Below are 55,183 nucleotides of genomic sequence, written 5' to 3' on the forward strand. Positions count from 1 at the left end.
GCCTGATGTTCTTTCAATATCCCGATTATCTGTTCTTCACTGAAACGGCTTCTCTTCATCATCTGTCTCCTTCTTGGAGAACAGGCTAACCAAAAACACCGGACATTTCAGGGGAGCAGGTCAGGTGATGAAAAGCTGTTCATCAAAAAGACCGAAGCCGATGGGAAAGTTCACTTTGAAGACATTCCCAACATCCCAAAATTTGGTGAACGGCTTGAGGATGTCGGCCTATACAAGCGCAAAGACCTAATCCCTGCACAAAACTTGAAGAGTATCTTCAAAACAATGCGCAACTACATGGCTGCCAATGCAGTCGGGATCACGCGAGATGAAGTCTTTGCCCAGCAGATCATCAATCTGATCTTCTGCAAGATATATGATGAGCGCTTCACCAAACCTGATGACATGGTGACCTTCCGCGCTGGCATTCAAGAATCTGCTAAAGATGTGCGTGTCAGGATCGAGAAGATATTTGCGCAAGTTAAGAAGCAATATTCTGATGTCATCGAAGCCAGCGAGAAAATCTTGCTTGATGATGCCACGCTTGCTTATGCCGTAGGCGAGCTTCACCTCTTCTGCCTGATCGAAAGCGAGCGCGATGCTATCGCAGAAGCCTTCGAGGTTTTCATTGGACCATCGCTCAAAGGTGGTCAGGGGCAATTCTTTACCCCCCGCAATGTTGTGAAATTGCTGGTTGAGATGATTGATCTTGGCACCGATGATCGCATGATTGATCCCGCTTGCGGGTCTGGCGGATTTCTTGTGGAGTCCCTTCGCGAGATGTGGCGGCGCGTCGATGAGCAAGGCGAAGAGCTAAGCTGGCCTGATCATGAAATCTTCTCTGAAAAGCAAAAACTCGCCATCCGAAACATTCGCGGGATCGACAAGGACTACTTTCTGGCCAAAGTCGCCAAAGCCTACATGGCCATCATCGGCGATGGTCGAGGCGGTGTGTTCTGTGAGAACAGCCTTGATGATCCAGCGCAATGGAAGAGCACAGCCAAGGATGATGCGCGGCTTGGCACCTTTGATGTGGTTCTAACCAACCCGCCCTTTGGCAAGAAGCTCAAAATTGATGATCAGACGATCCTGACCAAATACAAACTTGGCTATAAGTGGAAGAAAGAAAAAGGCACCACAAAGTACGAGCAAACCAATACGGTGTATGATGGCCAAGCGCCACAAATCTTATTTATTGAGCGATGCCTTGCTATGCTCAAGCCGGGCGGGCGTATGGGCATTATGGCTCCTGAGTCCATGTTTTGTAATCCGTCCCATCGCTTTATCGTGCAATATATCAAGTCCGTTGCACGCATTAATGCTGTTGTTTCGTTCCCAGAAGAGCTTTTTCAGCCATTCACCCACGCCAAAGCGTGTGGCGTGATCATCGAGAAAACTCCGACTGATCCTGACAACCCACATGATATTTTCATGGCGGTTGCCAAGTGGTGTGGTCATGACTCACGCGGCCTGCCTATCCCGCATGATGATATTCCGAAGATCATGGAGAAGTTCCATGACTACAAGGAAACGGGCAAGATTGACTATGATCATTTTGGCTTCACGCTCAGCGAAACCGATATCGTGGATGATGTGTATCTGCCGAAATACTACAACCCCGAGATCAAACAAAAGCTCAAGAAACTTGGGAAAACGCACGATATTGTTCGGCTTGGTGATCTAATCCATGATGGCGTTGTTGAGCTTTCAACGGGCCATGAGGTGGGTAAGCTGGCCTATGGCACAGGCACGATCCCGTTCATTCGCACCTCCGATATTGCCAATTGGGAAATCAAACTTGATCCCAAGCATGGGCTTAGTGCCGAAATCTATGAAAAGCTGAAAGAGCGGCAGGATGTTCGGGAAGGCGATATCCTGATGGTGCGGGATGGCACTTATCTTGTCGGAACGTGTGCCATTATTTCAGAGGCAGATACCAAGATCGTCTATCAGAGCCACATATACAAAATTAGATCATACGATCACGATGTGATTGATCCGAATTTGTTGCTCGCGATCTTATCCAGCCCGATTGTGCGTGAACAGATTTATGCCAAGCGCTTCACTCAAGATATCATTGATACGCTTGGCGCGCGCATTCGTGAGCTGATGCTGCCGATCCCGAAAGATGAAAATCGCAAAGCTGAAATCACGGAAGGTGTTGGCAAGGCTCTCGCACATAAACGGAAAGCTAGAGCGCTCGCACGGAATGCCGCGCTTGCAGTTGCGCCAACCAATGGCGATGAAGACGACCCCGAGTTTATGACGTTGATAGGTTGATTTAGTCTAGAGTATAACCATACGTCGCATTGAACCTATGCTAGATCAATTCCTATAGTATACGCCTTTACCTTTCTCCCGCCACGTCTGCCAAGGCAGCTTTTAGAACTTGAAAACAAACTTTGGCAGTGTGCTGGTCTGGTAAGAATCCTGATACTAATTGTTGATAAGGATGAATGTAATTTCGGAAATCGCGCAGCCCATGTCCGAATTTTTTTATATCGGGCTTGAGTAACCCAATCTCACATGCAACGTCAATGAATTGAGCAAGTGTCCATTTATGAAATTTTTGAACCTCGCCGCTATCAATACGCGGACTAGCTTTTGCCTTGTTGAAATCCATTGGATTTTTCCGTGCCGCCCCCAGAAGTACACCCTCCAAAACGCTACCGCAAAGAAATATGACTGATAAATTTGCGTTTGCTTTTAAAGCTGCCCTTGCTTCCTCAAGACGAGATTCTATAATTGGCACAACCTTGATGTCGACTGGTAACTTCTCGATATTGGGTATCGAGAATTCATGATCAAGAAAAACGTCTTCATTTATTACTTCGCTGCGTTGCGTAGTCTTACCTAAAAGGCGTTCCGCTATGTCTCTCGACTTAGCAAGAACAGGATGATCAATTTCACGCCCTCCTAGCTCCCCGTCGACCTCATAAGAATCCATTAGTTCAGAAAGAACTTTCCCTACTACAACATCAGGTTCTATTTCCCAGAACGCCCTCATCTTCTTGGCTTTTGATGTTCCATAACTCTGGTACTTATCGCTATGAATATCAATGTTATGTCGTTTAAAAAACTCAGCATAGGTAGAATCAGAATAATCTAAGACAAAGCCGCTGCCCATTTCTAAAAGTTTCTCTATGCAACGCTTTTCGATATCTGTCAGGCTGCTCACTTCAATACTTTCTACTGCCATGTAGGCAATCACCCATTTTTGCTTTCAAGCATTCACATAAGTATAGCAACTTGCATAGACCTTCACACTCTTGAGTTTAGAAGGTACCGAGTTTTCCCCAAGACACTTTTTCAGATGCCACCTCATGGTAAACGAAAGCTGGTGTCGTGGGGAGTTGTTAGAGGCGCTCTCCTGATTGATGGTCAAACGGGCAATTCGTTTGTGCATGGCATGGTTCGGTGTTGGTGGAGAGGCACGTCTCCAAGTCCAACGAGCGGGTTGTCAGGGGGCGCGATAGCCCCTTGGCTCGATGGGATGGTTCCAAGGTAAGGGCAGCTACGAAGTGCTCCCTTCATGGTCTCGATGAAGTCGCCTCCATGGCATGGCGTGCATCCAAACTACGCAAGGTTGGTCTCCACGACGTGGTGGTGATTGAACGGTCAGACGTTCTGCTGGCTCTGAGGACGGGCTTTATGCCCTGATCTGAGCCACTGGCCGGGGGGATACAACGGGGGCGCGCAGCGGGCACCCTTGTCAAGCAGTGTGGTACTACCACGCACAGCTTGCGTTCAGCCTTAAATCCAACCGCTCAATCTAGATGATCAGGTTCACGCCAACTGTGAAGTCCGTCTCGTCCACTTGGGTGTTCACGAACTTGATGATCTGGTCAAAGCCGTCTGCACCGCCGTTCGAGTCGACCTGTGCATAGGAATGCGTACCGTTGAATCCAATTTTGAAGAAATCTGTCAATACATCTGAGTTTGGATCGAAACCAGTTACGATGTTGGAGATATCTAGCTTGTCGCCTTCCGAGATCGAAAAGTCGTGAATTTCATCGAAGATCAACGTGTCTGCAAAACCAAATGTGTCGGCACCAGCGCCGCCCCACAGGTCGTCGTGATCAAGACCTCCCCAGAGCGTGTCATCACCATCATGGCCATAGAGCTTATCGTTTCCGGCTCCGCCATAAAGCGTGTCGTTGCCTTGATTACCTCTCAGAAAGTCATTCCCATCTTCTCCGTAAAGCGTATCGTCACCATAACGGCCCCAAATGTTATCGCTGCCTGAGCCACCAAAAATGACATCATCTCCCGAGTCTGCCGCCGACAGATTGTATCGGTCTCCATCTAAGTTGTCGCTTCCAGCGCCGCCATATAGGAAATCGTTACCATGCTCGCCGTACAGAGCGTCGTTTCCGCCCTCGCCATGCAAAGTATCCGAGCCCAAGCCGCCATTGATGATATCTGAACTTTCACCAGCATGGATCACATTTGAAAAGTCATCACCCACAACTCTGTCTGAAAAGTCGGTTGCGCGAATATTCTCGATGTTTGTTAGATTGTCATCCCAAGACCCATCGCGCCGCTCGTCTGCACGACCATTCTTGAGTTCAACATTTACCGCTGCCGTGTTGACACTATAATCGGCTGTATCTGTTCCGCCTTTTCCATCCAGAGTATCATCTCCAAGGCCACCAGATAGGACATTGCTTTGATCGTCTCCATAAAGCGTATCCACCGACGACGAACCAATTACGTTTTCGACTGTGAACAGTGTATCTGTGCCTTCACCGATTGCAGTTCCAGCTTGAAGATCGACAACAACGCCATTCGATGAATTCACAAAAGAAACTGTATCAACCCCATGTGATCCACAGATTTGATCATCTCCTGTTCCACTCTCAAGGTAGTCATCCCCTGTTCCGCCATGTAGCTTATTGTTACCGCCTTGACCGTATAGGAAATCATCGTCTGCTCCGCCAGAAAGCGTCGCATCGCCGCTACCAGAGTAAATTCTATCTGTACCGCCATCAGCCAAGATCAAGCGACCGCCACCGCTGGTAAATAGTATTGTTTCATCGCTGCTTTGGTTCTGGTTGGTATCAGAAACCCAACGCCATGATGATCCTGATGTTTCAACTAACGAAAAGCCATCATCGAAATGAAACTCTTCGAAGGTGTTCTGAGTGTAAGGGTCATAGAAGTGATTTGCTATAGTCGTAGTTCCAGACATCGCTGTGCCTGCTGTCGTCAAAAGAAAATCTCTTCCTGAAACGGTAAACTGAACGTCTTGGGGAAGAAGTCCTTCTGGTATTTCGACTAGCTCATAACCAGAAAAATCGTTGATGAACATATCTGTCCCACCAGAAAGAACGTAGGTTTCCTGATCTGCTCCGCCAGTGATGCGATCATCACCGTCACCGCCGTCTAGAATGTTAGCTCCGCTACCACCTTGGATGATGTCATTACCGCTTCCACCAGTGATAGTATCATCACCATCGCCGCCAGAAATAGTATCGTTGCCTTCACCGCCGTCAATGATGTCATTTCCAGCGCCGCCAAGAATATTGTCTAAGCCAGCTCCGCCAAATAAGGTATCGTGACCATCATTCCCGCCGATGACATCATTTCCAGCACCTGCGTATACGGTGTCATCTCCACCCAGAGCCGTTATACTATCTTCAAAGTTTCCAAAGTCGATGCCATAAATGACTTCACCATTGTCTGAGCCTTGGGTTGTCATGGTTGTTGACCAGTTTAGCAGATGATCTTTCAAATTGTACCATGAGCTGGAATTACTCGTGTCTTTGACACGTATCCACTCGATACCAACACCGTCTTGATCATTCAGATCAGTAAGCTGATCTGCTATAACAACATCATATCCAAGCGATCCCTGTTGTCCGGTTATTCTGATACCCTCGTTACCAATCCGTACAATCGATCCAAGATCGAAATGATTAAATTCTGCCGATGGATAGCGCGCATCAGAACCAAAGCGAAGATAGTCTTCGCCCTCAGAGTCCTGAATAAAGACTTGATCTATTCCATTCTGACCGTCGGTGCTTCCCTGAACAAAATACGTATCATCACCCGCACCACCATCGAGAAGATTTTGAGTGCGCTGATTGGCTATACCAAGACCGTCTCCAAGACGGTCATTTCCATCACCACCAATAAGATGGTCAGCTCCGGTTTCTCCAACGATAATGTCGTGTCCTGCGCCGCCATCTATCACATCGTCGCCAGCACCGCCCTCAAGAGTATCAGCAGCTGCGTCGTCTCCAAGGCCACCATCCTGATGGCCAAAGATTGTATCATTGCCATCACCGCCTTGTATCGTATCAGCGCCAGCTAGACCAATTAGAACATCGTCATTATTTCCTCCGACAAGAGTGTTGCCGTTTGCATCGCCTTCGATAGTCTCTCCTGTTGGATTGAAATAGCGGTACTCTATTGATGTTACGCCATTTGACGGATCGTGTGCTGCCTCTCCCCAAGCAAGAGCGGCATCACTGCTACTGATGGCAGCAGACAGTTTAGCCGCTTCAACAGTATCCAGACCGAAATCGTCTCCTGTGCCGTCATGGGCATGCACACTTCGCAGATAATCAGCAACTCCCATCCAAAATTCTTGACGTGCCGCCGTGTCAGGCAGAGCGATAGCCGCAGCTTCTAGATCATCCAAAGTATCTTGAGAAAACAGGCGCGTTTGTGCATTTATATCTAGTATGTCGCCAGCAAAATCGAGCTGTGGTGCGTTTGTGAATAGGTCATCGCCGATTAGTTGGGTAAGAATTGTAGCCTTGTATCGTGCGAAAATTACATCATTCCAGAGCCCCTCAAGGCCATCTGCTTGCACGGTTCCGGGGTTATCAGTCCATTCATTCTGATTGACAAACTGTTCTCCAAACAGCTGTTCCATGAACTCAAGTTGGCGAGCATCTTCAATAAACTCACCTCGACTAGCAGGGTCTATACCATCAACGCCAGCCCAGCGGTATAAAAGTTCTTCGATTTTATTTTCGATGGTCGCATAGTTCTCAAACATCTCTGTTGGTGTATAAGATGCGATATTCGTCATAATCGCCATCAGCGAAGCTGGATTGGTCTCGTCATTATCGAGACTTAGAGCGATATGCATATCTGCCATCTGCCCGTAACCTCTAAAAGTTGGAAGAAAGGTTGCTCTGACATCAAAGTTGTAGTCTTCTGCATAACGTGTGTTCAAAGAACCGCGAAGGAAATTATAATCTGCAACTTCTACCGTTCCTGTGCTGGTTGTAGCCGTTCCCATCAAAAGCACATTAGGAACGTTGAGTGGCTGCGATGCAGCTAAATCAATCCCAATAATGTCCTGTGATGCGAGTGTGAGAAGCTCACCTGACTGCGTAAGACCATCAGAATTGGCATCATGCCAAATTTGTAAATCGGACCAAATTGTATCATTTGCATCTATAGTACCGTTGGCATCGTTATCGAATGCTGCTAGTGCGGAAAACCCATCGATCACGTTGTTGCCGAAAAGCTCGTTGCCATTGTCAATAAGACCGTTCCCGTTCAAGTCGTGAACTAACATACCGTCTGCATGCCATGTCGTAGCTTCTGCGAAGCCATTTGCATCCAAGTCGAAATATACGGGGCTAACACCGTTTTGGATGTCCAAGAAGTCAGCGGCGACACCGTCACCGTCAAGATCAATTACAAGCGGGTCCCACCAACCAGATATTTCGACGCCGAACGTATTTAAGAGATTGTTGTACCATGAACCGATGCTATTGACGGTAGATGAGTTCGCCTCGACTACTGCATCTGTGAACGAGTCATTTCCGGTGTTTTCCGGCCCAATATTTGTAAGGTCAGCTGGATCAATATTTGTAATTTGAGACAATGCATAATTGTCGAGCACTAGAGGGTTCTGCGAGAAATTTCTAGGGTCTATATCTGCATCTATTATTGCATCTCCACCGCGAATTGCGGCTTCTATACTATTTGCAAGATCACTAGTTGAGGCCGATACTGAGCCTAACTGCCTCCCCAGATCATTGTTCCAGAAATCTTTGTTCTGTTCTTCAGCAGTGTTACCACGTCTACTATACTCATTTAAATCGCCAAGCAGCCTCGAAAAAATCTGACTGCTATTTTGAACCAGCTTTCCACTTGTGTACATATGCGTAAATGCATCAAGCATCAAGGCTCGTTGAGTAGAATTGGTTACATCCGTGAATCTAGTATTAAATTCACTTTGTGCTTCTGATCGGGCCGACATGAGAAAAGCATTCGCTCCGCCGAGAGCAGCCATGGATGAAATACCCAAAGCGACAACTGATCCTCCTACAATTATTGGTGCTGGCAATTCTATTCTCCTATATCTTTGTTAAAATAATTGAGCGAGATAGACCGCAACAATTGGTTTCTTTTTCTTGAAATTTTAGAACGGCTTTTGATCTATCGAAGCATCTTTGGGGCTCATTTGAAGCGCTAAGAAAAAAGTAATTGGTCCCATTTTTCTTAATATTCATTCTATTTAGCCCGCTAAAGCTAATGCCCCCAGCCTTAAAATGTAGTGTTCGAAAAATTCCTGTATTACTTGCAAAAATAAGACCGGACCTAAACGATAGGGGGTCAGTCTCTATAATTTCCTCAGGTCGAACATTTGGATGAATTTTGATTAGTTCGTTGGTTTGAGAGTTGTACTCATCTACAAAGCAAACTGTCTGCCAATTTCCCGGAAGCAACTTGCCGAGACGGACGGTGGCTTTACTTGAGGTTAACTCTGCCTTAGCTTTTTCATAGAAGATTCTTTCATTAGAGCCAATATAAATAAACTTAATCCAAATTATGGACACCAGCATTGAGACTATTATAGGAACTAGAACAAGGTACTTGCGCCCTGATTTAAAGATTGATTTCATAAAATGTGATTTCTTTTAAATTTGCAGAAACATTATCACATCTTTATGTTTTGACATCTAATGATTGTATTAGTGTCTAAGGCTTCTGTGGATAAGCCCGCGAACTTCGATCAAGGCCACCGTTGCTAAATGATCTAAAAGGCGTTTTACTAGTGCAAAATTGAGTTAGCCTATTACCCTGCCCTTGATGTAATCATAGCTCTGCCCTGTCTCCAACTGGATCAACAGTACTGCCAAAGCGTGCGTTACACAAAGCAACCAATACTCAGCCGTTTCCATCTGATCATACTGAGGCAGTGCTTTGTCATGAATATAGCCTTCATGAATAAACAGCATGTCAGCGCCTTGGCGAATAGACACTTGATGCGCCACATGCGTAATCATCCCAGACGGCTTGTATCCTCTAAAACTCTTATATCGTTCCCGCATCTTTGTGACCATGACGTGGTTCTCAAATACATCCGATGGTAGTGCCCCGGGCACCTGCCTTATGTCTTCATAAGGGATCATATCTGAGCTGATCTCCAACATGGTCTGCTTCTGATTTTCGAAATGATCTTTGACGCTTTGATCGCGCATTGACGTTACAAGCTCATTTTTTTGCTCTTGGTTAGGATTCTTCCCAAGTACTGGCTCCATCCAGAGCTTGCCCAATAAGCGATCTGGAATTTCTGTTTCGAGCCAACGTGTCAGCGTGTTCCGTCTATCATAGAACTCTTTAGACAGGATTTTGACGGAAACGGCTCTGATAATTTTATGCGTGGCCTGCCGCGACACCTTACGGCTTTTGCCTTGGGCTAGTGTAAAGCGCTCTCCCAATGTCTCTTGAAGCTTGTTCACCCCAAGATCGACATACCCACCGTCCTCAAACACCGCCTCGGGGATGGCTGAGTGCGTCATGCCATGCAACCAACAAAACAGAACCCTCACCAGCACATCTTCTGAGACGTGCGTGCCCGCCAGAAAGCGGTTCTTGGGTTTCTTGGGCTTGGTGTTCATAACGCGCAGCTTGGCCTGCATTCCCTAAAGCTGACAAGTTCGAACTCGTCTTCGTGACATAATTGATGGGCGGGACTACTTAACTGGCCATGCGCTTCACCAAGGCGCTGCACGAACCAAAACGACAAACGAAACCAACGCCCTAAGCACTGAAGCACCGCTTTCAGTGAACAGGACAGGTGCGTCTAACGCATCAAATGAAAAGGAGAAAGGACGCCAAGTAAATGTACCAACACCCCGGAATGGGGTCGCCTCGCGGTGGCCCCGGTGAAGACCTCAAAGGAGGCTTTGCCACCTGCGCGGCAGCCATGGTTTCGATCATCGTTACCCCGGTCTTCAGTGAGCACACGATGCCCTATGTCATCTGGCTGGCTGAAGATCATTACGAGCGAGAGACCGTTAAGCTGATCGCCTTTGCATGGGACATCATCGCATGGCCGATGACGTTTTTTGCAGCGCGGGCTGCCATCGCGGCAGCTCTTACGATGGCAGGCGTGTATCTCGCCTACCGCATGATCTGAAACGAAACTGAAAAGGAAACCAAATGTCTAAATACCAACCGCGTAAACGCGTCGAAGTCTATGATCTTGTCAAAAGGCCAACGGCTTGGACCAATTTCACCAATGGCCTCGCCGTTGCTGGATGGGTTCTGATTATCTTTACGGTAATCGGAGTGATCGCAGCAGCCAATGGCAGCTAACTCGGCAAACTGGAAGGCGGCGCGCGCGCCGCCTTCCTCCCCCAAATCTTTTAATGAAAGGACACCTCATGACCTTTGAGGCACGCTATCCCCATGGCTCGGCAAGCTTTGCGCAGCCGCTCGACATTCACCGTGCTTTCAAAGCGAAAGGCGGTATCCCGTTCGGCTTTTATCAGGGCCGTAAACTCTATCATTCTAAAGGCGCTGGCATGCTGCTGATTGGCGGTGCTGGCTCTGGCAAGTTCACCACGATCCTGTCGCACATCATCGGCGCACCGGGCCGCAATGGCGAGCCGCAACGCTACGCAATCTTTGATCCTAAACGCGAGCTTCGCGCTGTGCTGGAGCCGTATTTCGCATCCATCAAGGCCCGAGTCTACGAGGTAAACCCGTATGCCACACATGGCGTGCAAGGTCATCGTCTGTCGATCCTCAGCCATCTGAAGGCTGAAAGCACTCGGTTGGTGGCGGACTGCCGCCGTGCTGCACAAACCTTCCTGCCTTCTACTATTGGTGGGGATTCACAGTTCTTCGACCAGAAAGGCCAAAGCTGGCTGGATGCCCTGATGAGGGGGCTGATGCATATGGATGGCGGGGTCTCCCCTACATCGGTGTATGAACTGATCGGCATGGTTCGTTCTCAGCCTGCGGCATGGGAAGAGATAGCAAGCATCATGGCCAGCCTCGGCGAGCCTGATCTTCGCGTCACCTATGATGAGATGTTGGATATGGCCGATGAGAGTCGCCGCACCTTTGATTCCGTCATGGGCGGCATCACCAATGCGATGGCCTTCATGAATGATCCACGTCTGCAAGCTGCGCTTGTGGCGACGCAAAGCGCGGACTTCACGCTGGATGTTCTCTGCGCGGATAGCGCTGATCCTGTCTTCGTGTTCTTCGTCATGCCGCCGGAAGTCACTCAGCAGAATGCTGCGGTCATTCGTCAGTTCTTCTCGACGCTTCGCACGCTCAAACAGCTTGCGCCTGATGCACCCACTCTGAACCTGATCATTGATGAGGCGGCACAGCTCGGCTCGTTCAATGAGATTGCTGATCTGTATTCGGTGATGAGGGGCTATGGCTTGTGCCCGCTCTGTGTCTATCAAGACATTGGCCAAATTCATAAGAATCTCGGCCCCACTGGCGCGATGACGCTTTCGGCCAGTGCGGACATTGAGGTCTATCTGGGCGGCGGGATTTCTGATCTAGAAACCGCACGTCATCTCTCGGCCAAGCTCGGCACTCAAACCATCGAGGTCGCTGATCCTCTAACCCAGCACCGCGCGGATCGTCAGATGCGCGAGGCCATGCATGATGCCTTGTTCGGCAAGGGTAATGCCATGCGCACTGGCTTAGCGATGAAGAGCTTGGACTATGAACGCGGTCATCAACGCAAGCAAGCACGTGCCCTCATGACGCCAGAGGAAATTCTGGGGATGAGCCACACCAAATCTCTGGTGCTGGCTTCAGGATATGGCCTGCGTCCGTTTCTGGCCGACAAGCTGCCGTATTTCAGCCAGCGGCAATACACCGGGCTTTATGCGCCCAACCCGTACTTTGATCGGGATGTCTCCCGCATCACCGTTCCGAGGCGCTTTGGAATGAAACGATCTTTGCGCGTGATCACTGAGCCCGTTCCAGCGGCCTTGACAGATCACCCGCAATACCAAGACGGGATATGGAGCTTCATCGAAGGCCATCGCCCTAAAATCTAAGACCAAAATTGAAACAAACATGAAAAGGAAACACAATGAAACACGAACAAGGCATAACCGCGCAAGGCGCAGAAATTTGCGGCTCTCCGGCGGATCATGGTATTATGAAGGTAGAGCAAAGCTGCGCATCTCGCGCACTTCCTACCGCCAAGGCTGATCTGGCTGATGGCATCTCAAGGGCAGAGGGAACAATTGAGCATCCGCATGAAGCGGATGAATGCTCGCGCGTGTCTGCCAATTGGGTGGGAAAGGAAGGTGCGATCATGAGTGATGAACGCAACCTGTTTAATCAGCTTGGCTTGCCGCCAACGGCCAAACCAAGCGTCGAGATTGATGTGGCCAAGTATCAAGCTTGTCTGGATGATCCTACACTGAGCGATGCTCAGAAAAAGGAAATCATCTCAGCGCTTTGGTCGATGATGATGGCCTTTGTAGACCTTGGCCTTGGGGTGCATCCGGCCCAAGAAGTCTGTGGACAAGTGTCACAAGGCCTTGAAGTAGACGCAGGCAAGGATTCTAATGAATCCAAGCCTGTAGATAATGTGAAAGATGCCTTTGAGTGCGCCAGCGATGATACGTGATCGCGGGCCGCCAAGGTTAAAGAATCGAGAAAAACGATGAAAGTACATATAGATAGAGAAACGAGGATCGGCGCGAAGGCAGTTGTCTACTGCCGCGTGTCTGATCCTAAGCAAACCACACGCGGCGACGGGCTGAACTCGCAAGAGACCCGTTGCCGCGAGTATGCCAAATACAAAGGCTATGAGGTCGTATCGGTCTTTAAGGACGATATGTCGGGTAAATTCTCGACACGTCCCGGTATGAAGGCGATGCTCTCATTCCTGCGCCAGCAGCGCAAGGATCAGCATATTGTCATTATTGATGACATCACCCGCCTTGCACGCGGGCTTGATGCGCATTTGAAGCTCCGAACCGATATCAGCGGTGCGGGCGGTCTTCTTGAAAGCCCGTCAATTGAATTTGGTGAGGATTCGGATTCGATCCTCGTTGAAAACCTCTTGGCTTCGGTTTCACAGCATCAACGTCAGAAAAATGGTGAGCAAACCAAAAACCGTATGCGCGCTCGCCTTCAAAACGGGTATTGGCCCTTTCAGGCACCAATCGGCTTTCGCTATGAACGCTTAAGCGCGGGACATGGCAAGGTGTTGGTGCGCGATGAGCCCAATGCATCTATTCTTCAAGAGGCTCTTGAAGGCTATGCCAATGGCCGGTTTCAGACCCAAGTGGAAGTTAAACGCTTCCTTGAACGCCAGCCTGCTTTCCCAAAAGACTTGAACGGAACAGAGATTCGCAACCAGCGCATCCATGATATGATGACCCGCTGCCTTTATGCGGGCTATGTCGAGCATGCTGATTGGGGCATCTCGGTTCGCAAAGGCCAGCATGAGGGGCTGATCTCTTATGAGACCTTCCTCAAGGTGCAAGAACGCCTGACTTCAACGGCCAAGGCTCCAGCTCGCAAAGATATCTCGCTCGACTTCCCGCTTCGGGGATTCGTTCAGTGCGATGATTGCGGCGAGGCCATGACAGCCTGCTGGTCAAAGAGCAAGACAGGCAAGAAGCATCCCTACTACCTTTGTAAGACAAAGGGCTGCGAGAGCTATCGCAAGTCCATCAAACGCGACCAGCTCGAAGGTGACTTCGAAGCCCTGCTTCAATCCCTTGAGCCCTCCATGGGGCTCTTTAAGCTGGCTAAGACCATGTTCAAGGACATCTGGGACGTTCGCCTTGCCCAAGCGGCTGAGGCATCGAAGACGCTTGGCAAAGATATCCACAAGATTGAGGGGCAGATTGAAGCTCTGCTGGATCGCATCGTTGAGTCCGGTACGGGCAGCGTGATCGCAGCTTATGAGAAACGCATTGCTAAGCTCGAATCTGAGAAGGTCTTGCTTGAAGAACGCATGGCGTATGGCGGCAAACCGTTGAATACCCTAGAGGAGTCGTTCGAACTCGCTCTGCGTTTTCTTTCAAGCCCTTGGAATATCTGGAAAAATGGTCGGATTGAGTGGCAGAAAACAGTGCTAAGGCTCGCTTTTGTGGAGCCTATTCGATACTCCCGAAACCAGGGTGTTCGAACCCCTAATTTTTCGTTCCCCTTCAAGGTGTTAGAAGGGATTTCAACCGCTGACTGTGAAATGGCGCGCTGGGGAGGATTCGAACCCCCGACCCCCTGATTCGTAGTCAGGTACTCTATCCAACTGAGCTACCAGCGCACTGACTAGCAGCGGCTTAGCTTTGACGCCTTACGTTTGCAAGGCGAAAACTGCATACCGCTCTAGCGAAGCTGGTAGCGCGGACCTCGAACGTTTGAGCGGAAGGAGGGGCGGTATCGGTCAGACGAGCGCACACGGCTCCGCATACGTCCACTCGTGCTCGATCCAGATGATCGCGGGACGTATGTTGATCTGGTATCGCCACCTGAGATCTGCGGTAGCCGCGTCGTGCGACCGCCATCAACTTGATACCCACTCTTTGTCGACGACTGTGTCGAATAGGAGATGGAAGATGTTGTTGAGACCGGTGAGGCAGGTCCCTGACTGGTGTGCACTCCGCGCCGCACAACCGGCAGGGTGTCATCAGTGTGACTACCAGCAACGCGCTGTGGCTGAGAAATCCGAGTGTCCTCACCACCTAAGATCAATGACAACAGGCCTTCGGCCAACTGTGTTCGGCTCGTGCCAAGAAAAATGACCGAACCGGACAGAACGAGGCCCAAAACCAAGGATATCTTTCGCATTCAACTCTCCGCTTTAAACAAGCAAATATCGCCGGATTGTGGCGAAGCTTTGGCGGTCAGGCCACCGAAGTCTCATACCGATCAATGGCCTTAGGCAGCGCGATCCTGAAGCGCGTTCCTCCAGGTCCGGTCTGTACAAGATCAAGTTGTCCACCATGGCCTCGGACCAGCTCAGCGGCAATGGCCAGACCCAGACCCGTCCCCCCTTTTCGCGCCCCGCCTTGAAATGGCCGAAACAGATATTGCTGCGCTTTGGGCGGCAGGCCCGGCCCGGTATCGACCACATCGATCATCCACCCATCCGTGTCTTCGCGCCCGACAACACGGATCGACCCCGGCTTTTGCGTCGCGGCAATCGCCTGACGGGCATTGCGAACCAAGTTTGAGATCACCCGGTAGAGTTGCTCGCTATCGGCGCGAATGACCATGCCAGCGGCAATCTCCGTCTCGATCTTGAGATTATGCTCTGCGCCTGCCAGACGCTCACTGTCGACGACATCGTCAATGATGGAGGCGAGGTCCACCATTGAGAGTGCAGGAGGGGGCTCTTCGGATTTGCCAAAGGCCAGGGTCCCCTCGCAAAGATGCACGGCCCGCCGGATGGAATTGACGAGCTTGGGAACGACGCGGCGCACCGCGGGATCTTCACTCGCCTCAACCCGATCTGTGAACAACTGCGCCGTGGTCAGGATATTGCGCAAATCGTGGCTGACCTTCGCAACCGCCCCACCAAGCTGCGCCAGTCGTTCCTTCTGGCGCAACGCCCCGGTCAGCTGTGTCTGCATGGATTGCAAAGCATCCTCAGCTTCCCGTAATTCCCGCACCGTCGATTCCGGTGCGATGATCCTGCGGGCATCTTCGGGTTGTGCCGCGTAGCTTTGCATATGGCTGACCACCCGCTTGATGGGAGTGACCAAAACGGACCGAACAGCGAGGAACAAAAAGAACGCCGTCACAATGGAAATCATGGCCGACAAGATCAAAATGCGGATCCCGTAATCGATCATGGCCTCCCTTAGGGCCACGGTATTCATCGTGACCTCAATCAACAGACCCGCCTCCTGAACGGGATCGCCGATGACACGGATCACCTGACTTTCGGTTTTCCAAAGGCACATCACCGCATCGCGGATCAGCTCCAGCGCACTCGCATTGCGCAGGTCAAAGGTATCCATAACCGGCGCCGGAATCGGAGAGGACAGGATCAGCTGGCGCATCTCATTGCGCCGCAACACGACGTTGTAGACGCCCGCATTCTCAAGAAGTTCCTGTTCCAGCTCTTCATCCAGCATATCTTCGGCCAGCAAAGCGAGCGAGGCAATCTGGGCCCGCTCCAATCGGGATAGCAGGAAATCTTCGCGAAAACGGGCAACCGACGGGAGAAAGATCAACACTTCGGCCAACATGACGAACAAGATCGTCAACAGCAAAAATCGACCGGAAAGAGAGTTGAACACCTATCGCCGTCCTTGGGTTGGTTTCAGGGCAGCCAGCGCTGGACCAGGCCCACCACGCGCTTAACTGTCGGATTATCAAACAATTTGGGGGAGAAGTAAGCCCCTGCAGCGCGTTTGTTAATCTCTGCCAGCGTCGGATAAGGCAAAACCGTATTTGCGATGGCTGACATCTTTTGCTTGTTGGCAATCGCCATGGCCCACATCGCAATCAGTTCCCCCGCATGGGCGCCCACGATGGATGCGCCAACAGGGCGTCCACCTGAAACCATAACTTTGATCAGGCCCGTCGTTTTGCCTTCGGCAATGGCACGATCGTTTTCCGCATAGGGGAAGCGCACGACATCCAGCTTGATCCCGTAAGCCTTGCGCGCCTGCTCCTCCGTCAGGCCGACCTGCGCCAATTCCGGGTCGGTGTAGGTCGCCCAGGGAATGTGCCGGGTGCTGGCCTTGGCAGGCAGGCCAAACAGCATCGACCGCACAATGACGCCAGCATGGTAGCCCGCGACATGGGTGAATTGCAGACCACCTGCCACATCACCGATGGCATAGACCTTCTTGTTGGTGACGCTCCGCAACCCGGGATCGACCTTGACACCGCGATCATGGGCGACGCCGCCTTCGTCCAAGTTCAACTTGTCTATGTTGATCTTGCGACCAACGGCCATCAACAGATGGGTTCCTTGGAAAGTCGTTTCATCCTGAGTTTCGACCGTTATGTCACCATCGGTTCCGCTGACTTTTCTGGCCAGTTGCCCTTCGACGATTTGAACGCCTTCATCCGTCAGCCGATCCAATACGACGGCGGCAAGTTCGGGATCATCTTTGCCCATCGCTTTGGCGCCTTCCAGAACGGTGACCTTGCAGCCCAGGCGAATATGGGCTTGCGCCATTTCCATACCGATGGGACCGCCACCGATGATGATCAGATGATCCGGGCGATCGCGCAGGTCAAAGATGGTCTCATTCGTATAGTATGGCGTATCCTGCACGCCCAGTATCGGTGGGACAAAAGGCGATGATCCTGTTGCGATGACGAAGCGACGCGCCTCAATGATATTGGGGCCAGCTTGTACCTCCTGACGGGAGATGAAGTGGCCATATTCCCGAACAACATGGACGCCCAAACCCTCAAATCGCTCCTGGCTGTCGACGGGGGCAATTGTGTCGATCACCCGGTGCACATGATCTTTGGCCACACTGTAATCGACCGTCGGCTGGGTCGGTTTCACTCCAAAGGATGCGCCGGTTTCCATGGCATGGGCCTGCTTGCCCGCAGCGATCAAGGCCTTTGAGGGCACACAGCCATAGTTGAGGCAATCCCCACCCATCTTGTGGCCTTCCAGCAAAACCACCTTGGCGCCCATTTGAGAGGCTCCTGCAGCCACACTCAAACCGCCCGAGCCTGCGCCAATGATGCAGATATCCGTCTTGATCCGGTTCATAAGTTCAGATCCCCTTCTTGCCGCGCACAGCTTTCAGAATGATGGGAAGTGTTGCCAAGGCACACAGACCGAGGATCGGCAGCAGGATATGCGGTTCAAAGATGATACCCAGATCCGGGGTTTCGCCCCTGGCAAAAACCTCCCCCAAGCCCGCGCCAACGGAGGTATAAACCACCGCGCCCGGGATGATACCGATAAAGGTCGAGATGACGAAGCGCACCAGAGGCACCCCCACCAGGGCAGGCACCAAGTTTGCGACAAAAAACGGAACTGCGGGGATCAGCCGGATCAGGAACAACATTTCCCACTGACTGCTGTCGATCCCGTCCTTGATCTTTCTGACAACCCCTTCGGAGCTGTCCATTTTTGCGGCCAACCGGTCACCCAGCCCGTATTGGGCGGCCAGAAAGATCAAGGTCGCTCCGGTGGTTGCCGCAGTGACGTTGAACAACGCGCCCGGGAAGGTGGCGAATAAGAAGCCACCGGTCAGGGTCGCAATCGTGGCCCCTGGAAGCGAGAACGCCACGATAACCACATAAATCGCCACGAAGGCCAACACAGTCAAAAGGTAGTTGGCGTCTCGAAAGGCGATCAAGGTCTCCCGGTTTTCCGCCAAGGCGTCAAAGCTCAAATAGTCTTTCAACGTGAACGCGCCGATCACCGCCACAAGAGCGATGGCGATCAAAGGCAGATTTTTCACCAATGCGCTTTTCTGGGGAGCTTCGGTCATGTCGCTCATGGTATTATCCTCTGTGCCAAGTTGCACTCTACATGCGATGACAACGCAATAGACGACAGGGGGTTCACGCGCGGTTGAACAAGGGTGACCTGCAGAGCTTCAAACGTGTCAGTTTTGCCAAGCGATTGAAACAAACGCTCAATATTGGCCGTGAATTGTTGCAACCGCCCCGGCGGCAACAATTGACTTGAGCCAAGTCAACACATAACAGGTGCGACTTAGACTGAGTTGGTGCGCGAATCTAACTGGATTGCCATCACCCGCAACGGAGACACAGCAGATGAAGCGCACATTTCAACCGTCAAACCTTGTTCGCAAACGTCGCCACGGCTTTCGTGCGCGCATGGCCACAAAGGCAGGCCGTAAAATTCTGAACGCCCGCCGTGTTCGGGGCCGGAAATCGCTGAGCGCCTGACATTCGCGCCGCTTGGCCGACTGACCAAGCGGTCAGAATTCCTTGATGCAGCGCGCGCCCGTCGCGTTGCAGTGCCCGGTTTTGTCATCCAAGCTCTTGAACGTCCGGGACATGAGCCCACCATTCGTGTCGGGTTCACGTGCTCCAAAAAGGTTGGGAACGCTGTGGCACGCAACCGTGCCAAGCGGCGTTTGAGAGCCGTAGCGCGCCATAACCTACCGCAATTCGGCCAGCCAGGTTTTGACTACGTGTTGATCGGTAGAGCTGGCGTGACAGCGGCGCGACCCTTTGTTGATCTTGCGCAGGACATGCGAAAAGCGTTGACCAAGCTACATGATGGCGCATCGACATGACGCCGTTGGCCCGAGTTGTAGCGATACCGATTTATTTTTACCGGTTCTTATTCTCACCTTGGGTCGGGCACAATTGTCGATATCAACCGACCTGCTCTGCCTATGCTCTGGAAGCCTTGGAAAAACATGGTGCTATTCGCGGCCTATGGCTCACGTTGCGCCGGATCGGCCGTTGTCAACCCTGGGGCAGCAGCGGCTATGATCCCGTGCCGGATCGCCGCCGTTAAAGCGTGCCGATAATTGCCCTGAGTGTGGCAATCCCATCGCCCTTCTCGGAGCTTGTGACCACCAATTCCGGATAGGCAGCAGGATGTTTGGCCAAGGCGGAGCGCACCTGCTTTAGGATTTTGTCCCGCTCCGACATCTTCAATTTGTCAGCCTTGGTGAGGACCACCTGAAAGGTCACGGCTGCTTTGTCCAAAAGCTCCATGATCTCCCGATCATTGGGTTTTACCCCGTGTCGCATATCGACCAGCACAAAGGCCCGGCGCAATGAGGCGCGGCCCGCCAGATAGGCTTTCAACAGACGCTGCCACTTTTCCACTACCGCAAGCGGTGCATTTGCATAGCCATAGCCGGGCAGGTCGACCAGGTAATGGCTTTCGGCCTGGGTGAAGAAATTGATCTCCTGCGTCCGCCCGGGTGTATTCGACGCCCGCGCCAACCCTTTATGATTGGTCAAAGCATTGATGAGGCTCGACTTGCCGACATTCGACCGTCCGGCAAAACAGACCTCAGAACGATCCGCAGGGGGCAGACCATCCATGGCAACAACACCTTTCAGGAATTCCGACCCACCGGCGAATAGCTTGCGCCCATGTTCAAGCGTGGCAGCATCAGGTATGTCAGCCTCGGGAAAACTCAGTCGCACCGGATGCGCTCCCGACCGATCACTTGGCCTCCTTGTCCTTACGCTTGAAGCTGGACAGGATGTTCCCCAGAAGATCGGGCTTGTACCCATTGCTGCGCATGATGATGTATTGTTGCGTAAATGTGATGGTGTTATTCGCGATCCAATAAATCACCAATCCGCTTGCAAACCCGCCCAGCATGAACATGAACACCCACGGCATCCATGCGAAAACCATCGCCTGTGTCGGATCAGTCGGGGCTGGGTTGAGCTTTTGCTGAAACCACATCGATATACCCAAGAGCAGCGGCAGAATCCCAATAAAAATAAGAGCCATGATCGAGGTGGGATCAGGCGCTGCAAATGGAAGCAGGCCGAAAACATTGAACAACGACGTCGGATCGGGCGCTGACAGGTCCTGGAATGGACCAAGCCAAGGCGCATGACGCAGTTCCAGCGTGACGAAAATAACCTTGTAGAGCGAGAAAAAGATAGGGATCTGCAGCAGAATTGGCAGGCAGCCCGCCGCAGGGTTCACCTTTTTTTCTTTGTAAAGCGCCATCATTTCCTGTTGGAGCTTTTGTTTGTCCTCTCCAGCCTTCTCCTTGATCTTCTCCATCTCCGGCTGAAGTTCCTTCATCTTCGCCATCGAGACGTAAGATTTGTAAGCCAGTGGGAAAAGCAGCGCCTTGATCAGGAGGGTCAGTCCAATGATCGCCCAACCCATATTGCCGATAAGCAGGTTCAACCAATGCAGCACGGCAAAGATCGGTTTGGTCAGGAAATGAAACCAACCCCAATCAATACTGTCGACGAACTTCGTGATACCACCGTCTCGCTGATAGTTGCGGATCACCTCCCATTCCTTGGCACCTGCGAAAAGGCGTGAGGAGTTGGTGACAGTCTGCCCCGGCTCAATGGTCACGGTCGGATAGAATGTCTGCGTCTGGTAGATGTCTGACCGGGCTTGGTACAGCATCAGCAGGTTGAAAGTCTGATCCGAGGGCGGGATCAAAGACGTCATCCAATATTTATCGGTGAATCCGATCCAGCCATTTTGTGTATTCTCGATCTGCTCTCCGTTGGCTCCCAGGCCGGCGATAACATCCAGATCGACGAGATTGTCATAGTTCTGCTCGATCAGTTCGCCGTCCTGCATGCCGACGACACCTTCATGCAGAACAAAGAAATTGGTCAATTCGGGCAGCCCGTGGCGTGCTATGATGCCGTAGGGCGCGGCGCGTAGGCTTTGGTCGGTCGGGTTTTCCACACTCTGTCCGATATCGAACATGTAGTCATCATCAATGCCGATGGTACGGCGGAAGACGAGACCGGAGGGGCTGTCCCATCGCAATGTCACCGGGCTGTCCATGGACAGCGTTTCGCCCGCTTCTACGGTCCAGATCGTATCGGGGCCTGGTACATCTTCCGGCTCAAGACCATCACCGCGGGCCCAGCCAAACAACGCATAATAAGCGCCGGGTTCCCCCACCGGTTTGAGTAGCGTGACGATATCGGCTTCCGGGTCAAGCGTTTCGCGATACCCCTTCAAGGCAAGGTCATCGATACGGCCCCCAGCCAATGAAATTGAGCCAGAAAGCTTGGGTGTCTCGATGGACAATCGCGGCGCATCAACCACCTCTGGGGCGGTATCGCTGCTTGTCTGTTCCGAACCGCCGGTCGCAACGGGCGGCACAGCAGCCGTCTCTTCCCCCGAAGAGCTTTGTGGCTCGGCCGCGGTCACGGCCTGGTCACCGGGAGCAGGCGGTTCTGGGGGATCTACGAAAACGTACCAAACCAATATGACCAGAAAACTCAAAGCTGTGGCCAGCAAGAGGTTTTTATTCTGATCGTCCATTCGTTTACTCACCGCTGCCATGTCCGAGATGGGCAGGTTCAATCGCCCACAAGCATAAAGGTCAAGCAGAATCCCAAGGTAACCCTTCGGCACACCCCATCCCAACCTGCCTATCAAGTGGGACCGACACTCAGATGTTCAATCGACCAGGGCTAGAAAAATCAGATCGCTCTGACGGTCAACATCATGTAGGCGACGGCAACAGGGCCGACGAACTATGTGGGTTCATGCCATCAGCCACTGATCTGCGATCATGTGATCAACCGCTGCGTTGCGCGCGTGGGGTGATGTGAAGCGTTTCTGCCCTGCGCTCGTTGTAATCTGTCATCCAGGCCACGGTATCTTCAAACGCCATGGGACGCGAAATACCAAATCCCTGAACCGATCCGCATCCAAGTTGAGCCAGCAGAGCGTGTTCTCCGGCAGTCTCCACCCCCTCGGCCAAGGTCTCAAGATCCAATTGTTCGGCCATCAACAAGATCGCTGACACCATCTTTTGCTGGTTTCTGTCCGTGTCAACATTGGTCACGAAGGATCTGTCGATTTTCAGTCGATTGACCGCAAAGCGCCGAATATTGGCAATCGACGCACTCCCGGTGCCGAAGTCATCAAGGTCTATGGTGCATCCCAAACGCGCCAGAGCCGAAATATTGCGAGTGACGGTATCATTCTCAGTATCAGCAACAACGGTTTCCAGCACCTCAATCGTCAATCGGTCTGGGGACAGATCCACACGATCCAGTTCCCATTTAACACGGTCGGGCAGTTTGGGATCCCGCAATTCATGGTTGGAAAAGTTGACGCCAATCGTCTTGACCCGCAATCCCTTGGTCTCCCAACTTGCCATGGCATTCAGGCTCTTGCGGAGCATTGTCTGGGCAAGGTGTGGCATAAGACCTGCATATTCGATGGCATCCAGAAAATCAGCTGGCGGGATCATCCCCCGTTCAGGATGACGCCAGCGGGCCAAAGCCTCGAACCCGACAATTTCACCGGTATCCGTGGAAACCTGGGGTTGGAACCAGGGCCAGATTTCGTCATTATCAAAGGCTTCCCGCACCTCCGACATCAATTCATGGCGCCGAGCGACGGTCTGGCTTAGCTGGCTTGAATAGGATCGGATAGCTCCTTCACCATGGCGGCGCGCTTCCTCCAAGGCAACTTGCGCCCCATCAATCAAGGTCTCGGGCGTGCAGTCCGCCAATCTGCGCGCCATGCAAAAGCCAATTGAACAGGACAGGTAGGTGCTGGATGCATCAACGGTAAAGGCCAGCCCGATCTCCCGCTGCAACCTTTCGGCTATTAGCAAAGCTGCATCAATATCAGTTTGACGCGCAGGCTTGATCGCGACAGCAAACCGCTGGCTCGACAAACGGGCAACCATGTCGGAGCCGCGCACGGCCGCGATCAGACGTTCTCCGATCTGTTTTTGGATGTCGTCGACAGCGTTACCGCCCATCCTGTCCAGAAACTCCGAGAAGAAATCGATCTCGACGATGTAAAGCAGCACGTCATCGGTTTGATCACCATGCCGGTCCAACAAACGCTCCAAGGCACGCAAGGCGCCGCGCCGGTTCATCAAACCCGTCAGGCCGTCCACCTCTTCACTGACCTGCCGCCCGATTGCCGCCCGAGAAACAGCTGCAATGACCGGCAAAGAAACCGCCACAGCCCATAAGACCCCTTCGATGCCATACAAAAACCCAGCCAACGCGAAAACCGGCAGAAAACTGAGCAACCAGGGCTGAGATGCCAGCCCGGATCTAAGGTCGTTTAAGAGGTGCAAGGCGCGTTGCGGAAGCTGCATATGTGGTGTCCTAGATGCAAAAGACTGTCCGTCTTGATCAGGCTACACATAGGAAACTGGCCTCAGCGCCATGTTAACAGCTGCTCGGATTATCACTAAACTTTTTCATTTTAACGGACCTGGCCGCGCAAAACCGCCGTGAAAACCTCGCACGGCATACAAGACGGCGGTCTAAACACCCTGGCTCCGACACAGATCGCGTGAAGCCCGTGGCCCGACCAAACCGCGACCAAGTTTACGTTCTACCAATCGGTGCGCCCCCTTTTCCAGGCCCATCTTTTGCACTATCCCCTCGCCCATGTCCGATACCCTAGACGATATTCATCCGCTTTTTCACGGTGCCCCGCAGTCGACGGAATTCCGCAAGCTCAGAAAGCGGATCGTCCGGCATGTCCGCGAAGCTGTCGAACAATACGGTATGATCCAAGGGCGCAACGCGCGCTGGCTGGTATGTCTGTCCGGCGGGAAAGATAGCTACACACTGCTGGCGGTTCTCTACGAGTTGAAATGGCGCGGTTTGCTCTCTGTCGACCTGTTGGCCTGCAATCTTGATCAGGGGCAACCCGGCTTTCCCGCCTCGGTTTTGCCGGAATTCCTAGAACGGATGGGCGTGCCGCACCGGATCGAATACCAGAACACCTATTCGATCGTCATGGACAAGGTGCCGCACGGACGAACATATTGTGCGCTGTGTTCGCGTCTGCGGCGAGGAAATCTCTACCGGATTGCACGTGAAGAGGGGTGCAATGCCGTGGTGCTTGGCCATCACCGGGATGATATTCTTGAGACCTTTTTCATGAACCTGTTCCACGGGGGACGGCTCGCGACCATGCCGCCCAAACTGGTGAATGAAGAAGGCGATCTTTTTTTGCTCCGGCCGCTCGCACATGTGGCCGAACAGGATTGCGAACGATTTGCCCGGGCTATGAACTATCCTATCATCCCGTGCGACCTATGCGGCAGCCAGGATGGACTGCAGCGCCAGCAAGTCAAACAAATCCTGGACGGTTGGGAAAGGAACAGTCCCGGGCGCCGACAGGTTATGTTCCGGGCGCTGATGAACGCGCGCCCGTCGCACTTGCTTGACCCGAAACTGTGGGATTTCGCCGGGCTTACGTTGAAAGACGATGCGCCGCAGCAGGGGGACGATGGTCCTCTATGGCCCCTTTAAGATCAAGCGGCGCTCTTTTCGCTGTCAAACATGCTGGCCAGCATTCACCTCAATCTCGGTCCCAGTGACATAGGTCGAGGCGCTGGAGCATAAAAACAGAATGACATCCGCAACCTCCGCAGGTTGTCCAAGACGGCGCAGTGGCAGGGTTTCCACGATCTTGTCGGTGCCGGGACTCAGGATTGAGGTCTCGATCTCTCCCGGTGCAATCGCGTTGACCCGGACACCCAAGGGACCAAAGTCATGGGCCATTTCCCGCGTCAGGGCCACTAGCGCGGCCTTTGATGTGGCATAGGCGGCCCCTGCAAAGGGATGGACCCGGCTGCCTGCGATCGAGGTCACATTGACCACCGCCCCTTTGGCGGCGGCGAGCTCTGTCTTTAACCCGCGAGCCAGCACCACGGGCGCAAAAAAATTGACGTGAAACACATGACCCCACGTGCGCAGATCTGTGTCGAGCGTGTTGAGCCGTGCGCCATCCTGCCCCTTTGGCGAGATCCCGGCATTGTTAACCAGCGCATCAAGCGTGCCCCCCAGCTTGTCGCGGATGGCTTCCAAGGCGGCTATGGTGTTGTTCGGGTCCGCCAGATCGATCTGGACATGATTGCCCTCTCCTCCCGGCCAGGGACACCGATCATCGAAAGGCTGGCGTGAACACGTCAGCACGCGCCATCCCGCGGCAGAAAAGGTTTTGACCGTCGCGTGGCCGATGCCGCGGCTGGCACCGGTCAACAGCAACGTTTTCTGGCGGGGGGAATCGTCCATCTGGCCCTCAATTCTCGCTTAGCTTACCCAAGCCTCCCGCAGACGCAATCGGGCCCTTGGCACCGGCGAACCCGCCGCGTACACCCAAAGGTCAGGAGACATGACGTGAAGCAGCAAACAGCCATGAACCGCGACTGGATCGCCACCGCCCGCACACTTTCACAGGCCCTGCCTTACCTGCAGCGCTATGACGGGGCCATTGTCGTGATCAAGTTTGGTGGCAATGCCATGGGCAATGATGCCGCGATGTCCGACTTCGCCCGCGATATCGTATTGATGAGCCAGGTTGGTATCCGCCCCGTTATCGTCCATGGCGGCGGCCCAATGATCAACGGCATGCTGGATCGTCTGAACCTGGACAGCACATTCGTGAAAGGCAAGCGTGTCACAGACGCAGCCACAATAGAAGTGGTTGAGATGGTGTTGTCCGGGAGGGTCAACAAACGCATCGTCCAGGCCATCAACCAGGAAGGTGGGCGTGCCGTGGGGCTTTCAGGAAAGGACGCCAACATGATCGTTTGCGACCCTGCCGATCCTGCATTGGGCTTTGTCGGGGATCCGGTAAAGGTCACGCCGGACGTTCTTCACCAGATGCATGGCGCGGGGATCATTCCGGTCGTCGCTCCCATCGGCACTGGGCGCGAAGGCGAGACCTTTAATATCAACGGCGATACGGCCGCAGGAGCCATCGCCGCCGCACTCAAAGCGGACCGGCTCTTGCTTCTAACCGATGTGGCAGGCGTCAAGAACGCCGATGGTCAGGTCGTGACAGAACTGACCCCGGAACATGTCGAACATCTGACAGCCGAAGGGGTGATCGCAGGCGGGATGATCCCCAAAACCGAAACGGCGCTGTCCGCCATTCAAAACGGGGTGCGCGCCGTGGTGATCTTGGATGGCCGCGCACCCAATGCCTGCCTGCTGGAGCTGTTCACCGACCATGGGGCTGGTTCCTTGATCATTCCATCGCGGGTTTCAAGCTGAGCATGGACGCACAGGCGGTGACGGTCGCGCCCAGCGCCTCGCATCTTCAGATCGCAGGTGGCTTTCACCCGACAATGGATGATGATCATCTGCCTGCGGGAACAAAAACGTTGCTATTGCTCGCCCCGCAAGAGCCGGGCTTTTGGACCCATGTCAGCAGCGCGCCGGAATGGTCAGACGGCCTGCCCGATCCGCTTGATCGGTGGTCACGCCGGGTGATCGATGATGTTGCGGACGTCACCCAGGCCCGCGCGCTTTATCCATTCGGTGGCCCACCGCATTGGCCTTTTCTGGGCTGGGCCACCCGAACCGGGCAGATTTGGTCATCCCCGATTGGGCTATTGGTCCACAATGTTCAAGGTCTGTGGATCTCGTTCCGGGGCGCGCTGGCACTGCCGTACATGATCACCTTGGCCGAACCTCCGACGTCACCCTGCGCAACATGCGCGGACAAGCCTTGCGAGGCCGCCTGCCCGGTTTTAGCACTCACAGCGGCGGGCTATGACGTGCCAGCGTGCAAGGCGTTCGTCACTTCGGATCAGGGGCTGCCATGTCGATCCCAGGGATGTGCCGTAAGAGCCGCCTGCCCCGTCAGCCAGACCTGGCCACGAAGCTCCGCCCAATCCGCCTTTCACATGGAAGCCTTCGTGTCATGACCAAGCAATTGATCCTCATGCGTCACGCCAAGTCCAGTTGGTCAGACGTGCAACTTGACGACCATGACCGCCCGCTCAATGGCCGGGGGGAGGGTAACGCCGAGGCGCTGGGGCGTTGGATGGCCAGCCGACAGCTCCGGCCCGATGTGATCTTGTGCTCCACCGCGCGGCGCACGCAGGAGACGGCAGACCATCTGAACCTATCCGTCGCGCCAACCCTTAAACGATCCCTATATCACGCAACCGAAGACAATATGCTGGATCTGATAGGCCGGCAATCTGCGGCATCGGTGATGCTGATCGGGCATAATCCCGGTATCGGCGCCCTGGCTGGCCTGTTGGCAAAACCCGGCGACCCCCATCCCCGTTTCCACGACTACCCGACCGGTGCGACGACGGTGTTCACCCTTGAGATAGAAAGCTGGGATCAGATCGGCCCCGGATCAGGCAACGTCATTTCGTTTGTCATTCCAAAAGAGCTCTGACTTAAGCGGCAAGGTGTTTCGAAAGTACCTCCGAATCTGATACGCCTCCTAGATATTTTGAACGATATTTTGGGAGTTTCGACATGGCTGAAACCGCTCCGAAAGAGACGCCGCCGCCCCGTCCATTTGCATGGCTCATGCGGCCGATCGAATTTGCATTGAAATGGTCATTGTTGGGCGTTTCTATCCTGCTTCTACTAATACTTGCAGGCCGCCTGGGGTTCCAGGTCGAAGTGAACAAATTGTTCGGCCAAGATGTTTCGATCAAACAGGTAACGGCCGTGGTCGAGACCAACGATGAAGAGATCGCCAACCTGCGCGATACCGTGGAAAAGCTGCGTGAAGATCTGATTGTTCTGGCGGAAAATGCCGATAGCCCAGCCCCAACCGCGCTAAGTGGGAGCCAAATCCGTGAATTGCCTACGGAACAAGGTGCCGTGACAAAGCCGATCCTGCGCAGCGAACAGATCAATGGAGAAGGGGTGATCTGGCTTGGCAGATACGAAAACGGCACCTGGAGCGATGCTACGGTGGATGGATTGGCGGACCTGCCCAGCCCCGATGATCTGGTGGACAGGACACTGACGCTCCGCAAGACGGTCAATCTCCGCGCGAATTTTCCAGCACCCGTTCAGGACGGGTATTACGAAGAGGTCACGACCAGAGGTGTGGTCTATCCCGATACGAGGGTCACAATCCTGTCCACACCGCGCTCCTACGACCGCAAGAGTGGTACGCAATATTGGGCAAAGGTTCAGACAACCTTTGAACCCAAGGCCACGGCCCCACAGTTTTAACGATCAGTGCCCCAGGATCTGGCTGAGGAACAATTGTGTCCGGTCAGATTTGGGGTTGTTGAAGAATTCCTCGGGCTCGTTCTGCTCCACGATCTGGCCCGCATCCATAAAGATGACGCGATTGGCGACTTGCCGGGCAAAACCCATCTCGTGTGTCACGCACAGCATGGTCATGCCTTCTTCAGCCAGGGCGATCATCGTATCCAGAACCTCCTTGATCATCTCGGGATCAAGGGCCGATGTCGGTTCGTCAAACAGCATGATCCGGGGTTTCATGCACAGGGACCGGGCGATGGCGACCCGCTGTTGCTGACCACCAGACAACTGGCCGGGATACTTGTTCGCTTGATCAGGGATCTTCACCTTGGTCAGAAAATGCATCGCCGTCTCTTCGGCTTCTTTCTTGGGCGTCTTGCGCACCCAAATCGGGGCCAGCGTGCAATTCTCAAGGATCGTCAGATGCGGGAACAGGTTGAAATGCTGAAAGCACATCCCGACCTCTGACCGGATCTTGTCGATGTTTTTCAGATCCGACGACAGCAGGGTGCCATCCACTGTGATCGAACCCGCCTGGTGCTCTTCCAGCGCGTTAATGCAGCGGATCAATGTCGATTTGCCAGAACCCGAGGGGCCGCAGATCACGATCCGCTCCCCCTCATACACGGTCAGGTCAATGTCCCGCAGCACGTGGAATGTGCCGTACCATTTGTTCATCCCCTGGATCGAGATGGCGACCTCGTCCGATACCTTCATTTCGACGGGCGACGTGCCCATGTTTTCAGTCATGGCCATGAACAGGGCCTCCTATCTGTGATCGGTCGCAAGGCGACGTTCCAACCATTGCGAGTATTGCGAAATTCCGTAACAGACGACGAAGAACAGAACCGCCGCAAAGCCCAGCAATTCCCAATAGACGCCGTTCCACGCGGTCGATGCCAATATCGGCCCGCGGATCATGCCCACGAGGTCGAACATCGAAATGACCGAGACCAACGTGGTATCCTTGAACAACCCCACGGCGACGTTGACGATCCCCGGTATGGAGATCTTGAGCGCCTGGGGCAGGATGATCAGCCGTGTCGCCTGGGCATAGTCCAAGCCCAGACTGTCCGCGCCCTCGTATTGACCCTTCGGCAAAGCGGCGAGACCGCCCCGGATCACTTCCGCAATATACGCGGCCGAGAAGACGGTGATCATAATCACCACGCGCAAGAACAGATCCACCGTGGAGTCAGGCGGAAAGAAATATGCCAGCATCACCGATGCGACAAACAGAAGTGTAATCAGCGGAACACCCCGGATGAATTCGATGAAGACGACGCAGATCACTTTGATCAACGGCATGCTGGACTGGCGGCCCAGTGCCAACGCGATCCCCAACGGCAGCGATAATGACACGCAGGTCACACCCAACATCATGTTGAGCATAAACCCTCCAAGATCGCGGCTGGGCACTGCGCGCATCCAAGCCGTGTTGTTGGCCCCGTCAGGTATGAACAGACCACCAATGTACCAGGTGACAAAAGCGGCTATGACCCCGCCCAGGAAGCCCAATGCAAAATTGCGCGCCACAAAACTCTGGTAGAAAACAGCGCCCGCAACACAGCCGGCAAGCGCCACCAGAGGCACGCCAATCGCGCCACCCCAGACGAGGTAATAGGCGATGAAGGGGTAAAGCCCTGTGAAGATCAGCAACTTGCGAGGTAGATCAAAGAATAGAACGGGTGCAATCGCAACGAAAAGCAACATGAAGGCCAGACCAGGGCGCCAATACAACTCGCTGGGATATTTGAACCCGAACAACAACTGGTTCCAACGTTCGGTCAGGACAGAAAAGCAGGCCCCGACCGCCCCATCAAGCACGGTCCGACATTCCGCAAGGCTGGACGTCGTCCAGATGCCGTTCAGCATCCATGGCAAGGCGGACGAGAGGATCATGTAGATGAGATACACTGCGACAATGGTCAGTATGCCATTGAACGGCGTGGCAAACAGATTGTCCTTCATCCACTTCAGCGGGCCAGAAGCCGTATAGGGCGGCTCCCTTTCCGGTATGGCCTCGGTTCGGACAAACGCGACGGAGTGTTGTTGAGTATCGGACATCGATCAACGCTCCTTTAAGGCGACAGAATTGTTGTAAACATTCATGACGGCCGAAATTGACAGCGAAATTGTCAGGTAGAAGAGCATCAGCAACAAAACGCATTCAATCGCGCGCCCTGTCTGGTTCAGTGTGATCCCGCCCAGTGTGGCAGTGATATCCGCATATCCCACGACAATCGCGAGTGAGGAGTTCTTGGTGATGTTGAGATATTGCGAGATGAGCGGCGGGATGATCACCCGCAGGGCCTGAGGCAGAACAACCAAATTCATAGTCCGGTTTGGGCGCAAACCCAGGGCACTTGCAGCCTCGGTTTGGCCCTTGGACACGGCCTGAATACCGGCGCGCACATTCTCTGCGATGAAGGCGCCGGTGTAAATCGACAGCGCAAACCATAACGCGATAAGGGGCGCACCAATTTGGGTCCCGCCCCGCAGATTAAACCGATTAGCCAGCGGATCGGGCAGATCCAACCCAATCGGTTGACCCATCATAAAGAACGCCAAAACCGTAGGCAGAATGAGCAGAGCCAATGTTGGCCAACCCGTCGGCAGCATCTGACCACTGCTGTACAGCACGTGTTTCGCATAGCGGCGATAGGCAAATATACCTATGATCGAGGCGACAAAAACGGCGATCACAACACCAGACCCAGCGCCCCAGATCGGCGCAGGCCCGTAGATCCCCCGATTGGTAAACGCGAAAAGACCTAGCAACAGATTGCTCTCCGGATCCTCGCCCAGATATGATCTTGGACCGGGCATTACGGCGGTCATGATGGTGAAGATGATGATGATCCAGATCAGGACCGGAATATTGCGAAAGATCTCGACATAGAACGCCATCAGTTTCGAGATGAGCCAGTTCTTCGACAGGCGCAAAACGCCAGCGGCCACCCCAAAGACCGTGGCCATCAGACAGGCCAAAGCGGCCACCAATAGGGTGTTTAAGACTCCAACAATGGCAGCACGCGCATGGCTCGATTGACTTGTGTAGTCGATCAGGCGCTGATTGATGTCATAACCGGCGGGTTCGCTCAGAAAATTGAAGCCCAGCTGCAACCCTTGGGCGCGCAAGTTGGCCAACAAATTGCTGGTCAGATACCCGATGGCAAAGACCAGCAAAACCAGCGCTATGGCCTGAAAGGTAAAGGATCGGTACCGCGTGTCGTTGAACAGCATCGACAGACGGAACGACTCCAGCGGGGGGTCGGTCAGTGTGGTCATGAGTGCCTTCCCTGAGGCTCCCCGGGCTTCCCTTCCACTGGCGACTTGTGCCGCTCTTGCGCATGGCCCGGATGTTTATTGGTGCAATATAGCGTGTTATTCTGGTCGTAAGGATTTTGGTTGGCGCTCCGCAGTGCGCCTTAAATGGACGAAGGGCGCGGAATGACCCGCGCCCTTCGATCCCAGCGTCCTTACCGGAACGGTGGGGAGTAGATCAGGCCACCATCTGTCCACTGGGCGTTGAGCCCCCGTGACAGACCGATCGGTGTGGACTCACCGATATTGCGCTCAAAGATCTCACCATAGTTGCCCCCGGCGGTGATCGCCGCGGAGGCCCAGCCAGCGTCGAGGCCGAGCATCTCGCCCAGCGTACCCTCGGTACCCAACAGGCGGTTGATTTCAGGGTTGTCTCCGGCAGAGGCTGACATCTCACCAACATTGGTCGAGGTAACGCCCAACTCTTCCGCCGTGATCAGAGCGTTCAGCGTCCAGCGGACCACGTCGCCCCATTCATCGTCGCCATGGCGCACAAGCGGGCCCAACGGCTCTTTCGAGACGATCTCAGGAAGAACGATATGGGCCGAGGGATCCTCAAAGGCGGCACGGGTCGCGGCCAGCCCGGATGCATCCGTGGTGTAGACGTCACAGGCACCGGCCAGATACTGCTGCTGCGCCTCGGCGTTGGTCTCGATCGGGACGGGTTCATACTCGATATTGTTCGAGCGGAAGAAATCGGCCAGGTTCAGTTCGGTCGTGGTGCCTGTCTGGATGCAGACGGTTGCCCCGTCCAGTTCCTTGGCCGACGACACGCCCAATTCACGCGGCACCATGAAACCCTGACCGTCATAGTAATTGACGCCCACGAACGTGAATTTCAGATCCACGTCACGGCTGAATGTCCAGGTAGTGTTGCGTGCCAGCATATCGATCTCACCCGAAGCAAGCGCCGTGAACCGGGTCTTGCCGGTCGTGGGCACGAATTCCACAGCAGCCGGATCTCCCAAAGCGGCGGCTGCAACGGCCCGACAGACAGCGACGTCAAACCCTTTCCATTCGCCGTTCGCATCGGGTGCAGCAAAGCCGATCAAACCCGTGGTCACACCACAGTTCAGCTTGCCGCGCGCCTTGACGTCATCCAGCGTACCGGCGGCTGCAGCGCCAACAGCAAGGCCGGCTACCGTCAGCGCGCCAAAGAATACGGATTTGTTCATGTTTACCTCTTCCTGATAGGTCCGCAGGTCTTCCGCCCCGAACCAAACACACATTCATTGTGCATGCGTTGAATTTCAAAAACGCTCCAGCGCTTTCCGAGTGACGTAACTTGGACAAATTCAGGGTTGCAGGTCAAGGGCGCTGGGGAAGTTATGCCGCATTCCAAGACGGATTTTCTTAATGGTTTGGTGTTGACGTTAAGATAAGCGCGGTAATTCCGCATTGACCTGTTTTTAGTCGCATCGACGCACGAGCCCAATGAATCGAACCGCATGCAGGAAGTCTTCGCGCTTCGTGGCGGCGGCCGCTGTCGCCTCTTCATCAATACCCCATTGCTCCTGCTGCCAGGTCTCATCGATGCGAGACCGACGCCACAACTCCTCCGCCGGCAAGACCTCATCCAGAACGGCCAAACCAATAATCAATGACCCCGATAATCCCACCAAATCATGCAACGCGGTCACTTCAAACGGGCTGAGCGCCCGAACCCGCGCCCCCAGCGCCTGCAGACTATTGGCCGGTTGGGGCGTGTGCATCACGCCGGTGGTCATAGCCAGCGGTGCCTTCAGACCAGACGCCGCCCAATCCAGCAATGGGTCCCAAGCCTCTGCCTGGCGCTGAATCAACGCATCCGGCCCCTCGGCCCGGTAGCACAATTGATCAGCCCCGCCATATTCGGCGATCAAGGCGATCACCTCGTCAAATTGCGGTGTCACCTTGTCGATTGCTGCATTGGCTGATCGGGTCAATGGCATGGATAGCGGATCAACGGCTTCGTCCTGTGCGTCCCATTCCACGGCGATCGCCTCGGCCAAGGCACGCGATGGCACAATGAGGGGGGATTTGGCCGGTGTGTGTACCGGTTTGCTGTCCAACAGGATCTGCCAGCCGCCTTCGGTCGCATCAATTGACGCTGCCGACCAAAAACGTTTGAGGGTCCATTCACTCATCTAACCTATCCCATACCCCGCCTAGAGCGTCTGGCAGGGCATCGAAGCTGTCAATAACCATATCGGCTCCGGCATCATGTAAAGCAGCTACGTCGTGATAACCCCAGGCGACACCGATGGTCGCAACACCCGCCGCACGCCCCATCTGAATATCAAACGTGGTATCCCCGATCATCACGGCACAGTTGATGGCGACACCGGTTTCGTTCAAAGCCGTTTCTACCATGGAGGGATGCGGCTTTGACGGGTGATGATCCGCGACCTGCTGCGTAACAAACAGCCTCTCCCATCCATGCACCCGTAAAACGCGATCCAACCCGCGACGCGATTTACCAGTCGCGATACCAAGCAGCATATCGTCTTGCATACTCAAAGCCGTGACCTGATCGCGAGCACCGGGGAACAATCGCACATGATCGCCCGCATCGGGCTGCTGCAACAGCTGGGTGAAACTTGCTTTATAGCTCTCCACCAGATCGGCATGGATCTGTGCCGGGCGGCCCGGGGCCAGACGCTGCATGGCGACCGACAGGGACAAACCGATGATCTCGCGAACCTGATCAGGTGATGGCACAGGCAGGTGAACCGCTTCAAAGGCGGCCTCCATCGAAGAAATGATCTGGCCCTGGCTGTCGATCAGCGTGCCGTCGACGTCGAATATCACAAGGTGCAAAGGGGCGGTCATTCCACATCCTCAAACGGGTCCGCAGGCACATCGGCAGCCTTCCAGTCCAACGTCTTCCAGGTGCGGGCCATGTGATCGGGCAAGGGCGCGACTAGGTTCAGGCGCGCCCCGGTGACCGGATGGGTCAGGGTCAGGCTGCGGGCATGCAGGTGCAATTTGCGCGACAAAGCCCCACCCAGGCCGGCCCCCCAGCCGTCGCCCAGATTCTCCTGCCCCGCACCTCCGTATTTGCCGTCACCAATGACCGGATGCCCGATCTCTGCCATGTGGGCGCGCAACTGGTGGGTCCGGCCGGTGACCGGCACAAGAGCCGCCCAACTGACCCGCCCGCCCAAGGCCGATAGGATCGCATAATCGGTCGTGGCCCGTTTTGCATCCGGCGTGGCATCCACATCGCTCGGATGGATGCAGCGCATCTTTTCGCCCTCGCCGCCCGCACCATGGCCCGGCGCCTTGACCAGGCCAAAGCGAATTGTCCCCATGCGGGGCTGCGGCACACCGGCAACAGCGGCCCAATAGATCTTGCGCGTCTCCCGCGCCCGAAATGCATCACTCAAAGCCGCGGCACTGGCCCGACTGCGCGCCAGCAACAAGATGCCCGACGTGTCCTTATCCAACCGGTGCACAAGACGCGGCTTATCATCGAAACCGAAGCGCAACGCCTCGGCCAGCCCGTCCACATGGCGGGTCTGTTTGCTTCCTCCCTGGCTTGGCAGGCCCGACGGTTTGTTCAGGGCGATTAGGTGCTCGTCCCGGTACAAAACGGCCGCTTGCATCATCTTGGCATCTGCATCCGATATGTCGGGTTTCGGCCCAGCCGTGACATCTCCGGGCTCTGGCAACGGCGGCACACGCACCGCTTGCCCCTCTTCAACGCGGGTCGAGGATTTGACGCGCGCGCCATCCACCCGCAACTCCCCCTTGCGGCACATCTTTTCGATCCGGCCCTGGCCCAGATGCGGAAAACGGCGGCGCAACCATCGGTCAATCCGCTGGTCCCCTTCGCCGGTCGCAACAGTCAGCGTTTGCACCCCACTCATACGGTCAAGGCCCGGGTCAGCATGATGGCTGCAAAAATCGCGATCAACGACAATAGAACAGTGCCGATGGCATAGGCCCCGGCCTCCATTGGTCTGCCATCTTCAAACAGCCGTATCGTATCGAGCGAAAAGGCCGAAAATGTCGTAAAGCCGCCCAATATGCCCGACATGACCAGCGGGATCCAACGGTCCAATCCTCGTTCAGCCAGAAGGACGAGAAAGACCCCCATGAGGAAAGATCCCACAACGTTCACCGTCAGCGTGCCAAAGGGGAACGCCACGGCCAGCGTCGTCAGATATCGCAACACAGCGCCTAACGCGCCGCCCAAAGCCACAAGCAATATGTTCATGGGCGCTGTCTTTCCCGCGCCGGGGGCGTTGTCAACTACCCTGCCGCCGGGCCCGAAGTTTGGCAAAGTAATCCAGTCTCTTGCGCAGATCGCGTTCAAAACCACGATCGACCGGATCGTACAGATTGGGGCGCAGGACGCCATCGGGGAAGTAATTCTGACCGGAAAAGCCATCCTTGGCATCGTGGTCATAGTCATAACCTGTGCCATAACCCTGATCTTTCATCATGGTGGTCGGGGCATTCAGGATATGCTTCGGTGGAGGCTCTGATCCGGTTTTCTTGGCCAACGCCATCGCCCCCTTATAGGCCACATAGGTCGCGTTCGATTTCGGGGCCAGTGCGAGGTAAGTCACGGCCTGCGCCAGGGCCAATTCCCCCTCTGGTGAGCCCAGTCGTTCATAGGTTTCCCAGGCCTGCACGCAAAGCGATTGTGCCTGCGGATCAGCCAACCCGATATCCTCCACCGCCATCCGGGTGATCCGCCGGGCCAGATATCGGGGATCTTCACCACCGGTTAACATGCGCGCAAACCAATACAACGCCGCATCCGGGTCGGATCCCCTGACAGATTTATGAAGGGCCGAGATCAGATTGTAGTGCTGATCACCTGACTTATCGTATTGCGCGGCCCGCCGGGTGAGCCGAGCCCCCAGACCTTTGGTATCAATCGGTTCGGCGAGGTTCCAACCCGCGACCTGTTCCACCAGATTGAGCAGCGCCCGCCCATCCCCGTCAGCCATGTCACGCAAGGTGATCCTGGCCTCCGGAGTCAAGGGTAACATCACCTCCAGCTCCGCCTCGGCCCGCTCCATGATCCGGTCCAACGCCGTCTCATCCAACCTCTCCAGCACCAAAACCTGTGACCGGCTCAGCACCGCGGCGTTCAATTCGAATGACGGGTTTTCGGTCGTCGCCCCCATTAACAGGATCGTGCCATCCTCCATATGGGGCAGGAAGCCATCCTGCTGAGCCTTGTTGAACCTGTGGATCTCGTCCACGAAAAGGAGCGTCCCTTGCCCGTTCGCGCGGCGGATCTTGGCGGCCTCAAACACTTTGCGCAGGTCCGGGACACCTGTGAAAATCGCGCTGATCTGGATAAATGTCAGCTCTGTCTGATCGGCTAACAGCCTGGCAATGGTGGTTTTCCCAACACCGGGCGGCCCCCACAGGATAAGCGAAGACAGGTTGCCGGAGGCCAGCATCGCCCCCAGTGGACCATCCTCCCCCAACAGGTGGTCCTGTCCGATCACGTCAGACAGGAGCCGCGGCCGCAACCGGTCAGCGAGGGGGCGCCGCCCCTTGACCTCCACCACCCCGCCCGTATCAAACAAGTCAGCCATGCCGAAAGCCTAAAGACCAAAAAGGCCCACACAAGGCAGGCCCTTCATTATGTGTTTCGAAATATCCCCGCCAGAGGCAAAAATATTTGAATTCAACAGGTTGTCACCCCAACTCAGCGGCGTCTTCGGCAGCTAGACGCGCTTTATCGCCGGCGCCTTTGGCGTCGATGTCCCGCTCAACGAACTCGATGATGGCCATGGGGGCCATGTCACCGTAGCGGAAACCAGCCTTCAGGACGCGGACGTAGCCGCCTTGGCGTTCGGCATAGCGAGGGCCCAGAACCTCGAACAACTTGGTAACGTGGGCGTCTTGCTTCAAACGCGCCGCAGCCTGGCGTCGGGCGTGCAAATCACCGCGTTTTCCGAGGGTTACCAGCTTTTCAATCACACGCTTGAGCTCCTTTGCCTTGGGCAAGGTCGTCTTGATCTGTTCATGTTCGATGAGCGAGCCGGCCATATTGGCGAACAGCGCTTTGCGGTGTTCATGGGTGCGGTTCAGGCGGCGATATCCGCGGGCGTGACGCATGTTTCTTACTCCGATTTGATACTTTGTCCGGCGGTCTGATGCGTGTCAGCCGCTCTCCTATTGGGGCGGGATTGCCCATGTGTTTGGGAGGCACATTCCATGCATACGGCATGCATATCCCATACATACGATTTGGTCGGTGGGGCCACGAAGCGTTAACCTTTGGCCCGGCCGTAGGGTGGGCAATCTGCCCACCGGTTGCTTAGAATTGATCTTCGAACTTCTTGGCCAGATCCTCGATATTCTCGGGCGGCCATTCCTCGACATCCATACCCAAATGCAGACCCATACCAGACAGGACCTCCTTGATCTCGTTCAAGGATTTCCGGCCGAAGTTGGGCGTGCGCAGCATCTCGGCCTCGGTCTTCTGGATGAGATCGCCAATATACACGATATTGTCGTTCTTCAGACAGTTGGCCGAACGCACCGACAGTTCCAACTCGTCCACCTTCTTGAGAAGAAGCGGGTTGAATTCCAGACCGTCATCCTCGTCCTGGCGCGTGGCCGATTCAGGCTCGTCGAAGTTCACGAAGATCGACAGCTGATCCTGCAGAATCCGCGCGGCATAGGCGAGCGCGTCATCCGGTGTGACCGATCCATCGGTTTCGATCTTGAGCGTCAGCTTGTCATAGTCCAACACCTGACCTTCACGGGTGGGCTGTACGTCATAACTGACCTTCTTGACCGGCGAATAGATCGCATCGATCGGGATCAAACCGATCGGCGCGTCTTCGGGCCGGTTCTTGTCGGCGGCAACGTAGCCCTTGCCAGTATTCACGGTCAGCTCAACGTAAAGGTCAGCGCCATCATCCAAGTGACAGATGACATGATCGCGGTTGAGCACCTCGATACCCGCGCTGTCCGAGATATCGCCAGCCTTGACGACACCGGGACCCTTGGCGGAAATCGACAGCCGCTTGGGGCCATCGACATCCATGCGGATCGCGACGCCTTTGAGGTTCAGAACGATGTCGGTGACGTCTTCACGCACACCAGCCACCGAGGAGAACTCGTGCAGGACGTTATCGATCTGGACGCTGGTGATGGCGGCCCCCTGAAGCGAGGACAACAAAACGCGCCGCAGCGCGTTGCCCAGCGTCAGGCCAAAGCCACGCTCCAGCGGTTCCGCAATTGCCGTGGCCTGTCGTGCAGGGTCATTGCCCGGCTTCACATCCAGCTGCGTCGGTTTGATCAGTTCCTGCCAGTTCTTATGGATCATGTAGTGCCTCCATACCAGTCCGGGACCCATGTCCGTGGTCCGCGAACGCCCGAGGTTCAAGAATCGAAAGACCGGTCTGCGCGCGGGGGCACGCAGTCCGGCGGTCACGCAAAATCAGACGCGGCGGCGCTTTGGCGGGCGGCAGCCATTATGGGCAATCGGTGTCACGTCGCGAATAGACGTGATGTTGAAGCCGACAGCCGCCAGGGCACGCAGGGCGCTTTCGCGGCCAGAACCCGGACCTTGAACTTCAACTTCCAACGTCTTGACGCCGTGTTCCGCAGCTTTCTTGCCCGCATCCTCTGCCGCCATCTGGGCCGCATAGGGTGTGGATTTCCGCGATCCTTTGAAACCCATTGTTCCAGCCGAGGACCAGGCAATTGCGTTGCCCTGAACGTCAGAGATCAGGATCTTGGTGTTGTTGAACGAGCTGTTCACATGCGCCACACCGGCGGCGATGTTCTTGCGTTCCTTGCGCTTGGGAGCGCGACGATCACGTGCCATTGGATCAGGCCTCCCTTATTTCTTCTTACCGGCAATGGCCTTTGCGGGGCCTTTGCGTGTGCGGGCATTGGTATGGGTTCGCTGACCGCGCACAGGCAGGTTGCGGCGGTGGCGCAGGCCCCGGTAGCAGCCCAGATCCATCAGGCGCTTGACGTTCATCTGAACTTCGCGGCGCAGGTCGCCCTCGACAGTGAAGTTGGCGTCGATATGCTCACGCACGGCCAGCACTTCGGCGTCGGAAAGTTCGTTCACACGGCGGGAATAATCGATGCCCACAGCCTCACAAATTTTGCGGGCACTGCCATTGCCGATGCCGTGGATATAGGTCAACGCGATGGGAACGCGCTTTGCAGTCGGGATGTTCACCCCAGCGATACGTGCCAAGTGGATATGTCCTTTGGTCGCGGTTCCGTAGTGCCAGAACCTTTTTTCACAACGAAGGCCCGTGGCGGAGCGCCAGCGGGCCGATTAAAGTCGTCTGTCTGAATGCCAAGTTTTGCTTCGCCACATGCCAGCCGATTCTCGGTCGAGAAGCTGTCAATTAGGCAAATTTAAACAAAGCGTCAAGGGCGAGATCGCCAGATTAACCTTTTGTCAAGAACTTTCGTCGCGATGTGGTTTTCGCCGGTCACACAGGGCCAGATCCGTCCGGAATATCAGCTGTCCAGCGCCTTGGTGATCTGCTGGCCGACATCAGCGACATCGCCCATACCATCGACCGCTTTGAGATCACCTTTGGCGTAGTAATAACCGATGAGCGGCGATGTCTTTTTGTAGTATTCCATCAACCGGGTGCGCAGGCTCTCTTCATTGTCATCCGCACGACGTTTGAACTCTGTCCCGCCGCAATTGGAGCATTTGCCATCATCGGGGATGGGTTTGGTCAGGTCGTTATAAACCTCGCCGCAATGGGCGCAGGTGGATCTGGCGACGATGCGCGCTACCAACGCCTCATCATCGACCTGCATCTGAACAACGGCATCCAGCGTCTGACCCTGTCGTTTCAGCAGATCCCCAAGCACATCTGCTTGGGCGAGCGTACGCGGAAAGCCATCAAAGATGAAGCCACCGTTTTGATCCCCGGTCAGCTTTTCTTCGATCAGACCGATCACGATTTCGTCGGTGACCAATCCGCCCGCATCCATGATGGCTGCAACCTTATCGCCCATCGTTGTCCCGCTGGTGCGGGCCTCGCGGAGCATGTCCCCGGTGGAGAGTTGCGTCATCCCCCGGGCCTCTTCCAAAATCCGCGCCTGCGTGCCTTTGCCGGCGCCCGGTGGGCCCAGGAGGATAATGTTCATCGTCGCGCTGTCCCTTTTTTCGCACCCCGCTTTTTCCCGCGAAGCTGAGACTTTTCAATAAGGCCTTCGTATTGATGTGCCAAGAGGTGCGATTGCACTTGCTGGATCGTGTCCATGCCGACGGAGACGATGATCAGGATTGATGTGCCGCCGAAATAGGCCGTGATGGCCAGGTTGGCGCGCACCATTTCCGGCAGCAGGCACACGATGGCAAGATAGATTGAGCCCAGGACCAGGATGCGGTTAACGACGTAATCCAGGTATTCGGCGGTTCGCTTGCCGGGACGGATTCCGGGGATAAACCCGTTCTGGTTCTTGAGGTTATCGGCCACATCCTCCGTCTTGAAGGACACGTTGAACGTATAGAAATACGTGAAAAATACGATCATACCACCAAAGAACAGCAGATAAAGGGGCTGTCCTGGCCCGAAATAGGCGAGGATCGTGGACATGACCGGGCCGGATTGGCCGCCTGAGAACGTACCGATGGTCGTGGGCAGCAATAGCAGTGAGCTAGCAAAGATCGCAGGGATCACACCGGCCGGGTTTACCTTGATCGGCAAATGGCTGGAGCCCCCATCATAGACCTTCATGCCCACCTGACGGCGCGGATACTGGATATGGATCTTGCGCAAGCTGCGCTCCATGAAGACCACCACTGTCAGGGTCACAAGCAACATCACAACGACGCCCAGCACCACGGGGGTGGCCAGTGCACCGGTGCGGCCCTGTTCAAAGAACTGCGCAAATGCGGCGGGAAGTTCGGCGATGATGCCCACAAATATGATCAACGAGATGCCGTTGCCGATACCGCGGGCGGTGATCTGCTCCCCGAGCCACATCAGGAACATGGTGCCACCGACCAGGGTTATCACGCAGGACGTGATGAAGAACCAGCCGGGATCAGTCACGAATGGCAGGCCACCAACCGAGCCGTTCTGCAACCCGACCGCAAGCCCGTAGGACTGGAATGTCGCCAAAAGAACAGTGCCGTAGCGCGTGTACTGAGTGATCTTCTTGCGGCCCTGTTCGCCTTCTTTCTTGAGCTGTTCCAACTGGGGCACCATCGCCGTCATCAGCTGTACGATGATCGAGGCCGAGATGTAGGGCATGATCCCGAGAGCGAAGATGCCCATCCGCGCCAAGGCACCGCCGGTAAACACGGACAATATGCCACCGATGCCGCTGGCCGCGTCTTCCATGAAGGTTCGCAGTGCATCGCCTTCGATGCCGGGCACAGGGATGAACGTGCCCAGACGATAGACGATCAGCAAACCGATAGTGAAAAAGATGCGCTGGCGCAGTTCGGTTGCCTTGCCCAATGCGCCCCAACTGATGTTGGCGGCCATTTGCTCTGCTGCGGATGCCATCTAGCGTGCCCCTTTATATACACGCGCCGCCGGTCCTGGGATCAGGTCCGGCGGCGCGGGAAACCTTTGAATTCGATGTAGGCAGCGGATCCGCCACCCACAACCTTTTATTCGGCTTTCGACGCAGTCGTGACCGAGAGGGAACCGCCCACCTTTTCCACCATCTGTATGGCAGCAGCAGAGGCGCCCGCGACAGTCAGATCGACCTTCGACGTGATCTCACCCTTGGCAAGGACGCGCACACCATCAAGTTTGCGACGGACAAGGCCCGAGGCGACCAGCACATCTTCGGTGATGGCGGTGCCCGCATCGATCTTGCCCGCATCGATGAATTTCTGGAGGATCCCGAGATTGATTACCGCCCATTGCTTGCGATTTGGCTTGTTGAAGCCACGCTTTGGCAAGCGCTGGTAAAGCGGCATCTGGCCGCCTTCATATCCGTTGATCGCCACGCCCGAGCGGGATTTCTGGCCTTTGATACCACGCCCGGCGGTCTTACCCTTGCCGGAGCCGGGGCCGCGGCCCACGCGTTTCTTGGTTTTGGTCGAGCCCTCTGCCGGGCTGAGGTCGTGCAATTTCATAGCGCTTCTCCTGGGCCGGATACGCCCCCGAAGCGAATTGGGCGACCACGGCATGGTGTTGGTTGACTCGGGGCCTTATCGCAAGACCACCGGCGGCGTATAGACCCGGGCGGCCTTTGGTGCAAGTCTGGCAGTGTCATGATACGAAAACTCCTTCTCTCTGCCGCAACGTTATTGATGGCCGCGCCTAGCTTGATGGCGGCGGGCTGTGCCGAGAACGCGATGCTGGTCTTCGACGGATCCGCCTCAATGTCTGAGGTGACGGTGCGCATGGAAGACGACACCCGCATCGTGGAGGCGCGCAAGGCCCTGCGCCGCGCCCTGCCAGATATCACGCCGTTCCGGGATGTGGGATTGCTGGTTTACGGGCCAGGCGGCGCGGATAGCTGTTCAGGGATCGATCTGAGGCTGCCCCCCGCCCCCGATGCGGCAGATGCCATCGTCGCAGAAGTGGATGCGCTGGTGCCCGGCGGCTTGACCCCGCTCGCCGCCTCAGTCGCGCAAGCGGCGGAAGCGCTGGATTACCACCGCGAACCGGCGATCGTGGTTCTAATCACCGACGGGAACGAGACCTGCGGCGGCCGCCCCTGCGCCCTGGGCGCGCAACTGGCGGCAGAGAGCTATCACCTGAAGGTCCATGTCATCGGGTTTCGCGTCTTCAATGATCCGTTCAGTTGGAACAGCCCCGAGGCCAAAACCTATGGCGGAGGCGCCACCGTCGCGAAATGCCTGGCCGACCAGACCGGTGGGATGTTCGTCTCCACCGAGACGGTCGATGATCTGGTCCGCGCCCTCCGCCAAACTCTAGGTTGCCTGGTGATTGGATCAATAAAAGAGAATTCCGCGTTTTCGCCGGACCGCAAGCCTTAAAATTCTCAGTTTTATCCAAACTCCACAGTCCATTGGTCTTTGGGTTGAAGCAATTGGCAAATCTATCGGGGCTCTCTGCCCTATTGCGCATTCACCGGAATTACGAAATCCTAAATGACTACGATACGGACACGAAGAGATGCGCAATTGCTTTGGTGATGTTTGGTGTCAGTCTGCCAGTGCAAGCAGGTGTGATTGAAACTGACCCAATCATATACCTGACGATCGATCACGAGATACACCACGGAGGAAGATGCCAAAACTCGTCGCCACTAGGGCAATGCTGTCAGGCGGGATCAAAACTCTTACGCTGTCACCGAATAGAAAAAGGCCGCTTCACAGCGGCCTTTTGATCAATATTTGGTAAAATTACCCGCGCTCTTCGATGATTTCGACGAGGTGGGGAATCTTGTTGACCATGCCGCGGACGGAAGGCGTGTCCTCTAACTCGCGGGTCTTGTGCATCTTGTTCAGGCCCAGACCGATCAGTGTCTGGCGCTGCTTTTCCGGGCGGCGGATCGGGGAGCCGATCTGCTTGACGACGATTGTTTTTGCCATGGATCAGTCTCCTTACGCGCCGGCCTCGGCCGGGGCTTCAGCCTCGGGCGTTGTAGCGGGGGCCTCGTCGCGCTTTGGCAGAATGTCGGCGACCTTCTTGCCACGACGCTGGGCGACCATACGCGGGCTGGATTCGTTGGTCAGCCCGTCAATGGTGGCGCGGATCATGTTATAGGGGTTCTGGGTGCCGATGGATTTGGCCACCACGTCCTGAACGCCCAACATTTCGAACACGGCGCGCATGGGACCACCGGCGATGATGCCCGTACCCTGCGGAGCCGTCCGCATCACGACGCGACCTGCGCCGTGGCGACCGGCAATGTCGTGGTGCAGCGTGCGCCCTTCGCGCAACGGTACGCGGATCATCTGACGTTTGGCTTGCTCGGTTGCCTTGCGGATCGCTTCGGGCACTTCTTTGGCTTTACCTTTGCCGAAACCGACGCGGCCTTTCTGGTCGCCCACGACAACGAGTGCGGCAAAGCCGAAACGCTTACCACCCTTCACGGTCTTGGACACACGGTTGATGGCCACCAGGCGGTCGGCAAATTCCGGGGTCTCGTCCCGGTCGCGCCCGCGTCCGCGGCCTCTGTTTTCACGTTCTGCCATATCGGCTCCTATCGGTTCGCAGGCCATTGCCTGCTGATTTGTTCAATCGCGGTGGGCCAAAGCCCCCGGATCATCGGGGTGGTTGCGATGCCACCCGCAAGGTATGGTAATGCGGGTTTCACCCCGCCACCCCACTTAAAACTTAAGACCACCTTCGCGGGCGGCATCGGCAAGCGCCTTGACCTTCCCGTGAAAAAGGAAACCGCCACGGTCGAAATAGCAGTTTTCGACACCGGCCTTCTTGGCGCGTTCAGCAATCGCCTCACCCACTTTTGTGGCGACCTCGACATTGTTTTTGCCGATCACGCCCAGATCTTTCTCAAGCGACGAGGCGGATGCAAGGGTCACGCCCTTCACATCGTCGATCAGCTGAACGCTGATATTTCTGTTGCTGCGGTGGACGGACAGACGCACACGCCCGTCGTTTGTTTTGCGCAGCTTGTTCCGAACGCGCAGGCGGCGTTTCAGAAACAGGTCTCGTTTGCTGTTTGCCATTGCGGCGTCCTTACTTCTTCTTGCCTTCCTTGCGGAAGATGAACTCGCCTTTGTAGCGGATGCCTTTGCCTTTGTAGGGCTCCGGCTTGCGCCATTCGCGAATGTTTGCAGCGACCTGGCCCACCAACTGCTCGTCAGAGCCTTCGATGATGACCTCGGTCTGCTTGGGGCAGGTCACGGTGACGCCCTCGGGGACGTCAAAATTGACCTCGTGGGACAGGCCCAGGCTCAGCTTCAGGGTGTTGCCCTGCATCTGCGCCCGGTAGCCGACACCCTGGATCTCCAACTCTTTCTTGAAACCGGCGGTCACGCCGGTCACCAGATTGGCGACCATGGTGCGGCTCATGCCCCATTGCTGGCGGGCCCGCTTGGAATTGCCACGCGGATTGATGGTGATGACGTTATCTTCGACCGCGAGGGTCACGTCATCGGTGGCGGTAAAGCTGCGGGTGCCTTTTGGCCCCTTCACCTCAACCGTCTGGCCCGAGATCTTGGCCTCAACACCCGACGGCAGATCGACCGGTCTTTTTCCAATTCGAGACATCTGACTCTCTCCTTAGAATACGGTGCATAGCACTTCACCGCCGACATTGGCAGTGCGTGCATTGGCATCCGACATCACGCCCTTGGACGTGGAGACGATGGAAACGCCCAGACCCTGGCGGACCTGGGGGATGTCGCTGACGCCCATGTAAACCCGGCGGCCGGGCTTTGAGACGCGCTTGACTTCGCGAATGACCGGGATGCCTTCATAGTATTTCAGGCTGATCTCGATCTCAGGGTGCTGCGTGTCGGCCATGGACTCATATCCGCGGATGTAGCCTTCATCGGTCAGCACATCCAGAACACGCGCCCGCAGCTTGGAGGCCGGGGTGCGCACGGTGGACTTTCCACGCATCTGTGCGTTCCGGATACGGGTGAGCATATCGCCCAGAGGATCATTCATGTGTCGTACCCTCCCTTACCAGCTTGACTTGACCATGCCGGGGATCTGACCAGCAGAGGCCAGATCACGCAGCGCGATCCGCGACATTTTGAGTTTACGGTAATACGCCTTGGGACGACCGGTCAGTTGGCACCGGTTGTGTAGACGCGTGGCCGAGGAGTTCCGGGGCAATTGGGCCAGCTTGAGCCGGGCCTTGAACCGCTCTTCCATCGGTTTGGTTTCGTCATTCGCGATCTCTTTGAGCGCCGCACGCTTGGTGGCGTATTTGTCCACGAGCTTCTGCCGCTTCTTTTCGCGTTCGATCATTGCTTTCTTAGCCATGTCTGTCGCCCTTCTCAGCTGTTGAACGGCATGTTGAAATGCTTCAACAGCGCTTTGGCTTCCGCGTCATTATCAGCGGTGGTGCAGATGATGATGTCCATGCCCCAGACCTCATCGACCTTGTCATATTCGATCTCAGGGAAGACAATATGTTCCTTGATCCCCATGGCATAGTTGCCACGGCCATCGAAAGACTTGCCCGACACGCCGCGGAAGTCACGGATGCGGGGCATAGCGATGGTGATCAGACGGTCCATAAATTCGAACATACGGTCGCCGCGCAGGGTCACCTTGGTTCCCAGCGGCATGCCTTCACGCACGCGGAAACCGGCGATGGATTTCTTGGCCTTGGTGATAACGGCCTGCTGGCCAGCGATCGCGGTCAGGTCAGCCTGGGCCGATTTGGCCTTTTTGCTGTCGCGCACGCTTTCGGCACCGGCACCGATATTCAACACGACCTTATCAAGGCGTGGGATCATCATGTCGTTCTTATAATCGAACTCTTCCTTCATCGCGCCACGGATCGTGTCATGATAAACCGTCCGCAAGCGAGGTGTGTAGTCTGCAGCATCAAGCATCGATCACGTCCCCCGTTGATTTGGCAAAGCGGACCTTCTTGCCTTCGTCGGTCATGCGGAAACCCACACGGGTGGCTTTGCCGTTGGCGTCGACGAAGGCGAGGTTGCTGAGGTCAATCGGCATCGCCTTGGGCTGGCGGCCGCCTTGATTGTTCTGACTCTGACGCACGTGACGGACAGAGATATTCAGCCCGTCAACCACGGCCTTGCCGGATTTCGGATCGACGAGAGAGATTTCCCCCGTCTTCCCCTTATCCTTACCAGTCAAAACGACGACCTTGTCGCCTTTTTTGAGTTTAGCGGCCATCTTACAGCACCTCCGGCGCTAGGCTGATGATCTTCATAAAGCTCTTGGCGCGCAGTTCGCGCACCACGGGCCCAAAGATACGGGTGCCGACGGGTTCGTTGTTGTTGTTCAGAATGACGGCGGCGTTGCGGTCAAAGCGAATGGCAGTGCCATCGTCACGCCGAACCTCTTTTGCCGTCCGAACGACGACGGCCTTGCGCACGTCGCCTTTTTTGACACGGCCCCGCGGGATGGCTTCCTTAACCGACACCACGATGATGTCGCCTACGGACGCGTATTTCCGCTTGGAACCGCCGAGGACCTTGATGCACTGAACACGGCGTGCGCCGGAATTGTCAGCGACATCCAGATTGGTCTGCATCTGGATCATTTGGTTGCTCCCGACCTGTGGGGACTATTTGCCCCAGGGTTTCGATCAAACCGGGTGGTGGTAACTGCCCTACTGGGCGGTCAACACCTCCCAGCGTTTGGATTTGGAGACGGGCGCACATTCCTGAATACGGACCGTGTCGCCGGTCTTGAACTTGTTTTGCGCGTCATGTGCGCGGTATTTCTTGGAGCTTCGGATCGTCTTTTTCAGAACCGGGTGGCGGAAGCGACGCTCGACCGAAACGGTCACGGTCTGGTCGTTCTTGTCGGAGGTGACGGTGCCTTGAAGAATACGCTTTGGCATGGATCAGGCCTCCTGCTGGGCCGCTTGGGCGGCTTTTTCGTTGAGGATGGTCAGCACGCGGGCCGTGTCACGGCGAACCGTGCGCATGCGTGCGGTGTTTTCCATGGCATTCGTGGCCTGCTGAAAACGCAGATTGAATGCCTCTTTCTTGAGGTTGGTCAACTCCTCGCGGAGCTGGTCGGGCGTTTTCTCCCGCAGGTCTTTGGCGTCCATCGCCTATATCCTTTCAACAATCACCAGACGGCCCATCAGGTTACCGCGATTCTGGTGGAGATCTTCTTAGAATGCGCTGGATAGGTTGTAGTCCCCGTCTTGGCAACAGATTTGTTGCCACGCTGGCCCCTTTAAATCAGGACGTTACGTCGTGGCCCCGGGTTGGTCGCTGCCGCGACCGGCACCCGGGTCCAGACGTGACACCATCAACCGCTGAAGATGACCATCCCGTATAGCGTCAGGATGGATGGCGCCAATCTGCGCAGGCATTTCGGGCAGGTTCAATATCTTTGCGATGGCCATGCGATGGATCCCACCGCCGCTGCGCAGGCATGTTCCATCGCGGCCAATATGTATCAGGACGCCGCCATGTTCGTCCCGAAAGCATTCCGGCAAATGCCGTCGGAGCAAAAAACGACCGCGCGCCAGCGTCTCTTCGAACATCTGATCAAGGCGCGCATATCGCGCTGCGACATCTGCCTCAGATCGCAGGTCGTCAGGGCGTTCGCCCGCCGCGATCTGTTTCATGAGTTCCGCATAGATTGGCGTCTCAGACCATGGCACTCCTTCAAGAAAGTGCAGTCGGCAACTTTCAAATTTCGGAGACCGGGCCAGATGCACCCTGTGCAAATCCCAATCACCACCAATCACGCGCCCGCTGTCCCGCCGGCGCAACCGAAATCCACTGGTCGTGTGGTCATAAGTCGAACTGATCTTTGCAGGAGACACAAAAATCGGCGAGTCGGAGGATGGAAACCATCGACCGTATTTATAGCGATTTACGATGTCGCGCATCGATTTCTGGGGCAACCTTGTGCGCAAGGTCCGCGGCAACATGGTGGGTTTGCTGTAATGGGCGAGCTTTCTAAGCACGTTCTTCTTCTGCGTATAACTTGATAATTTCGAGAAATGGGAACGGGTTAGGCCCTAGACAAGACCTGCTTGTGCAAATTCCGTTACAAATCAGTTACATTTTGATGTGTGCCGGCGTCGCGCGGGTGAACTTAACGTCTGCGCAACCAGATACTGCCGGCGTTGCGACGGAAATCACGAGGAACAAGATCGCCAAGATGCTCGCGCAAGTCGGCCTCCATCCGCGTGGCCGCGTGATAGCAGGGAAACAGAACGTCGAAATAGCCGGACAGGATCCATCCAATCAACGCATTCTGCTCTGAATAGTAGCGGTGGAACCATGTTTGCGGATATGTATCCGGCAGGAAGATATCGTGGACCTGTACGATACTGCCGGAGGGTAATTCCGGAAACATCCGGTTGAACTGGATGTCGACATCCATACCAGGCAACATCAAATGACTGGAGTCGATGAATAAGATGTCACCGGCCTGAAAATCCTCCAACAAGGTTATGTCATCCGAACTGAGGATCCTCTCAATGAACCGGGCCCCGGCACCTTCCAAGCTGCGGCGGGGTTTGGGATCGATACAGACCAATTCACCTTGTCCATTGTCGCTTAGGGCGCGTGCCATCACATGACTGGATGCGCCCGATCCGATCTCAAGAATGCGGTTCGGGGCGATCTGCCGGACCAGACAATAGGCCACCAATACGTCAAGCTTGGGAAACATCCCCGCCTCTTCCCAAGGGATGGCACTATCATCGATACCGGCCTGCAGATCAGGCAAGTAGGCCGTGAAGGATTGCAACGATTTCAATAGATCCGGGCGCTTGTCCTCGAACAGCGCTTCTACCGCAGGATAGGTCGGGACCGTTGATGGCACCGACGCGGCATGGGGATAAGGAATGAAAAACCCTCGGGACCGTTTCCCTGCGAGCAGGAGAGCCATCGAATATCGTCTCGACATCCATTCCCGCAGGTGCATCTGGCCCATACCTTAGCAATGATGAAATAACGCTATTATGGGTTTTCGTTTTGATCAAGCATGTTGCAAGGCGATCCGAAGATGGTCTGCGGGATTGCGCAGACGGGTTGTTTGTAGCGACAGATCCGGGATTCCGGCGCGACCCAAAATACGATAAGACCTATGGCATGTCACAGATCGCCTCACTGTTTGCCACCCGCCTTTATCGCGCCGCCTTGTCGGAATTTGACCCTGCTATTGACGGGAGCGAGCTTGAAACCTCCTGCCTGACCATCGCCGAGGATGATGAGGCCGGACAGGACTGGTGCGTTCAGAATGAATTTCCGGGCTATACCAGCTATGCCTCGCTGAGCGATCTGCCTTGGCGCTTTCCCATTTTTAAGGATCTGGTGGCAGCGCTCGATGCCCATGTCGCGGATTTCGCGGGCGATCTGCAATTTGATCTGGGTGACAAGACCCTTCAACTGGAAGATATCTGGATTAATATCCTGCCCGAAGGAGGCATCCACACGGCCCATATTCATCCGCATTCCGTAATTAGCGGCACGACCTATGTCGCGATGCCCGAAGGGACATCCGCGATCAAGTTCGAGGATCCCCGGCTTGCCATGATGATGGCAGCCCCGCCCCGGATCGCCAGTGCCCGAGCTGAGTTGCGGCAATTTCTATATGTTCAACCGAATGTGGGTGATGTGCTGTTGTGGGAAAGCTGGCTGCGCCATGAAGTGCCCATGAACATGGCCGAGCAAGATCGGATATCAGTAAGTTTTAACTATAAATGGGAATAGAGGCGGACAGGATGTTAAGAGCTTTGTGTCATGAGGACCGGGTAATGTGTTTGACATGAGGCTAGAATGGCCCGGCTTTGCTGCCTACTCTTGTTGCTATGGTTGATGCCTTTCCCGATCAATGCGCAACAGGCATCCCTGTTTGCCGCAGCATCCGGATCCGGGGCGACACCCTTGATCGGGGGCGTCAGGTCCCGGTCTGGCGAGGTTGCATCGGCCAGCCTCTTTTCCCCCGATGCCAGGCTCTTTGCGCCGATCGTGCCAAAAGCGGAGCCTGCAGTCGTGATCGTGCCGGATCTTTCACGATCCGCATTTGGTGGGCAACAGGCCCTGCTCTTGGATCTGATCGCCACGGCGGAGGCCGGGCCCCTTGGCTATGACGCTGTGCAATACGGAGCGCGGATAAAGCCCTCCAAGCCGCCGACACAAATGACAATTGCTGAGATCTTTGCCTGGATCAAAGCCACACCGCGCCAACCCCATGCGATAGGCCGGTATCAGTTCATCCCAAAGACACTGGATTATCTGGTCACCCAACTTGGCATCGATCGCAACCAACGCTTTTCACCGGCCGTCCAAGATCAACTTGCCCATGTCCTGTTGCAACAGGCTGGCTTGTCAAAGTTCCGTTCCGGGGAATTGAACCGCCGCCAGTTCATGAATGGCTTGGCCAAGATCTGGGCAGGCCTTCCCAATTCATCTGGCAAATCTCATTACAACGGCTATGCGGGCAACAAGGCGACCATGACATGGGCACGTTTTGACGCGCAGATGATCCGCATCTTTGGGGACGCATAGCCGAAAACGGCGCCACTCGACTGAGAAAGAAAAATCCCGCCCACTGCTGGACGGGATCTAACGACAGAATGCAGATAATGGTTTGCGTTACTTCAGCAAGGCCATAATGGGCCTGCTGACGCACCACCCAATTTACCAGTCTTCGCGAATAACCGTGCGTGTCTTGACGGGCAATTTCATCGCGGCAAGGCGCAGAGCTTCACGCGCGACGGCCTCGGACACTCCGTCGATCTCGAACATAACGCGGCCAGGCTTTACCTTGCACGCCCAGTAATCGACCGAACCTTTACCTTTACCCATCCGCACCTCGACAGGCTTTGAGGTGACCGGCAGATCGGGGAAGATCCGGATCCAGACCCGACCCTGACGTTTCATATGACGCGTCATGGCCCGGCGGGCGGCTTCGATCTGCCGGGCTGTGACCCGCTCGGGCTGCGTGGCCTTCAAACCATAGGTACCGAAGGTCAGAGTGCTGCCACCCTTAGCCTCGCCATGGATCCGGCCTTTGTGCATCTTGCGGAATTTTGTGCGCTTTGGCTGAAGCATTGCTTTGTCTCCTTACCGGTCGCGGTCGCGGCGACCGCCGCCAGCGCCACGCGGGGCGGGACCGTCCTGCAGTTCCTGGGCCTTGCGGTCACGGGCTGCCGGATCGTGTTCCATGATCTCGCCTTTGAAGATCCAGACCTTGATCCCAATGATGCCGTAGGCGGTCAAACCCTCAGCGGTGGCATAGTCGATATCAGCCCGCAAAGTATGCAGGGGCACGCGGCCCTCGCGGTACCATTCGGTCCGGGCAATCTCTGCCCCACCCAAACGGCCCGCCACGTTAACACGGATACCAAGGGCCCCCATGCGCATGGCGTTCTGGACCGACCGTTTCATGGCGCGGCGGAACGAAACGCGACGCTCCAACTGCTGCGCGATGCTTTCGGCAACCAGAGCCGCGTCCAACTCCGGCTTGCGAACTTCGACGATGTTCAAGTGCAGTTCGCTATCGGTCATGCTGGCAAGTTTCTTGCGCAGACCTTCGATATCCGCACCTTTCTTACCGATAATGACGCCGGGGCGCGCAGTGTGAACGGTGACACGGCACTTTTTGTGCGGACGCTCGATAATCACGCGGCTGATCCCAGCCTGCTTGCACTCGGTTTCAATGAAAGAACGGATCTTAAGGTCTTCCAGCAGAAGGTCCCCGTAATCCTTGGTGTCGGCGTACCAGCGGCTGTCCCAGGTGCGGTTCACCTGCAAGCGCATGCCGATCGGATTGACTTTATGTCCCATTAGGCTTGCTCCTCGACCTGGCGGACCTTTATCGTGATCTCGGCGAATGGCTTGATGATACGACCAAACCGGCCTCGCGCCCGGGGACGCCCGCGCTTCATGGTCAAGTTCTTGCCGACCCAGGCCTCTGCCACGATCAGCTCGTCGACATCCAGGTTGTGGTTGTTCTCTGCATTGGCGATCGCCGATTGCAGACATTTCTTAACGTCAATGGCAACGCGCTTCTTCGAAAAGGTGAGATCGGTCAACGCCTTGTCAACCTTCTTGCCACGGATCATTTGCGCCAGAAGGTTCAGTTTTTGCGGGCTGGTCTTCAGCATGCGCGTCTTGGCCATCGCTTCGTTCTCAGCCACGCGGCGGGGATTTTTGTCCTTACCCATGGCTTATTTCCTCTTCGCTTTTTTATCGGCTGCGTGGCCGTAATACGTGCGGGTCGGGGAATATTCGCCAAATTTCTGACCAATCATGTCCTCGGACACGTTCACAGGGATATGCTTCTGGCCGTTATAGACACCAAAGGTCAGCCCAACGAATTGCGGCAGAATGGTCGAGCGGCGCGACCAGATCTTGATGACCTCGTTACGGCTCGATTCCCGTGCTTTTTCGGCTTTCTTGAGCACATAAGCGTCAACAAAAGGCCCCTTCCAAACAGAACGCGACATCTATTAGCGCCCCTTCTTCTTGGCGTGACGCGAGCGAATGATCAGCTTTTGCGACGCTTTGTTCTTGTTCCGGGTGCGAGCCCCCTTCGTGGGCTTACCCCAAGGCGTAACAGGGTGGCGACCACCCGATGTGCGGCCTTCTCCACCGCCATGGGGGTGGTCAATGGGGTTCATGACGACACCACGCACAGAGGGGCGGATGCCCTTGTGGCGCATGCGGCCCGCTTTACCATAGTTTTGGTTGCTGTTGTCGGGGTTCGAGACGGCACCGACAGTACACATGCATTCCTGACGGACCAGGCGCAGTTCGCCTGAACTGAGGCGGATCTGGGCATAGCCACCATCGCGGCCCACGAACTGCGCATAAGTGCCGGCAGCGCGGGCGATCTGCCCACCTTTGCCCGGCTTGAGCTCAATGTTATGAACGATTGTCCCGATAGGCAGGCCGGAGAAGGGCATCGCATTGCCCGGCTTGACGTCCGCCCGTGTGGCAGAAATGACCTGATCACCAACGGCAAGGCGCTGCGGAGCCAGGATGTAGTTCTGCTCACCATCCTCATAGCGGATCAGGGCGATAAAGGCCGTCCGGTTGGGATCATACTCGATCCGCTCGACGGTACCGGCCATGTCGCGCTTGGTACGCTTGAAATCAACGATACGATAGAGACGCTTCGCACCACCGCCGCGGCGGCGTGCGGTAATCCGTCCGGTATTGTTCCGACCACCCTTTTTCGTCAAACCCTCGGTGAGGGATTTGACGGGGCGACCTTTCCAAAGCTCCGAACGGTCGATCAGAACCAGCCCACGCTGGCCTGGCGTCGTCGGTTTGTACGACTTGAGTGCCATGCTTTCTGTCTTCCGTTTCTCAGCGCCGGGTGAGCCCGGCTGGTGGTTGCTTTGGACCCTATGGTCCATTCGTAAAATGCGAGCGGCCCCGCGAAGAGGGCCGTCCGAGAGGTTTAGCTATTAAAGCCCGGTGGTTACGTCAATCGTGTTGCCCTCCTCGAGCGTAACG

62 protein-coding genes and 1 tRNA gene (1 of these 63 cut by a window edge) are annotated in these 55,183 nt (G+C 55.4%); 17 read left to right on the forward strand and 46 right to left on the reverse strand.

Annotation, left to right across the window (positions count from 1 at the left end):
* The first annotated feature begins 297 nt into the window (after nucleotides 1-297).
* Nucleotides 298-2,280 (forward strand): N-6 DNA methylase, encoded by a 1,983-nt coding sequence (locus IU397_RS20430; RefSeq protein WP_204417254.1) that lies wholly within the window; start codon nucleotides 298-300, stop codon nucleotides 2,278-2,280.
* Between the two features lie 67 nt (nucleotides 2,281-2,347).
* Here IU397_RS20430 and IU397_RS20435 read toward each other — a convergent pair whose 3' ends face one another.
* From IU397_RS20435 to IU397_RS20445, 3 genes are all read right to left on the reverse strand, one after another.
* On the reverse strand, nucleotides 2,348-3,199 hold the full coding sequence (locus IU397_RS20435; RefSeq protein ID WP_204417256.1) for a hypothetical protein: 852 nt from the start codon (nucleotides 3,197-3,199) through the stop codon (nucleotides 2,348-2,350).
* Nucleotides 3,200-3,772: 573 nt separating this feature from the next.
* Nucleotides 3,773-8,314: a calcium-binding protein gene (locus IU397_RS23750; RefSeq protein ID WP_204417259.1), complete on the reverse strand. Its 4,542-nt coding sequence runs from the start codon at nucleotides 8,312-8,314 to the stop codon at nucleotides 3,773-3,775.
* A gap of 724 nt (nucleotides 8,315-9,038) precedes the next feature.
* The gene (locus tag IU397_RS20445) at nucleotides 9,039-9,893 is read right to left on the reverse strand and encodes a hypothetical protein (RefSeq protein ID WP_204417261.1); all 855 of its coding nucleotides are present in this window, start codon (nucleotides 9,891-9,893) and stop codon (nucleotides 9,039-9,041) included.
* A gap of 203 nt (nucleotides 9,894-10,096) precedes the next feature.
* On the opposite strand from IU397_RS20445, the gene IU397_RS20450 reads away from it, so the two are divergent.
* The 5 genes from IU397_RS20450 (at nucleotide 10,097) to IU397_RS20470 (ending at nucleotide 14,482) form a co-directional block, all read left to right on the forward strand.
* A complete protein-coding gene (locus tag IU397_RS20450) occupies nucleotides 10,097-10,393 on the forward strand; it encodes a hypothetical protein (protein ID WP_204417263.1) in 297 nt (98 codons plus the stop codon).
* A gap of 23 nt (nucleotides 10,394-10,416) precedes the next feature.
* Complete coding sequence (locus IU397_RS20455; protein WP_204417265.1) at nucleotides 10,417-10,572, forward strand: hypothetical protein; 156 nt, start codon at nucleotides 10,417-10,419, stop codon at nucleotides 10,570-10,572.
* A 68-nt stretch (nucleotides 10,573-10,640) separates the two neighbouring features.
* On the forward strand, nucleotides 10,641-12,287 hold the full coding sequence (locus tag IU397_RS20460; protein ID WP_204417267.1) for a type IV secretory system conjugative DNA transfer family protein: 1,647 nt from the start codon (nucleotides 10,641-10,643) through the stop codon (nucleotides 12,285-12,287).
* Between the two features lie 35 nt (nucleotides 12,288-12,322).
* Nucleotides 12,323-12,868, forward strand: a complete 546-nt coding sequence (locus IU397_RS20465; protein WP_204417269.1) for a hypothetical protein — start codon at nucleotides 12,323-12,325, stop codon at nucleotides 12,866-12,868.
* Between the two features lie 36 nt (nucleotides 12,869-12,904).
* Nucleotides 12,905-14,482 carry a recombinase family protein gene (locus IU397_RS20470; protein ID WP_204417271.1) on the forward strand — a complete coding sequence of 526 codons (1,578 nt, stop codon included), beginning with the start codon at nucleotides 12,905-12,907 and terminating at the stop codon, nucleotides 14,480-14,482.
* Here the strand turns inward: IU397_RS20470 and IU397_RS20475 are convergent.
* From IU397_RS20475 to IU397_RS20490, 4 genes are all read right to left on the reverse strand, one after another.
* A tRNA-Arg gene (locus IU397_RS20475) sits at nucleotides 14,445-14,521 on the reverse strand. The two genes, IU397_RS20470 and IU397_RS20475, sit on opposite strands and share 38 nt — an antisense overlap.
* A 580-nt stretch (nucleotides 14,522-15,101) precedes the next feature.
* A complete protein-coding gene (locus tag IU397_RS20480) occupies nucleotides 15,102-16,502 on the reverse strand; it encodes a HAMP domain-containing sensor histidine kinase (RefSeq protein WP_204417273.1) in 1,401 nt (466 codons plus the stop codon).
* Between the two features lie 23 nt (nucleotides 16,503-16,525).
* On the reverse strand, nucleotides 16,526-17,944 hold the full coding sequence (locus IU397_RS20485) for an NAD(P)/FAD-dependent oxidoreductase (protein WP_204417275.1): 1,419 nt from the start codon (nucleotides 17,942-17,944) through the stop codon (nucleotides 16,526-16,528).
* A 4-nt stretch (nucleotides 17,945-17,948) separates the two neighbouring features.
* Nucleotides 17,949-18,683, reverse strand: coding sequence for a TVP38/TMEM64 family protein (locus tag IU397_RS20490; protein WP_204417277.1), 735 nt, complete (start codon nucleotides 18,681-18,683; stop codon nucleotides 17,949-17,951).
* A gap of 280 nt (nucleotides 18,684-18,963) precedes the next feature.
* Between IU397_RS20490 and rpmH the strand changes: the two genes are divergently transcribed.
* The 3 genes from rpmH to yidD are packed head-to-tail and all read left to right on the forward strand — an operon-like array spanning nucleotide 18,964 to nucleotide 19,678.
* Nucleotides 18,964-19,098 (forward strand): 50S ribosomal protein L34, encoded by a 135-nt coding sequence (gene rpmH, locus IU397_RS20495; RefSeq protein WP_020055168.1) that lies wholly within the window; start codon nucleotides 18,964-18,966, stop codon nucleotides 19,096-19,098.
* A gap of 20 nt (nucleotides 19,099-19,118) precedes the next feature.
* The gene (rnpA, locus tag IU397_RS20500) at nucleotides 19,119-19,451 is read left to right on the forward strand and encodes a ribonuclease P protein component (RefSeq protein ID WP_370541748.1); all 333 of its coding nucleotides are present in this window, start codon (nucleotides 19,119-19,121) and stop codon (nucleotides 19,449-19,451) included.
* On the forward strand, nucleotides 19,448-19,678 hold the full coding sequence (yidD, locus tag IU397_RS20505; RefSeq protein ID WP_204417279.1) for a membrane protein insertion efficiency factor YidD: 231 nt from the start codon (nucleotides 19,448-19,450) through the stop codon (nucleotides 19,676-19,678). Before rnpA ends, yidD begins: the two co-directional genes overlap by 4 nt.
* Here yidD and yihA read toward each other — a convergent pair.
* The 3 genes from yihA to IU397_RS20520 all read right to left on the reverse strand — a co-directional run bounded on the left by yihA (nucleotide 19,675) and on the right by IU397_RS20520 (nucleotide 23,966).
* Entirely contained in the window at nucleotides 19,675-20,322 is a 648-nt protein-coding gene (yihA, locus tag IU397_RS20510; protein WP_204417281.1) for a ribosome biogenesis GTP-binding protein YihA/YsxC, read from the reverse strand. The genes yidD and yihA overlap by 4 nt on opposite strands.
* Before the next feature lie 19 nt (nucleotides 20,323-20,341).
* On the reverse strand, nucleotides 20,342-22,159 hold the full coding sequence (gene yidC / locus IU397_RS20515; RefSeq protein ID WP_204417282.1) for a membrane protein insertase YidC: 1,818 nt from the start codon (nucleotides 22,157-22,159) through the stop codon (nucleotides 20,342-20,344).
* 259 nt (nucleotides 22,160-22,418) lie between these two features.
* Complete coding sequence (locus tag IU397_RS20520) at nucleotides 22,419-23,966, reverse strand: bifunctional diguanylate cyclase/phosphodiesterase (protein WP_204417283.1); 1,548 nt, start codon at nucleotides 23,964-23,966, stop codon at nucleotides 22,419-22,421.
* Between the two features lie 298 nt (nucleotides 23,967-24,264).
* Here IU397_RS20520 and ttcA point away from each other — a divergent pair, with 298 nt between their 5' ends.
* Nucleotides 24,265-25,137, forward strand: a complete 873-nt coding sequence (gene ttcA / locus IU397_RS20525) for a tRNA 2-thiocytidine(32) synthetase TtcA (RefSeq protein WP_204417284.1) — start codon at nucleotides 24,265-24,267, stop codon at nucleotides 25,135-25,137.
* Nucleotides 25,138-25,161: 24 nt separating this feature from the next.
* Here the strand turns inward: ttcA and IU397_RS20530 are convergent, their stop codons facing one another.
* Nucleotides 25,162-25,902, reverse strand: a complete 741-nt coding sequence (locus IU397_RS20530; protein WP_204417285.1) for an SDR family NAD(P)-dependent oxidoreductase — start codon at nucleotides 25,900-25,902, stop codon at nucleotides 25,162-25,164.
* Nucleotides 25,903-26,025: 123 nt separating this feature from the next.
* Here IU397_RS20530 and argB point away from each other — a divergent pair, with 123 nt between their 5' ends.
* From argB to IU397_RS20550, 4 genes are all read left to right on the forward strand, one after another.
* Nucleotides 26,026-26,886, forward strand: coding sequence for an acetylglutamate kinase (argB, locus tag IU397_RS20535; protein WP_204417351.1), 861 nt, complete (start codon nucleotides 26,026-26,028; stop codon nucleotides 26,884-26,886).
* A 2-nt stretch (nucleotides 26,887-26,888) separates the two neighbouring features.
* On the forward strand, nucleotides 26,889-27,542 hold the full coding sequence (locus IU397_RS20540; protein WP_204417286.1) for a ferredoxin: 654 nt from the start codon (nucleotides 26,889-26,891) through the stop codon (nucleotides 27,540-27,542).
* The gene (locus IU397_RS20545; RefSeq protein WP_204417287.1) at nucleotides 27,539-28,027 is read left to right on the forward strand and encodes a histidine phosphatase family protein; all 489 of its coding nucleotides are present in this window, start codon (nucleotides 27,539-27,541) and stop codon (nucleotides 28,025-28,027) included. The genes IU397_RS20540 and IU397_RS20545 overlap by 4 nt, the downstream gene beginning before the upstream one ends.
* Before the next feature lie 83 nt (nucleotides 28,028-28,110).
* Nucleotides 28,111-28,824, forward strand: a complete 714-nt coding sequence (locus IU397_RS20550) for a hypothetical protein (protein ID WP_204417288.1) — start codon at nucleotides 28,111-28,113, stop codon at nucleotides 28,822-28,824.
* 3 nt (nucleotides 28,825-28,827) lie between these two features.
* On the opposite strand, the gene IU397_RS20555 is transcribed toward IU397_RS20550, so the two are convergent.
* From IU397_RS20555 to rplO, 16 genes are all read right to left on the reverse strand, one after another.
* Nucleotides 28,828-29,577, reverse strand: coding sequence for an amino acid ABC transporter ATP-binding protein (locus tag IU397_RS20555; RefSeq protein ID WP_204417352.1), 750 nt, complete (start codon nucleotides 29,575-29,577; stop codon nucleotides 28,828-28,830).
* A 51-nt stretch (nucleotides 29,578-29,628) separates the two neighbouring features.
* Nucleotides 29,629-30,927 (reverse strand): amino acid ABC transporter permease, encoded by a 1,299-nt coding sequence (locus IU397_RS20560; protein WP_204417290.1) that lies wholly within the window; start codon nucleotides 30,925-30,927, stop codon nucleotides 29,629-29,631.
* A 3-nt stretch (nucleotides 30,928-30,930) separates the two neighbouring features.
* Complete coding sequence (locus IU397_RS20565; protein ID WP_204417292.1) at nucleotides 30,931-32,151, reverse strand: amino acid ABC transporter permease; 1,221 nt, start codon at nucleotides 32,149-32,151, stop codon at nucleotides 30,931-30,933.
* Between the two features lie 191 nt (nucleotides 32,152-32,342).
* Nucleotides 32,343-33,362 (reverse strand): amino acid ABC transporter substrate-binding protein, encoded by a 1,020-nt coding sequence (locus IU397_RS20570; RefSeq protein ID WP_204417294.1) that lies wholly within the window; start codon nucleotides 33,360-33,362, stop codon nucleotides 32,343-32,345.
* Between the two features lie 234 nt (nucleotides 33,363-33,596).
* Nucleotides 33,597-34,313: an ATP12 family chaperone protein gene (locus tag IU397_RS20575; protein WP_204417295.1), complete on the reverse strand. Its 717-nt coding sequence runs from the start codon at nucleotides 34,311-34,313 to the stop codon at nucleotides 33,597-33,599.
* A complete protein-coding gene (locus tag IU397_RS20580; protein WP_204417296.1) occupies nucleotides 34,306-34,998 on the reverse strand; it encodes an HAD-IA family hydrolase in 693 nt (230 codons plus the stop codon). The genes IU397_RS20575 and IU397_RS20580 overlap by 8 nt, the downstream gene beginning before the upstream one ends.
* Nucleotides 34,995-36,038 (reverse strand): RluA family pseudouridine synthase, encoded by a 1,044-nt coding sequence (locus tag IU397_RS20585; RefSeq protein WP_204417297.1) that lies wholly within the window; start codon nucleotides 36,036-36,038, stop codon nucleotides 34,995-34,997. Before IU397_RS20585 ends, IU397_RS20580 begins: the two co-directional genes overlap by 4 nt.
* Nucleotides 36,035-36,388: a CrcB family protein gene (locus IU397_RS20590; RefSeq protein WP_204417298.1), complete on the reverse strand. Its 354-nt coding sequence runs from the start codon at nucleotides 36,386-36,388 to the stop codon at nucleotides 36,035-36,037. Before IU397_RS20590 ends, IU397_RS20585 begins: the two co-directional genes overlap by 4 nt.
* A 31-nt stretch (nucleotides 36,389-36,419) precedes the next feature.
* Nucleotides 36,420-37,730 (reverse strand): replication-associated recombination protein A, encoded by a 1,311-nt coding sequence (locus IU397_RS20595; RefSeq protein ID WP_204417299.1) that lies wholly within the window; start codon nucleotides 37,728-37,730, stop codon nucleotides 36,420-36,422.
* Between the two features lie 103 nt (nucleotides 37,731-37,833).
* Entirely contained in the window at nucleotides 37,834-38,256 is a 423-nt protein-coding gene (rplQ, locus tag IU397_RS20600; protein ID WP_204417300.1) for a 50S ribosomal protein L17, read from the reverse strand.
* 202 nt (nucleotides 38,257-38,458) lie between these two features.
* Nucleotides 38,459-39,475: a DNA-directed RNA polymerase subunit alpha gene (locus IU397_RS20605; protein WP_204417301.1), complete on the reverse strand. Its 1,017-nt coding sequence runs from the start codon at nucleotides 39,473-39,475 to the stop codon at nucleotides 38,459-38,461.
* Nucleotides 39,476-39,589: 114 nt separating this feature from the next.
* The gene (rpsK, locus tag IU397_RS20610) at nucleotides 39,590-39,979 is read right to left on the reverse strand and encodes a 30S ribosomal protein S11 (RefSeq protein ID WP_204417303.1); all 390 of its coding nucleotides are present in this window, start codon (nucleotides 39,977-39,979) and stop codon (nucleotides 39,590-39,592) included.
* A gap of 15 nt (nucleotides 39,980-39,994) precedes the next feature.
* Nucleotides 39,995-40,363: a 30S ribosomal protein S13 gene (rpsM, locus tag IU397_RS20615; protein ID WP_204417305.1), complete on the reverse strand. Its 369-nt coding sequence runs from the start codon at nucleotides 40,361-40,363 to the stop codon at nucleotides 39,995-39,997.
* A gap of 272 nt (nucleotides 40,364-40,635) precedes the next feature.
* Nucleotides 40,636-41,280 (reverse strand): adenylate kinase, encoded by a 645-nt coding sequence (locus IU397_RS20620; protein ID WP_204417307.1) that lies wholly within the window; start codon nucleotides 41,278-41,280, stop codon nucleotides 40,636-40,638.
* Entirely contained in the window at nucleotides 41,277-42,650 is a 1,374-nt protein-coding gene (gene secY / locus IU397_RS20625) for a preprotein translocase subunit SecY (protein ID WP_204417309.1), read from the reverse strand. The genes IU397_RS20620 and secY overlap by 4 nt, the downstream gene beginning before the upstream one ends.
* A 107-nt stretch (nucleotides 42,651-42,757) precedes the next feature.
* The gene (gene rplO / locus IU397_RS20630; RefSeq protein WP_204417311.1) at nucleotides 42,758-43,231 is read right to left on the reverse strand and encodes a 50S ribosomal protein L15; all 474 of its coding nucleotides are present in this window, start codon (nucleotides 43,229-43,231) and stop codon (nucleotides 42,758-42,760) included.
* Between the two features lie 138 nt (nucleotides 43,232-43,369).
* On the opposite strand from rplO, the gene IU397_RS20635 reads away from it, so the two are divergent.
* Nucleotides 43,370-44,101, forward strand: coding sequence for a VWA domain-containing protein (locus IU397_RS20635; protein ID WP_239479953.1), 732 nt, complete (start codon nucleotides 43,370-43,372; stop codon nucleotides 44,099-44,101).
* 369 nt (nucleotides 44,102-44,470) lie between these two features.
* On the opposite strand, the gene rpmD is transcribed toward IU397_RS20635, so the two are convergent.
* The 13 genes from rpmD to IU397_RS20700 form a co-directional block, all read right to left on the reverse strand.
* Complete coding sequence (rpmD, locus tag IU397_RS20640) at nucleotides 44,471-44,659, reverse strand: 50S ribosomal protein L30 (RefSeq protein WP_204417313.1); 189 nt, start codon at nucleotides 44,657-44,659, stop codon at nucleotides 44,471-44,473.
* Between the two features lie 12 nt (nucleotides 44,660-44,671).
* Nucleotides 44,672-45,265, reverse strand: coding sequence for a 30S ribosomal protein S5 (gene rpsE, locus IU397_RS20645; protein WP_204417315.1), 594 nt, complete (start codon nucleotides 45,263-45,265; stop codon nucleotides 44,672-44,674).
* A 135-nt stretch (nucleotides 45,266-45,400) separates the two neighbouring features.
* Nucleotides 45,401-45,760 (reverse strand): 50S ribosomal protein L18, encoded by a 360-nt coding sequence (rplR, locus tag IU397_RS20650; protein ID WP_204417317.1) that lies wholly within the window; start codon nucleotides 45,758-45,760, stop codon nucleotides 45,401-45,403.
* A gap of 10 nt (nucleotides 45,761-45,770) precedes the next feature.
* Nucleotides 45,771-46,304: a 50S ribosomal protein L6 gene (rplF, locus tag IU397_RS20655; protein WP_204417319.1), complete on the reverse strand. Its 534-nt coding sequence runs from the start codon at nucleotides 46,302-46,304 to the stop codon at nucleotides 45,771-45,773.
* Between the two features lie 12 nt (nucleotides 46,305-46,316).
* Nucleotides 46,317-46,706 (reverse strand): 30S ribosomal protein S8, encoded by a 390-nt coding sequence (gene rpsH / locus IU397_RS20660; RefSeq protein WP_204417321.1) that lies wholly within the window; start codon nucleotides 46,704-46,706, stop codon nucleotides 46,317-46,319.
* 15 nt (nucleotides 46,707-46,721) lie between these two features.
* On the reverse strand, nucleotides 46,722-47,027 hold the full coding sequence (gene rpsN, locus IU397_RS20665) for a 30S ribosomal protein S14 (RefSeq protein WP_204417323.1): 306 nt from the start codon (nucleotides 47,025-47,027) through the stop codon (nucleotides 46,722-46,724).
* Nucleotides 47,028-47,041: 14 nt separating this feature from the next.
* Nucleotides 47,042-47,605: a 50S ribosomal protein L5 gene (rplE, locus tag IU397_RS20670; RefSeq protein ID WP_204417324.1), complete on the reverse strand. Its 564-nt coding sequence runs from the start codon at nucleotides 47,603-47,605 to the stop codon at nucleotides 47,042-47,044.
* Entirely contained in the window at nucleotides 47,598-47,912 is a 315-nt protein-coding gene (gene rplX / locus IU397_RS20675) for a 50S ribosomal protein L24 (RefSeq protein ID WP_204417325.1), read from the reverse strand. The genes rplE and rplX overlap by 8 nt, the downstream gene beginning before the upstream one ends.
* Before the next feature lies 1 nt (nucleotide 47,913).
* Nucleotides 47,914-48,282, reverse strand: coding sequence for a 50S ribosomal protein L14 (gene rplN, locus IU397_RS20680; protein WP_204417326.1), 369 nt, complete (start codon nucleotides 48,280-48,282; stop codon nucleotides 47,914-47,916).
* 69 nt (nucleotides 48,283-48,351) lie between these two features.
* Nucleotides 48,352-48,585, reverse strand: coding sequence for a 30S ribosomal protein S17 (gene rpsQ / locus IU397_RS20685; protein WP_204417327.1), 234 nt, complete (start codon nucleotides 48,583-48,585; stop codon nucleotides 48,352-48,354).
* A 3-nt stretch (nucleotides 48,586-48,588) separates the two neighbouring features.
* Entirely contained in the window at nucleotides 48,589-48,798 is a 210-nt protein-coding gene (gene rpmC, locus IU397_RS20690; RefSeq protein ID WP_204417329.1) for a 50S ribosomal protein L29, read from the reverse strand.
* A 144-nt stretch (nucleotides 48,799-48,942) separates the two neighbouring features.
* A complete protein-coding gene (locus IU397_RS23465; RefSeq protein WP_239479954.1) occupies nucleotides 48,943-49,326 on the reverse strand; it encodes a hypothetical protein in 384 nt (127 codons plus the stop codon).
* 476 nt (nucleotides 49,327-49,802) lie between these two features.
* The gene (locus IU397_RS20700; protein ID WP_204417330.1) at nucleotides 49,803-50,603 is read right to left on the reverse strand and encodes a class I SAM-dependent methyltransferase; all 801 of its coding nucleotides are present in this window, start codon (nucleotides 50,601-50,603) and stop codon (nucleotides 49,803-49,805) included.
* 203 nt (nucleotides 50,604-50,806) lie between these two features.
* On the opposite strand from IU397_RS20700, the gene IU397_RS20705 reads away from it, so the two are divergent.
* Both IU397_RS20705 and IU397_RS20710 read left to right on the forward strand, forming a co-directional pair.
* Entirely contained in the window at nucleotides 50,807-51,427 is a 621-nt protein-coding gene (locus IU397_RS20705) for a TIGR02466 family protein (RefSeq protein WP_204417331.1), read from the forward strand.
* Between the two features lie 66 nt (nucleotides 51,428-51,493).
* On the forward strand, nucleotides 51,494-52,225 hold the full coding sequence (locus IU397_RS20710; protein WP_204417332.1) for a hypothetical protein: 732 nt from the start codon (nucleotides 51,494-51,496) through the stop codon (nucleotides 52,223-52,225).
* A 132-nt stretch (nucleotides 52,226-52,357) separates the two neighbouring features.
* On the opposite strand, the gene rplP is transcribed toward IU397_RS20710, so the two are convergent.
* From rplP to IU397_RS20740, 6 genes are all read right to left on the reverse strand, one after another.
* Nucleotides 52,358-52,771 (reverse strand): 50S ribosomal protein L16, encoded by a 414-nt coding sequence (gene rplP / locus IU397_RS20715; RefSeq protein ID WP_204417339.1) that lies wholly within the window; start codon nucleotides 52,769-52,771, stop codon nucleotides 52,358-52,360.
* Nucleotides 52,772-52,783: 12 nt separating this feature from the next.
* The gene (gene rpsC, locus IU397_RS20720; RefSeq protein WP_204417340.1) at nucleotides 52,784-53,506 is read right to left on the reverse strand and encodes a 30S ribosomal protein S3; all 723 of its coding nucleotides are present in this window, start codon (nucleotides 53,504-53,506) and stop codon (nucleotides 52,784-52,786) included.
* Nucleotides 53,506-53,886: a 50S ribosomal protein L22 gene (rplV, locus tag IU397_RS20725; RefSeq protein WP_204417342.1), complete on the reverse strand. Its 381-nt coding sequence runs from the start codon at nucleotides 53,884-53,886 to the stop codon at nucleotides 53,506-53,508. Before rplV ends, rpsC begins: the two co-directional genes overlap by 1 nt.
* A gap of 3 nt (nucleotides 53,887-53,889) precedes the next feature.
* A complete protein-coding gene (gene rpsS / locus IU397_RS20730) occupies nucleotides 53,890-54,168 on the reverse strand; it encodes a 30S ribosomal protein S19 (RefSeq protein ID WP_204417343.1) in 279 nt (92 codons plus the stop codon).
* Between the two features lie 3 nt (nucleotides 54,169-54,171).
* Nucleotides 54,172-55,014 (reverse strand): 50S ribosomal protein L2, encoded by an 843-nt coding sequence (rplB, locus tag IU397_RS20735; RefSeq protein WP_204417344.1) that lies wholly within the window; start codon nucleotides 55,012-55,014, stop codon nucleotides 54,172-54,174.
* A 120-nt stretch (nucleotides 55,015-55,134) separates the two neighbouring features.
* Nucleotides 55,135-55,183, reverse strand: partial view of a 50S ribosomal protein L23 gene (locus IU397_RS20740; RefSeq protein WP_204417345.1) — the 3' portion only. Its footprint extends 248 nt past the window's final position; the window shows 49 of its 297 coding nt (coding positions 249-297); its start codon lies off the right edge, out of view; the stop codon is at nucleotides 55,135-55,137.

This window comes from Actibacterium sp. 188UL27-1, assembly GCF_016901225.1.
GTDB lineage: Bacteria > Pseudomonadota > Alphaproteobacteria > Rhodobacterales > Rhodobacteraceae > 188UL27-1.

Bases quoted from the DNA above. Each gene is read 5' to 3' on its own strand.
- IU397_RS20430 (WP_204417254.1), top strand. From the start codon at position 298: ATGGCTGCCAATGCAGTCGGGATCACGCGAGATGAAGTCTTTGCCCAG.
- IU397_RS20435 (WP_204417256.1), bottom strand. From the start codon at position 3,199: ATGGCAGTAGAAAGTATTGAAGTGAGCAGCCTGACAGATATCGAAAAG.
- IU397_RS20445 (WP_204417261.1), bottom strand. From the start codon at position 9,893: ATGCAGGCCAAGCTGCGCGTTATGAACACCAAGCCCAAGAAACCCAAG.
- IU397_RS20450 (WP_204417263.1), top strand. From the start codon at position 10,097: ATGTACCAACACCCCGGAATGGGGTCGCCTCGCGGTGGCCCCGGTGAA.
- IU397_RS20455 (WP_204417265.1), top strand. From the start codon at position 10,417: ATGTCTAAATACCAACCGCGTAAACGCGTCGAAGTCTATGATCTTGTC.
- IU397_RS20460 (WP_204417267.1), top strand. From the start codon at position 10,641: ATGACCTTTGAGGCACGCTATCCCCATGGCTCGGCAAGCTTTGCGCAG.
- IU397_RS20465 (WP_204417269.1), top strand. From the start codon at position 12,323: ATGAAACACGAACAAGGCATAACCGCGCAAGGCGCAGAAATTTGCGGC.
- IU397_RS20470 (WP_204417271.1), top strand. From the start codon at position 12,905: ATGAAAGTACATATAGATAGAGAAACGAGGATCGGCGCGAAGGCAGTT.
- IU397_RS20485 (WP_204417275.1), bottom strand. From the start codon at position 17,944: ATGAACCGGATCAAGACGGATATCTGCATCATTGGCGCAGGCTCGGGC.
- IU397_RS20490 (WP_204417277.1), bottom strand. From the start codon at position 18,683: ATGAGCGACATGACCGAAGCTCCCCAGAAAAGCGCATTGGTGAAAAAT.
- rpmH (WP_020055168.1), top strand. From the start codon at position 18,964: ATGAAGCGCACATTTCAACCGTCAAACCTTGTTCGCAAACGTCGCCAC.
- yidD (WP_204417279.1), top strand. From the start codon at position 19,448: ATGACGCCGTTGGCCCGAGTTGTAGCGATACCGATTTATTTTTACCGG.
- yidC (WP_204417282.1), bottom strand. From the start codon at position 22,159: ATGGACGATCAGAATAAAAACCTCTTGCTGGCCACAGCTTTGAGTTTT.
- IU397_RS20520 (WP_204417283.1), bottom strand. From the start codon at position 23,966: ATGCAGCTTCCGCAACGCGCCTTGCACCTCTTAAACGACCTTAGATCC.
- ttcA (WP_204417284.1), top strand. From the start codon at position 24,265: ATGTCCGATACCCTAGACGATATTCATCCGCTTTTTCACGGTGCCCCG.
- IU397_RS20530 (WP_204417285.1), bottom strand. From the start codon at position 25,902: ATGGACGATTCCCCCCGCCAGAAAACGTTGCTGTTGACCGGTGCCAGC.
- argB (WP_204417351.1), top strand. From the start codon at position 26,026: ATGAACCGCGACTGGATCGCCACCGCCCGCACACTTTCACAGGCCCTG.
- IU397_RS20540 (WP_204417286.1), top strand. From the start codon at position 26,889: ATGGACGCACAGGCGGTGACGGTCGCGCCCAGCGCCTCGCATCTTCAG.
- IU397_RS20545 (WP_204417287.1), top strand. From the start codon at position 27,539: ATGACCAAGCAATTGATCCTCATGCGTCACGCCAAGTCCAGTTGGTCA.
- IU397_RS20550 (WP_204417288.1), top strand. From the start codon at position 28,111: ATGGCTGAAACCGCTCCGAAAGAGACGCCGCCGCCCCGTCCATTTGCA.
- IU397_RS20555 (WP_204417352.1), bottom strand. From the start codon at position 29,577: ATGAAGGTATCGGACGAGGTCGCCATCTCGATCCAGGGGATGAACAAA.
- IU397_RS20560 (WP_204417290.1), bottom strand. From the start codon at position 30,927: ATGTCCGATACTCAACAACACTCCGTCGCGTTTGTCCGAACCGAGGCC.
- IU397_RS20565 (WP_204417292.1), bottom strand. From the start codon at position 32,151: ATGACCACACTGACCGACCCCCCGCTGGAGTCGTTCCGTCTGTCGATG.
- IU397_RS20570 (WP_204417294.1), bottom strand. From the start codon at position 33,362: ATGAACAAATCCGTATTCTTTGGCGCGCTGACGGTAGCCGGCCTTGCT.
- IU397_RS20575 (WP_204417295.1), bottom strand. From the start codon at position 34,313: ATGAGTGAATGGACCCTCAAACGTTTTTGGTCGGCAGCGTCAATTGAT.
- IU397_RS20580 (WP_204417296.1), bottom strand. From the start codon at position 34,998: ATGACCGCCCCTTTGCACCTTGTGATATTCGACGTCGACGGCACGCTG.
- IU397_RS20585 (WP_204417297.1), bottom strand. From the start codon at position 36,038: ATGAGTGGGGTGCAAACGCTGACTGTTGCGACCGGCGAAGGGGACCAG.
- IU397_RS20590 (WP_204417298.1), bottom strand. From the start codon at position 36,388: ATGAACATATTGCTTGTGGCTTTGGGCGGCGCGTTAGGCGCTGTGTTG.
- IU397_RS20595 (WP_204417299.1), bottom strand. From the start codon at position 37,730: ATGGCTGACTTGTTTGATACGGGCGGGGTGGTGGAGGTCAAGGGGCGG.
- rplQ (WP_204417300.1), bottom strand. From the start codon at position 38,256: ATGCGTCACGCCCGCGGATATCGCCGCCTGAACCGCACCCATGAACAC.
- IU397_RS20605 (WP_204417301.1), bottom strand. From the start codon at position 39,475: ATGATCCATAAGAACTGGCAGGAACTGATCAAACCGACGCAGCTGGAT.
- rpsK (WP_204417303.1), bottom strand. From the start codon at position 39,979: ATGGCACGTGATCGTCGCGCTCCCAAGCGCAAGGAACGCAAGAACATC.
- IU397_RS20620 (WP_204417307.1), bottom strand. From the start codon at position 41,280: ATGAACATTATCCTCCTGGGCCCACCGGGCGCCGGCAAAGGCACGCAG.
- secY (WP_204417309.1), bottom strand. From the start codon at position 42,650: ATGGCATCCGCAGCAGAGCAAATGGCCGCCAACATCAGTTGGGGCGCA.
- rplO (WP_204417311.1), bottom strand. From the start codon at position 43,231: ATGAAATTGCACGACCTCAGCCCGGCAGAGGGCTCGACCAAAACCAAG.
- IU397_RS20635 (WP_239479953.1), top strand. From the start codon at position 43,370: ATGATACGAAAACTCCTTCTCTCTGCCGCAACGTTATTGATGGCCGCG.
- rpmD (WP_204417313.1), bottom strand. From the start codon at position 44,659: ATGGCAAAAACAATCGTCGTCAAGCAGATCGGCTCCCCGATCCGCCGC.
- rpsE (WP_204417315.1), bottom strand. From the start codon at position 45,265: ATGGCAGAACGTGAAAACAGAGGCCGCGGACGCGGGCGCGACCGGGAC.
- rplR (WP_204417317.1), bottom strand. From the start codon at position 45,760: ATGGCAAACAGCAAACGAGACCTGTTTCTGAAACGCCGCCTGCGCGTT.
- rplF (WP_204417319.1), bottom strand. From the start codon at position 46,304: ATGTCTCGAATTGGAAAAAGACCGGTCGATCTGCCGTCGGGTGTTGAG.
- rpsH (WP_204417321.1), bottom strand. From the start codon at position 46,706: ATGAATGATCCTCTGGGCGATATGCTCACCCGTATCCGGAACGCACAG.
- rpsN (WP_204417323.1), bottom strand. From the start codon at position 47,027: ATGGCTAAGAAAGCAATGATCGAACGCGAAAAGAAGCGGCAGAAGCTC.
- rplE (WP_204417324.1), bottom strand. From the start codon at position 47,605: ATGCTTGATGCTGCAGACTACACACCTCGCTTGCGGACGGTTTATCAT.
- rplX (WP_204417325.1), bottom strand. From the start codon at position 47,912: ATGGCCGCTAAACTCAAAAAAGGCGACAAGGTCGTCGTTTTGACTGGT.
- rplN (WP_204417326.1), bottom strand. From the start codon at position 48,282: ATGATCCAGATGCAGACCAATCTGGATGTCGCTGACAATTCCGGCGCA.
- rpsQ (WP_204417327.1), bottom strand. From the start codon at position 48,585: ATGCCAAAGCGTATTCTTCAAGGCACCGTCACCTCCGACAAGAACGAC.
- rpmC (WP_204417329.1), bottom strand. From the start codon at position 48,798: ATGGACGCCAAAGACCTGCGGGAGAAAACGCCCGACCAGCTCCGCGAG.
- IU397_RS23465 (WP_239479954.1), bottom strand. From the start codon at position 49,326: ATGAAACAGATCGCGGCGGGCGAACGCCCTGACGACCTGCGATCTGAG.
- IU397_RS20700 (WP_204417330.1), bottom strand. From the start codon at position 50,603: ATGGCTCTCCTGCTCGCAGGGAAACGGTCCCGAGGGTTTTTCATTCCT.
- IU397_RS20705 (WP_204417331.1), top strand. From the start codon at position 50,807: ATGTCACAGATCGCCTCACTGTTTGCCACCCGCCTTTATCGCGCCGCC.
- IU397_RS20710 (WP_204417332.1), top strand. From the start codon at position 51,494: ATGGCCCGGCTTTGCTGCCTACTCTTGTTGCTATGGTTGATGCCTTTC.
- rplP (WP_204417339.1), bottom strand. From the start codon at position 52,771: ATGCTTCAGCCAAAGCGCACAAAATTCCGCAAGATGCACAAAGGCCGG.
- rpsC (WP_204417340.1), bottom strand. From the start codon at position 53,506: ATGGGACATAAAGTCAATCCGATCGGCATGCGCTTGCAGGTGAACCGC.
- rplV (WP_204417342.1), bottom strand. From the start codon at position 53,886: ATGGGTAAGGACAAAAATCCCCGCCGCGTGGCTGAGAACGAAGCGATG.
- rpsS (WP_204417343.1), bottom strand. From the start codon at position 54,168: ATGTCGCGTTCTGTTTGGAAGGGGCCTTTTGTTGACGCTTATGTGCTC.
- rplB (WP_204417344.1), bottom strand. From the start codon at position 55,014: ATGGCACTCAAGTCGTACAAACCGACGACGCCAGGCCAGCGTGGGCTG.